Genomic DNA, 56,747 nt, shown 5'->3' on the forward strand with positions numbered 1-56,747 from the left:
GCCGAAGCCAGGCTGCCTGCCGCCACCGTAGACACGGCCGCCAAGGGCACCACCGCCAGCCCGGCCGACACACTGGCACTGATCGCCCAGCAACGCGCCACGCTGCAGAACAGCGCACCGACGACTGCGGACAAGATCGCCGCCACCGTCACGGCGCCCGCTCAGGCCGCCGCACAGGACGCCCGCGGCCAGGGCGCCGGCCAGCAGCATGCGAACCTGGGCCATCAGAACCAGCCGGCCCTGACGCCGGCCGGCGACGCCCCGGCCAGCCAGCCGGCGCAGGCCCCGGTCACGCCGTTCGCCGTCGCACAGGCCAGCGCACGCACCGGTGAAGGCGTGGACACGGGCGCGACAAATGCCAGCAGCGCCGCCACCATCGCATCGGCCCTTGCCGCGCAGACGCCGGCCCAGGCCGCCCAGGCCAACGCCGCCGCCGTTGCCGTTGCCGCGCGCCCGGTCATCGCCCCGAACGTCGGGGACAGCCAGTGGTCGCAGGCACTGGGCCAGCAGATGGTGCGCCTGTCCACCCAGGGCAACCAGACCGCCGAACTCGATCTGAACCCGCCCAACCTGGGCCCGCTGAAGGTGGTGCTGAACGTGGTCAACGACCAGGCCCAGGCGCAGTTCGTATCGCCGCACCAGGCCGTGCGCGCCGCCGTGGAAGCCGCGCTGCCGCACCTGCGCACGTCGATGGCCGAAGCGGGCATCCAGCTTGGCCAGACATCGGTGGGCGCCGACAGCTTTGCGCAAGCCAACTCGGGTGGCCAGCAACAGCAGCCGCAACGCCACGCCGGCAACGGCAGCAGCTTCGGCCAGGCCATGGGCTTCGGCAACGACACGGCGGCGCCTGCCGCCCCCGCCACACCGCGCGCCCCGCGCACGCTGGCGCGTGGCGAGGTCGATACGTTCGCCTGACGCACAGGGTCGTCCCGACCCCGCAAAGCCCGCCCTCTCCTCCCTCCTTGCGAGAAGGAAGGCGGGCTTTTTTCATGCTGGCAACCTGGAACTTAAACGCGCACGGGGCGGTCATTTGAGCGACGATAGCCACACCCGCCCACTCGCTCCCTCGCCCCCCGGCCAATGACCATGCCCAGCCTTCGCCCGCCCCTCGTTCGTCCAACCCAGCTTGCCGCGCTCGCGCTGGCGGCCACCTTCGCAACCCTGGCCACCCTCGCACCGCCCGTCCACGCGGCCGGCGCAACCGATGGCGGCGCCACCTACGGCCCCGAGCTGGAAGGCTTCGACTACCCCTATCCGGTCCAACGCTACAAGTTCTCGTCGCAGGGACAGCCCCTGGAGATGGCGTTCATGGACGTCAGACCCGAAATGCCGAACGGCCGCGCCGTGGTGCTGCTGCACGGCAAGAACTTCTGCGGCGCCACGTGGCAGGAGACCATCCGCCAGCTCAGCGGCGCAGGCTACCGGGTGGTGGCGCCCGATCAGGTGGGCTTCTGCAAGTCGACCAAACCGGCGCACTACCAGTACACGTTCCAGCAACTGGCGCGCAACACGCACGACCTGCTGGCATCGATCGGCATTCGCGACGTCACCGTGATGGGGCACTCCACGGGCGGCATGCTGGCCATGCGCTATGCGCTGATGTATCCGCAGGAAACGAAGCAACTGGTGCTGGTGAACCCGATCGGGCTGGAGGACTGGAAGGCCAAAGGTGTGCCTTCACTCTCGGTGGACCAGTGGTACGCCCGCGAACTGAACACTACGGCCGATCGCATCCGCAACTACGAGAAGTCCACGTACTACGTGAACCAGTGGAAGCCGGAATACGAGCCGTGGGTGCAGATGCTGGCTGGCATGTATCGCGGCCCGGGCAAGCAGATCGTGGCATGGAACTCCGCCCTGCTCTACGACATGATCTACACCCAGCCCGTGGTCTACGAAATGGGCGCCATCCAGGCCCCCACGCTGCTGATGATCGGCGACAAGGACACCACGGCCATCGGCAAGGACGCCGCCCCGGCCGACGTGCAGCCAAAGCTGGGCCGCTACCCCGAGCTGGCCCAGACCACGGCAAAGGCCATCCCGCACACGACGCTGGTGGAATTCCCGGAAATGGGCCACGCCCCACAGATGCAGGATCCGGCAGCGTTTCACAAGGCCTTGCTGGAGGGGATGGGGAAGGTGTCGCGATAAGTTGTCGCCGACGGCCTAAAGCAGCGTTCTGTAAGGAAGGAGTGCTTTGGCGGTCCGGGTCAGGCCATTTTTCTCGAAGTTCTTCAGGAGACAGTCCGGGGTCATCCTGGGCTGACTCATCGCGCTACGCTGGAGCCGAACTCCAGCCACGACTACGCCAACGCTCAGATCCATCAGATTTTCGATGAATTCGTCGGGATGCTGCGCTTCGATTCCAAAGGGAGCCACCGCTTCTGCCGGAAAGTCCTTCAGGTCGAAAGTCACGATGACGCTCGCGCTGCAGTGTATGGCCGCCGCCAGGACGTGTCGGTCGCCGGGATCGGGTAGCGTGAGGCCGTCTATCAGCGACTCATAGCCGGTAACCACACTGTTGGGAACGGCCTCGTCCATTCTTTGCGAAGTACGATCCAGCCGCGCGCGCGTCAGGTCGGGCCGGTTAGCCAGAAGATTTCGCTTCCATTCTTCCTGAATGCGATCACTCCATCGCGCGCGAAACAGCCCCGACTTTGCCAGGCGGACGAGCAGATCCCTAACCGGGGCGGGATACAGAACGCAAGCATCGTAGACAGCTGTAAAAGGTGAACATCTCATTCGTAGCCCATGCCCAGGGCCTGTGCTTCACGAACCAACTCATCCATCAGCCTCTCGCTCTCTGCATCCCGTGCGGCCTTGTAGGCCATGAGGTCCGAGAAGCGGATGCGGCGATGCTTGCCGGTCTTGTGGAACGGCAGCTCGCCAGCTTCGAGCAGGCTGACCAGATAGGGTCGGGACACGTTCAGCAAGTCCGCAGCTTCCTGGGTCGTCAGTTCGGCATGTACCGGAACGACTTGCACCGCATTGCCAGCCGCCAGTTCCGCCAGGATATCGAGCAGCAAGCGTAGGGCTGTGGTTGGCAACTCAATTTGATGCGCCTCATCCTTCTCATCGAAAATCTGGATGCGCTGTGTGTCAATGTGTGTCCGAAGGTAGGCCGCAAGCTCGCGCTGGCCGCGCAGGGCAATTTCGACTTCCTTGTCGGCGGGGAGCGTGGTGCGAGGGTCGAGAATGGTCATATGTCACTCCTTGCTGCATTGCCCGACCATAATCGAAATAAACGAAACGGGCAATCCACGTCATCAACGAAACGACACGACGGCGGCCACCCGGTATGATCGGCCTGCACCCGGACTGCCATGACCTTCGACCTCTTCGACGCCCTTCCTGCCGATCCCGATACGCCGCCAGCCGTTGAGCCATTGGGGCCCGGTGCCGTTGTCCTGCGGGGCTTTGCGCGTGACATCGGGCCTGTGCTGCTGCAGGCGGTTGGCGAAGTCAGCGCCGGCTCACCGTTTCGGCACCTGATCACGCCGGGCGGGCTGCGGATGTCGGTGGCGATGACAAATTGTGGCGAGCGGGGTTGGGTGTCGGACCGTACCGGTTATCGCTATGACCCGGTCGATCCCGATACCGGGCGGCCCTGGCCGGACATGCCCCGGGCGTTCCGGCACCTGGCGCTGGATGCCGCCGAGGCGGCCGGGTATCCCGGTTTTGTGCCCGATGCGTGCCTGATCAACCGCTATCTGCCCGGTACACGGCTTTCGCTGCATCAGGACCGCGATGAACTCGACTTGCGGGCGCCCATCGTGTCGGTGTCGCTGGGCTTGCCGGCCATCTTTCTGTGGGGCGGCCTGCGCCGGGCCGACCGCCCGTCGCGGGTGCGGCTGGCGCATGGCGACGTGGTGGTCTGGGGCGGCCCCTCGCGGCTGGTGTTCCACGGCATCGCGCCACTGGCCGCAGGGGACCACGCACTGACCGGCGACGCGCGCATCAACCTGACGTTCCGCAAAACACGCTGACCCGTGCGCGGCAGTTGCCCGCTTCATCAGACAACCATACGATAGCGGCTCAGCACTTTCGCTCATAAAACAAGACCGGCGTCCCAGGCGACCGGCCCCGCTCGCGAGACAGATCCCAGATGTCAGCCACACCCGGCAGCGCCCAAGCACGCCCCGAAGCCACACCCCCGACGCCCCCTTCCGCTCCCAAGCCCGCGCCACTGGCCGGCCGCCCTGCCGATTCGATCCGTGCCGCGCTGCTGATCGGCGCCTGCATCAGCGCCGTCTGGCTTGCGGGCAGTGCCCTGCATGCCCCGCCGGCGCTGATCTGGGCCGGCGCGCTGGTGCTGTCGACCGTATCCTGCTGGGCCGTTGGCGTGCTGCCCGAACCCACGGCCACGCTGCTGTTCTTCCTGTCAGCGGTGGTGTTCCATATCGCACCGCCCACCGTGGTGTTTTCGGGATTCACCTCGACGGCATGGTGGCTGATGTTCGGTGGCGCCGTGACCGGCGTGGCGCTGCGCAGTACCGGGCTGGCGTTGCGGCTGGCGGACATCATCTTCCACAAGCGGGTGGGCACTTACCCTCAGGTGATTACCACGGTGGCGCTGAGCGCGGTCGGGCTGGCGTTCCTGATGCCCTCCACCACTGGTCGCGTGCTGCTGCTGATGCCGATCGTGCTCGCACTGGCTGACCGGCTGGGCTTCGCCGCCGGGTCGAACGGCCGCATCGGCATGGTGATGACCGTCGCGGCGGCCAGCTACATGCCGCCCACCACCATCCTGCCGGCCAACATCCCGAACAGCGTGCTGCTGGGAGCGGCCAGCTCGCTCTATCACATCAACCTCAGCTACGGCAGCTACCTGCTGCTGCATTTCCCGGTGCTGGGCGCGTTGAAGACCGTGGTGCTGATCTGGCTAATCTGCAAGCTGTTCCCGGAAAACGGTCCGATGCCGGCGCAAGCGCCAGTCACGCAGACCGCGATGGGTGCCCAGGAGCGCGCGCTGGCCATCATCCTGGCGTTGGCGGTGGCCGGGTTCGCCACCGATGCGTGGCATGGCATCTCGCCAGCCTGGATTTCGCTGGCGGCGTGCATCGTCTGCCTGCTGCCCGGCATCGGCCTGGTATCGCCCAAGGCGCTGACCGAGCAGGTGCATCTGGTACCGCTGATCTATGTGGCCGGCTTTCTGGGTCTCGGCGCCGTGGTGGAATCGACCGGACTGGGCAGCGCCATCAGTGCCGGCCTGCTGCAGGTGCTGCCGCTGACACCTGGCCATACGGCGGCCAACGTGGGCACCATCGGCGCCATGGGTGCGGTACTGGGTCTGATGTCGACGTTACCCGCGCTGCCGGCCGTGCTCACGCCGCTGGCGCGCGACCTGGCCATTGCAACGGGGCTGCCGCTGGAATCGGTGCTGATGCTGCAGGTGCCGGTGTTCTCGACGGTGTTCTTCCCGTACCAGTCGCCGCCGATCGTGATTGCAATGCAGCTTGGGGGCGTAGGCTTGCGGCACGGCACGCGGCTTTGCCTGACGATGGCCGCCATCACGCTGGTGGTGTTGCTGCCGCTAGATTACCTCTGGTGGAAGCTGCTGGGCTATCTGCCCTGACGGGCCGGGCGCGGCGCACGCAGGGCCGCGCCGGCTACCATTCGAGCTTCTCCAGCAACGCATCGCGCACGGCGCGGGGCTCGACGATCAGATCCATGCCGTAGGCCCCCAGCAGCGCCAGCAACTGGGCGACGCTGATGGTCTCCGGATTCAGCTCCATATGGGAAATGCGGCTCTGGCTGATGGCCAGCCGTGCGGCGGCGTCGGCCTGGGTCAGGCCGGCGATCTTGCGCGCGCCCTGGAGCACCTGCCCCAGTTGATCGCTGCTGGTAATGGTGACTCTGGCGGACATCCTGGTCTACCCGGCAATAAATACCTCCGAAATCTATCAATTTCCGCCAGCAATCGACAAATCCTTCGTGATTGACGAATGCATTGAAGCTGTCATTACCCATGTAGTGGGTAGATGGCGGGCGAGCCGTTGCCAAAAACAAACGCCCTGACCCGATTCGGGCCGGCAGGGGCGGCTTCAGCGCAGGTAATCGCGGAAGCGCGAGCGGATGTCCTCGACGTTGGCCAGCGTGCCGGTCAGGTGGTCGCGCAGCGCGGTCTCGGCGGCGGCCACGTCACCGGCGGCGATGGCGTCGACGATCGCGGTATGGTCGCGCAGCACCGCATTGGCCTTTCCTGGAATCGGCAGGTGCAGCCGGCGCAGGCGGTCCAGATGGCCGCTCTGGCGGCGCACCAGCCCGAACAGGTCCGGCACGGCGGCGGCCTCGTAGAGCTGGCGATGGAAATACTGGTCGTTGGCGGTGAATTCGGCCAGGTCGTCGAGTTCCAGCATGCGTTGCTGGCGTGCCACCGTGGCACGCAGCCGTTCCACCAGGGCCACATCGGGCGCGCCGGCCAGGGTCCGGACGATCTCCACTTCCACCGAGCGGCGCAGAAAGTGCGCCTGCCGCGCCAGCGCCACGTCGATGCGGCTCACGCGCGTGGCGTGCTGGGGAAACACATCGACCAGCCCTTCTTCGGCCAGCCGTATCAGCGCATCGCGCACCGGCGTCTGGCTGATGCCATATTGCAGCGCCAGTTCGGGGCGCGACAGCACCGTGCCCGGCGGGAGCGCCATCGAGATGATCTGGTCGCGCATATGCTCGAACACCTGCGGCGCCGCCTGGCGCGTGCGGTCGAACTGGAACTGCGCGGACGGGGTGGGAAGCGTGGCGGCCATGCGTAAATGACTGGAATGTTGCGCGCGATTCTAGCCGAACCGGCTGCGGAAATCCCTGCGTTGACGTACTAATATATTAGTGCTTTAATTCCCGAAACCCCAGTCGTCGTACAACCAGGCGACTGGCAGGATTCCAAGTGGAAGAGACAACGATGACGGCACAAAAGAAAACGCCGGACCAGCTGCGCAGCGCGCGCTGGTTCGCGCCCGACGACTTGCGCTCGTCCGGGCATCGCTCCCGGATCATGCAGATGGGCTACGCGCCCGATGAATGGATGGGCAAGCCGCTCATCGCCATCATCAACACATGGTCCGACATCAACCCCTGCCATGCGCACTTCAAGCAGCGCGTGGACGACGTGAAGCGCGGCATCCTGCAGGCCGGTGGTTTCCCCGTGGAACTACCGGCCATTTCTTTGTCCGAGAGCTCGGTCAAGCCGACCACCATGCTCTACCGCAATCTGCTGGCCATCGAGACCGAAGAGCTGATCCGCTCGCATCCGATCGACGGCGCGGTACTGATGGGCGGATGCGACAAGACCACTCCGGGCCTGCTGATGGGCGCCACCAGCGCCGGTGTGCCGGCCATCTACGTGCCCGCCGGCCCCATGCTGCGCGGCAACTACAAGGGCCAGGTGCTGGGATCGGGCTCCGACGCCTGGAAGTTCTGGGACGAGCGCCGCGCCGGCAATATCAGCAAGACCGAGTGGATCGGCATCGAGGGCGGCATCGCGCGCAGCCACGGCACGTGCATGACGATGGGCACGGCCAGCACGATGACCGCGATTGCCGAGACCATCGGCATGACTCTGCCCGGCGCATCGTCGATTCCGGCCGCCGACGCCAACCACATCCGCATGTGCTCCGAGGCCGGCCGGCGCATCGTCGGCATGGTGTGGGAAGACCTGACGCCGCAGCGCATCCAGACACATGCATCGTTCGAGAACGCGATTGCCGTGGCCATGGCGATGGGTTGCTCCACCAACGCCATCATCCACGTGATTGCCATGGCCCGCCGCGCCGGCCACGACATCGGCCTGGACGACTTCGACCGCGCCAGCCGCCATGTGCCGGTGATCGCCAACATCCGGCCCAGCGGCGACACCTACCTGATGGAGGACTTCTTCTACGCGGGCGGGTTGCCGGCGCTGATGAACCGCATCCGCGACAAGCTTCACCTCGACGCCCCCACGGTCACGGGCCGCACGCTGGGCGAGAACATTGCGGGCGCCGAGGTCCACAACGACGACGTGATCCGCACCTGCGAGAACGCGCTGTACCAGGAAGGCGCGCTCGCCGTGCTGCGCGGCAATATCGCGCCCGACGGCTGCGTGATCAAGCCCAGCGCGTGCGAGAAGCGATTCTTCAAACATACGGGCCCGGCGCTGGTATTCGACGACTACCCGTCCATGAAGGCCGCTGTCGAGAACGAGGCCCTCGACGTCACGGCCGACCACATCCTGATCCTGCGCAACGCCGGCCCGCAGGGCGGCCCCGGCATGCCCGAGTGGGGCATGCTGCCGATCCCGAAAAAGCTCGTGAAGCAGGGCGTGCGCGACATGCTGCGGATGTCCGATGCGCGCATGAGCGGCACCAGCTACGGCGCCTGCATCCTGCACGTGGCCCCCGAGGCCTACATCGGGGGCCCGTTCGCCCTGGTGAAGACGGGCGACATGATCTCGGTCGATATCGACCAGCGCAGCATCCATCTGGAAGTGTCCGACGAGGAACTGGCCGCGCGCCGCGCCGCATGGACCCCGTTGCCTCCGCGCTATATGCGCGGCTACGGGTACATGTTCTCGCGCCATGTGCGCCAGGCCAACGACGGCTGCGATTTCGACTTCCTGCAAACCGATTTCGGCGAGCCCGTGGGCGAACCGAGCATCTACTGAGGCCACCCCATGACCCCGCTCGGTTCCGGTCTGCGCGACGCGCTGAAGACCGTCAGCACCGCCACGCTGTGCACCGCGCTGTTCAAGCGCGGCCTGCGCAACCAGTTCATCCAGGACGTGCGCCCGCTCAACCCCGACGCCGGCACGATGGTCGGCGAAGCGTTCACGCTGCGTTATATCCCGGCGCGCGAGGACCTGAATCCCATCACCGTGTTCCAGGACCCGAACCATCCGCAGCGCCAGGCCATCGAGCAGTGCCCACCCGGCGCCGTGCTGGTGATCGACAGCCGCAAGGACGCGCGCGCCGCATCGGCCGGTTCGATCCTGGTCACGCGACTGATGCAGCGCGGCGGCGCGGGCATCGTCACCGACGGCGGCTTCCGCGATTCGCCCGAGATCGCGCAGATGGCCATGCCCGCCTACCACCATCGCCCGTCGGCGCCCACCAACCTGACGCTGCACCAGGCGCTGGAATTCAACGTGCCGATCGGCTGCGGCGACGTGGCGGTGTTCCCCGGCGATGTGATCGTGGGCGATGCCGAAGGCGTGGTCGTCATTCCGTGGCACATCGCCGAGGAGATCGCCGCCGAGGCCGTGGAAATGACCGCGTTCGAGGACTTCGTGACCGAGGAAGTGCGCAACGGGCGCTCGATCATCGGGCTCTATCCGCCAACCACCGAGCAGGCACGCGACGATTTCGCGGCCTGGCGCAAGGCCCGCGGCCGCTGACGCGCGGTTCCAGACATAGAAACCTAAAACAATTCCGGAGACAAACCCATGTTGAAGACTGCCCGCATTGCCGCCGCGGCCCTGGCCGTCACGGCTGCCTTTGGCGCCCACGCGCAGGGCGAATGGCCGACCCGGCCCGTCACCATCATCGTGCCGTTCACGCCCGGCGGCGGCACCGACATCGGCACGCGGCTCGTCGCACAGCGGCTGTCGCAGATCTGGAGCCAGCCGGTGGTGGTGGACAACCGCCCCGGCGCCGCGGGCAACGTCGGCCTGGAACTGACCGCGCGCGCCAGGCCCGATGGCTACACGCTGGTGGCCGGCAACGTCGGCACGCAGTCGATCAACCCGTTCCTGTACAAGAAGCTCAACTACAAGCCCGACAGCTTCGTGCCGGTGACGATGATGGCCGAACTGCCGTTCGCGCTGGTGGTCACGCCGGGCCTGCCCGCGAAAACGCCGAAGGAACTGGTGGCGCTGGCCAAGGCCAGGCCCGGCACGCTGACGTTCGCCAGCTCCGGCACGGGCGGTTCGCCGCACCTGTCCGGCGAGATCTTCAAGGCCGCCACCGGCACCGACATGCTGCACGTGCCCTACAAGGGCGGCGGCGCGGCCATGACCGACCTGATGGCCGGCAACGTGGACATGCTGTTCGCGTCGATCCTGGAAACCACCGGCCACGTGAAGGCCGGCAAGCTGCGTGCGCTGGCCGTGACCGGCCACGTGCGTTCGCCGTCGATGCCCGACGTGCCCACGCTGGCCGAGGCCGGCATCCAGAACGCCGAGTCGGGTTCCTGGGTGGGCCTGCTGGCGCCCGCCGGCACGCCGAAGGACATCGTCGACAGGATCGCCGCCGACGTGAAGAAGGTGGTGGCCATGCCGGAGGTGAAGAAGCAGCTGATCGAACAGGGTGCGATTCCCGTCGGCAGCACCCCGCAGCAGTTTGCCGAGACCATCGCCAACGACCGCAAGCGTTACGCAAGGATCATCGCCGATAATCACCTGAGCGCCGATTGACCCGCGCGCCCGGACACTTCCATCAGAAAAGGACTCTTCTCGCATGAAACCCCGCCTCCTGCAGCACGGCCGGCTCCCGGAACAGACCGAAGCCCGTCTGGCCGAGCATTTCGACGTGCATCCGCTCTGGGCCGAAAGCGATCCTGCCGCCTACCTGGCGCAGCACGGTGGCGAGTTCGTGGCAATGACCACGCGCGCCGCCACCGGCGTGGACGCCGCGATGCTGGCCATGCTGCCGAACCTGCGCGTGATTTCCAGCTTCGGCGTGGGCCTGGACAAGCTGGACCTGGACACCGCCCGCGCACGCGGCATTGCCGTCGGCTACACGCCCGACGTGCTCAACGACTGCGTGGCCGACACCGCGTTCGCGCTGCTGATGGACGCCGCGCGCCAGGTCAGCGCCGCCGACCGCTACGTGCGCCGTGGCGACTGGCTCAAGGGCCCGTATCCGCTGACCACACGCGTCAGCGGCAAGCGGCTGGGCATCGTCGGCATGGGCCGCATCGGCCGCGTCATCGCCAAACGGTCGAGCGGCTTCGACATGGCGGTGCGCTACTTCGGCCGCAAGGCGCAGGAAGGGGTGCCCTATGGCTTCGAGCCGTCAATACAGGCGCTGGCCGAGTGGGCCGACTTCCTTGTGATCGCCGCTTCTGGCGGGTCCGAGACGCGCCATCTGGTGTCCGCCGACGTACTGAAGGCGCTGGGTCCGAAGGGCTATCTGATCAATATCGCCCGTGGCACGGTGGTGGATGAAGCGGCGCTGGTCGATGCCCTGATGCACAAGCGCATTGCCGGCGCCGGGCTGGATGTGTTCGAGCACGAGCCCAGGGTGCCCGAAGCGCTGTTCGCGCTGGACAACGTGGTGCTGTTGCCGCACGTGGCCAGCGGCACGCACGAGACCCGGGCGGCAATGGCCGAGCTGGTGTTCGACAACCTGCAGAGCTTCTTCGCCACTGGCGCGGTCCTGAAGTCGGCCGTCTGAGCGCCGTCCAACGGGCGGCCGCCGTCGAAAAAGCGTAGCCGGGGCGACGCAGCGCTGAAATACTCGCCCGCGCCCCGGCTTTACCGCCCCTTCTGCCCTGATCTGCCGCTTGACCGCTTCGGCGGCCCGCCTGTCTGGCCTCCTGTCGATCCTTCGTATGTGAGGCCTTCGCCACAGCCAAGCCTGCCACCACCCCGCCATCGGGATGAATCCGGGCGTAGACAAATATCCCTTACCCTGTGGTCACGGTTGTGCCGCCTGTCGGGCGACGGCCCCGCGTGTCGCCGTCGGCATGGCACAAACAGGCGCAAAGTATCAAACGTGCGCGGTCATTGTTAGCTATGCTCCCCAGAGCAGGCAGGCGATTTGTGGTGCAGCAACGCAAGACTTCCTCGCTCCAGATATCAGGCAACACTGACAAGACTGTCGAATCCGGTTTGTGTGTTTGTGAATGGGACGGCGCGCACCGCGCCGTGGGCGCCCTCCGTGGCGCACTCTCCTGAGGGCTCCCGATGCAGCGCAGCTGGTTCCTGGTTGTGACGATCGTGCTGGCGACGATGGCCACGCTGTTCCCGGTGGGAATCGGCGTATTCATGGCCCAGCTCGAAGCCAGCCGGCGCGAATCGGAGCAGCTGAGCGTGTTCGCCGATGCGGCTGTCACGCGCGCCGAGACGGTCATGACCCAGGCACTCAATGCACTGCAGGACCTGGAATCGCTACACGAGGACCCCTGTTCGGCGTCGCACCTGGTGGAGATGCGGCGCATCACCTATACCTATCGGCATATCCAGGATGCGGGCGCCTACCGGGGCGGCAAGCGGCTGTGCTCGGCCCTGCTGGGTGCCGTGCAGGCCGACCAGTTCATCCTGCCGCCGCCCGACTGGCGCACGCCAGACGGCCTGGATTACTGGTTCGACCAGCCCAACCCGTTTGCCGCGCCGCGCCGGTCGATGCTGCTGGGCCGCAACGGCAGCTATGTCGGGCTCGACCCGCAGACCTTCGTCGACGTGGTGGACCGCGAATCGCGCATGCTGGCCGCCGTGCAGACCGATGCCGGGCGCATCTTCGCCGCGTCACAGGGCGCCAACCTGCCGCGCCTGCAACGCACCTATGCCGACCACGCCTATGGATCAGGCGGCGACGCGGCCAACGACGACGATGCGTCGATCGTCCTGCGCAAGTCGCGCACGATGCCGCTGGCGGTGGTGGTCCTGGCGCCGCGCGCCGCGCTGCTGGCCAACTGGAAGGCGCTGCTGGTGGGCGGGCTGGTCGTCGGGCTGGCCGCCGGGGTGCCGCTGGGCATCCTGGTCTGGCGCCGTGCCACCCGTCGCTTCAGCCTGGAGGGCGAGTTGCGCGGGGCGGTGCGGCGGCACGAGATGGCCGTGCACTACCAGCCCATCGTCTCGCTGTCGGACAACCAGTGCGTGGGCGTCGAAGCCCTGGTGCGCTGGCGCCGCCACGGCCGGCTGGTGCGCCCCAACCTGTTCATCCCGATGGCGGAGAACGCTGGCCTGATCCAGCAGATCACCGACCAGGTGCTCGACATCGTGCTGGCCGAACTGGGCACGCTGCTGCGCCGGCATCCATCGTTCTACGTATCGATCAACGTCGGCACCGAAGACCTGAAGAGCCGCCGCTTCCTGGGCGTGCTGACCGCGCGCCTGCGCGGCACCGGCATCTCGCCGGAACAGATCCGCATCGAGGCCACCGAGCGCGGATTCCTGGAACCGGACGTGGCGCGCGACACGATCCAGGCGTTCCGCGACGCGGGCCACCCGGTCTATATCGACGACTTCGGCACGGGCTACTCCAGCCTGTCTTACCTGCAGAGCTTCAAGGTGGATGCGCTGAAGATCGACAAGTCCTTTGTCGACACGATCGGGCAGGAGGCGGCGTCGAGCACCGTGGCGCCGCACATCATCGCCATGGCCCAGTCGCTGGGCCTGCAGGTGGTGGCCGAAGGCATCGAGGACCGCGCCCAGGCCGACTTTCTGCGCGCGCAGGGCGTGGACTACGGCCAGGGCTGGCTGTTCGGCCGGCCGGTGCCGGCCGTGGAGCTGGCGCAGATGCTGGCGCGCGGCGTGGCCCCGGCGGCCGCCTGACCGGGCTTATTCGGCCTTCGCGCCCGAATCCCTGGCCACCTTGGTCCACTTGGTGGTTTCGGTCTTGATGAAGCCGGCCAGCTGCTGCGGCGTCATGTCGCCGGCGGTCACGCCCTGTTCGTCGAATCGCTTCTGCACGTCGGGCTGCTTCAGCACCTTGGCCAGCTCCGCGCTCACGCGCTGGCGCACCGCCTCGGGCGTGCCATGCGGCGCCATCAGCGCATACCAGGTGGTGACCTCATAGCCGGGCACGCCGCTTTCGGCCACCGTCGGCACGCCGGGATAGGCGGCCGAACGCTTGGCCGACGTCACGGCCAGCGCCTTGACCTTGCCGCTCCTGATATGCGGATTGGCCGACGGGCTGGTCTCGATCGCCATCTGGATCTGGCCCGCGATCAGGTCGGTCATCATCGGCGCGCCACCCTTGTACGGCACATGGGAGATATCGGTGCCCGTGGACGCGCGGAACAGCTCGCCAGACAGGTGTTCGGTACTGCCGATGCCGGCCGATCCATAGTTGACCTTGCCCGGATTGGCCTTGATGTAGGCCACCAGTTCCTGAACCGTCCTGGCCGGAATCGACGGATTGACGATCAGCACGTTCGGCGTCAGCGCCACCATGCCGATCGGTTCCAGGTCCTTCTGGAAGTCGTACGGCAGCGTCTTGTAGATGCCGGGGGCCATCGTATGGGCCACGGTGGCCAGCAGGAACGTGTAGCCGTCCGGGTTGGCGCGCGCCACCAGCGCCCCGCCGATGGTGCCGCCGGCGCCGGGCCGGTTATCGACCACCACGGGCTGGCCCTGTGCCTCGCCCAGCCGCTGGCCCACGGCACGGCCGATGATGTCGGTGGTGCCACCGGACGCAAAGGGCACGACCAGCGTGATCGGCTTGGACGGCCAGGCATCGGCGGCGATCGCAGCGGTGGGGAAAGGGGCCGGGATGGCGGCAGCCAGGGCCAGGGTGCCGAGCGCCTTCAGCGCGATGCGGCGCGGCATGCGTGGGGTCATGCGAGTCTCCTGCAGGAATCGTTGGAATCGTTCGAATGCCACGACTCTACGGACCGCGCCCCGTGTGCGCCAGCCCCCACGCAGCAGACGGTGTTCAGGATTTGTGAAGGGTGGCGCCCGGCCAGCGCCCGGCCGTCACCAGTTCGCGGGCCACCTGCTCCAGCACGCTTCGCGCGGCAAGGCCGGCGGGCGACAGTTCATCGTCCGACAGGCTCACCAGCATGTTGGGGCGGCTCACCCCCGCATCGACGATTTCGATCAACCTCAGCGGGTCGCCCAGATGGCGGGCCACGGCCGCGCCGGGCTGGATGGTGGCACCAATGCCGGCGCGCACGGCATCCATCAGCATCGCCAGGCCATCGATCTCCGCCACCACATTCAGCGGACGCGGGTTGCGCGCCGATGCGGCGTTGAGCACCGCGCGCAGCCCATGGGCGCCGCTTGGCAGGATCAGCGGCAGGTCGCCGATGGCATTCAGCGGCATGGTCGCGGCGGCCGGCAGGCCCGGCTGGTCGGGCCGCGCGATGACGAACAGGCGTTCTTCCAGCAACGGCATGCTGCTCCAGCGTTGTCCCGGCTCGAGCTGGAACAGCACGGCCAGGTCGAGCTGGCGCGCGCCGATCATCGCGGCCAGACCGCCCGACAGGCTTTCGACCAGATGCAGGCGGATATCGGGATACCGGTCGCGCATGGCCAGCATGAACGCCGGCCCCAGCACGGCAAGCGTGCTCGGCGCCATGCCTACGCTGACATGGCCAGACAGCCGCGCCGTACGCGCCGCATGTGCGGCGTCATCGGCATGACGCAGCGCCAGTTGCGCCTGGCGCCAGAACGCCAGCCCGGCATCGGTGGGCACCACGCCACTGGACGTACGCTGCAGCAGCCGCGTGGACAGTTCGCTCTCCAGGCGGCTGATCTGCTGGCTCAACGCAGACGTGACCACGCCCAGCCGTTGGGCTGCCTGCCCCATGCTGCCAAGCTCCACCACGTGCACGAAGTAGCGCAGTTGCCGCAGTTCCATTTCTTCTCCTGGTGGCGATCCGCCTGAATGTCCGGCCCCGTATTGTGCCTGCGGCACGATGGCAGGCGCCAGCTGTGACCGGGACGGCTTACGGCACTGTCTGGCCGGTGCATCGCGAATCGCGAAGGGGGACCGGGATATCCGCCGTTGACCCAAGGTCTGTCATGGATAACGATGTGGTGGTCGGCCCGAGGGATGCCGCGATGGCCTGCCGTAAAGTCGGCATCACCCCGAACGGTCACACTGTTCGATCGACTTGCACATGCGGCGCTTGCTGCACCGCCCGCGATGTACCGCGCGTTTTTCACCGGTTTCCAACCTGGAGTCTTCCAGCATGCAAAGCCAACCTACGAACCCCTGGGCCACCTGGCCGTTCCAGCCGTTCGCTTTTCCGCCTGCCTTCCAGCCGTTTGCGACGTTCGACAACAAGCTGCTGGAAAATTGGCAAAAGATGATGGGCCTGAATGCCGACTTCTCGCGGTCGATCGTGGAGGAAACCCAGTTCGACTGGGCGTCCTGCTTCATGCCGCAAGACCCCGAGGAACTCTACGCCCGGCAGTGGACCAGCCAGATGCCGCTGATGTCGATCCCGCTCCACTATGCCAACGCCATGCTGGAACTCGGCGCGGCCACCCAGCGTGCCTGGATGGATGCGTTGGGCCACTGGCTCGGCGTTCCGGTGCTGCTGCCGGCCATCCCGGTGATGCCCGACATCGCGGCCGTGGCCACCGCCAAAGGCGATGTGGTCGATGTGCCGGCCGTGCATGTGCGCGAGTCGGCGCGCGAGCGCAAGGGCAATTCCCACTGACCAACACCGTGCCGGCGCTGGCATGGCCTGCCGTCGGCACGTTCCAGCGGCAAGGTCTATCCTTGCAAATGACAGCAAACTCAGACTTGCGTCATGCCGCCTGCCCGATGGCTTGATGGGCGCACTCGGGCGGGCCCTTGAATCGCGCCCCCAATCTGGCGAGGCTCCCATGAGCAAGACACTTCTTTCCAGCCTGATCGTCGCCGCGGCAGCCGTCGCGATGGCGCCGCTTGCGCACGCGCAGAACAAGTTCGATCCCTATTCGCAGGGGGCGAAGGCCAGCAAGGCCGATCCGTACACCGACGGCGCCAAGGGCAAGCCCGATCCCTACACCGATGGCGCCAAGGCCGGCAAGTTCGACCCCTATACCGAAGGCGCGAACAAGTCGACCCGCAGCGACCTGGCCCCGTCGGCCAAGGCCGATCCATACACTGACGGCGCCAAGTCGGACAAGTACAACCCCTATACGGATGGCGCCCGCGTAGGCAAGCCCGACCCGTACACCGACGGCGCCAAGACCGGCAAGCCAGACCCCTATACCGACGGGGCGAAGTCCAAGTAACGCTGGTCCAGCAGGTCGATCCCAGCCATTCGCCCGCTGCGGCCGCAAGGCCGTGCCGGGCGTTCGGCTTTCCGGTCGGCAATGAAAAACCCCGCACGCGCTTGCACGCGTGCGGGGTTCGTCAATCATCAGGCCGTTTCGCCGCCAGGCGGCTGCCACTGCAACTGCCGTGGCGAAGAAACGTGGCGCGTCAGATCGTTACCGTATCGGCCACTTCCTTGAAGTCTTCGATCTGGTCGAAGTTCATGTACTTGTAGATCTTGTCGCCATTGGCGTTCAGCACGCCCATGTCGGCCATGTACTCTTCCTTGTTCGGGATACGGCCAAGGCGCGAGCAGATGGCGGCCAGTTCGGCGGAGCCAAGGTACACGTTGGTGTTCTTGCCCAGACGGTTCGGGAAGTTACGCGTCGAGGTCGACATCACCGTGGCGCCTTCGCGCACCTGTGCCTGGTTGCCCATGCACAGCGAGCAGCCCGGCATTTCGGTACGCGCCCCGGCCGTGCCGAACACGCCGTAGTGGCCTTCCTCGGTCAGCTGCTTCTGATCCATCTTGGTCGGCGGGGCGACCCACAGCTTCACGGGGATGTCGCGCTTGCCTTCCAGCAGCTTCGACGCGGCACGGAAGTGGCCGATGTTGGTCATGCACGAACCGATGAACACCTCGTCGATCTTGGCACCAGCCACGTCCGACAGCGTCTTCACGTCGTCCGGATCGTTCGGGCAGGCCACGATCGGCTCGTGCACGTCGGCCAGATCGATTTCGATCACGGCAGCGTACTCGGCGTCGGCGTCCGGCGCCAGCAGCTTCGGATCAGCCAGCCATGCTTCCATGGCCTTGATACGGCGCTGCAGGCTGCGCGGGTCCTGGTAGCCTTCGGCGATCATCCACTTCAGCAGCGTGATGTTGCTGTTGATGTATTCGATGATCGGTTCCTTGTTCAGGCGCACGGTGCAGCCGGCGGCCGAACGCTCAGCCGAGGCGTCGGACAGTTCGAAGGCCTGTTCCACCTTCAGGTCGGGCAGACCTTCGATTTCGAGGATACGGCCCGAGAAGATGTTCTGCTTGCCTTGCTTGGCCACGGTCAGCAGGCCCTGCTTGATGGCGTACAGCGGAATGGCGTTGACCAGGTCGCGCAGCGTCACGCCGGGCTGCATCTTGCCCTTGAAGCGGACCAGCACCGATTCCGGCATGTCCAGCGGCATCACGCCGGTGGCGGCGGCAAAGGCCACCAGGCCCGAACCGGCCGGGAAGCTGATGCCGATCGGGAAGCGGGTGTGCGAATCGCCGCCGGTGCCGACGGTGTCGGGCAGCAGCATGCGGTTCAGCCACGAGTGGATCACGCCGTCGCCCGGGCGCAGCGAGATGCCGCCACGGGTGCTGATGAATTGCGGCAGCGTGTGGTGCGTCTTCACGTCAACCGGCTTCGGATACGCGGCGGTGTGGCAGAACGACTGCATCACCAGGTCGGCCGAGAAGCCCAGGCAGGCCAGGTCCTTCAGCTCGTCGCGCGTCATCGGGCCGGTGGTGTCCTGCGAGCCCACCGAAGTCATCTTCGGTTCGCAGTACGTGCCCGGGCGGATGCCCTTGCCTTCGGGCAGGCCACAGGCGCGGCCAACCATCTTCTGGGCCAGCGTGAAACCCTTGCCAGTGTCGACCGGGTTCTGCGGGAGGCGGAACAGCGTCGACGGGGCCAGGCCCAGCGCCTCGCGGGCCTTGGCGGTCAGGCCACGGCCGATGATCAGCGGAATACGGCCGCCGGCGCGCACTTCGTCGAACAGCACGTCAGACTTGACCTTGAATTCGGCGATCACGGCGCCGTTCTTCAGGGCCTTGCCTTCGTACGGGCGCAGTTCCACGACGTCGCCCATTTCCATCTGCGACACGTCGAGTTCGATCGGCAGCGCGCCGGCGTCTTCCATCGTGTTGTAGAAGATCGGGGCGATCTTGCTGCCCAGGCACACGCCGCCGAAACGCTTGTTCGGCACGAAGGGGATGTCTTCGCCCGTGAACCACAGCACCGAGTTGGTGGCCGACTTGCGGCTGGAACCCGTACCGACCACGTCACCGACGTAGGCCACCAGGTTGCCCTTGTCCTTGAGCGATTCGATGAATGCCACCGGGCCGCGCTTGCCGTCTTCTTCCGGCTGGAACGCTGCGCCTTCGCGCTTGTTCTTCAGCATGGCCAGCGCGTGCATCGGGATGTCCGGGCGCGTGGTGGCGTCGGGGGCCGGCGACAGGTCGTCGGTGTTGGTCTCGCCCGGCACCTTGAACACGGTGATCGTCAGCGATTGCGGCAGTTCCGGGCGGCTCGTGAACCATTCCGCGTCGGCCCAGCTCTGCAGCACAGCCTTTGCATTGGCGTTGCCCTTGTCGGCCTTTTCCTTCACGTCGTGGAAGGCGTCGAACATCAGCAGCGTCTTCTTCAGCGCGTCGGCGGCCACGGCGCCCACTTCGGCGTCGTCCAGCAGTTCGATCAGCGGCGAGATGTTGTAGCCGCCCAGCATCGTGCCGAGCAGTTCGGTAGCGCGGGCGCGCGAGATCAGTGCGGTCTTTTCCGAACCCAGGGCGACGGCGGCCAGGTACGAAGCCTTGACCTTGGCAGCGTCGTCCACGCCAGCCGGCACGCGGTACGTAATCAGGTCCACCAGGGTCTGCTCTTCACCCGCCGGCGGGTTCTTGATCAGTTCGATCAGCTCGGCCGTCTGCTTGGCGGTCAGCGGCAGAGGAGGAATGCCAAGCGCAGCGCGTTCGGCGACATGGGCGCGATAGGTATCAAGCATGGGAACCTGCTGTTAATAGGGTTGTAACGGGTACTGCCTTGTCTCTTGTGGGCCGGCGGCGCAATACCGCCAGCGGCCGCGTGATTGTAATCCGAAGTCCGCCGGAGATCAAATGTCTTATATCTTATATAAGAGTTAAATTGGCGGAAACACGATACGACAAGGCTTCGCGGGCGAAGAGGTGTCGCAAAGGTACAGATGAAACGGTTCCGGCAGCATGCAAGGCCGCAGGGCAGCACCGGACCAAAAGCGGCTCATGGATTACTTTTACATCGCGATTCGCGGGATTCCCGGCATGCACGTCTTAAGTTCCGCGCCCCGTTATCGTTAACCAGCGTAGCAGGCGCAAATGGCGCGCCAATGTGCCCCTGCGCCCGATGCCCGCTGGCTCAAACGGCCAAGCTAAGCGGGTTTCCCCCTTTTTATCGGCCCTTTGCTTACCTGCGATTCAGGAAGAATGGCAGGCATTCCGACACAGGCATCTCATGGCGAACACGCTTTCCCCCTCCCAGACTGGCGGCACTTCGAGCAAGCGCGGCCGACTGCTGCTGATTGGCGGCGGCGTGCTGGTAGTGGTGCTGGCTGCTGGCGGCTTTTTCCTTGGCAGCATCCTCAGCAGCAATCATCAGCCGGCAGCTCCGGCTGCCCCGGTGGTGCCGCCGCCGATCTTCGTGCCGCTGGATGCGTTCACCGTCAACCTCAAGAGCGAGGACGGCGACCGCTTCCTGCACACCGGCCTGTCGCTGAAGGTGGCGGATGCCGACACCCAGGGACGTCTGGCGCAGTATCAGCCGGAAGCACGCAGCCGCATCCTGCTGCTGCTCTCGGCACGCCAGCCGGCCGATCTGGCCACGGTGGAAGGCAAGCGCAAGCTGGCCCAGGACATCCAGGCGGCGATCAGCCAGCCGTTTGCCCCGGGTCTGCCGCCGCAGAAGATCCTGGATGTCTTGTTTACTTCGTTCGTGGTGCAGTAACGCTGCTGTCCGCACCGCGAACCCTGAGCCAAACCGATAGATATGAAACTGCCCGCCGAACTTCTTTCCTGCCGTCGCGTGACGCGCGACGTCTGAAGCCGGACATGGACCGTTTCATCCTCACAGCCGTTCACGGGGCAGGACACTAGATGGCCTACGACAAGTTCCTCTCGCAGGACGAGGTAGACGAACTACTGAAAGGCGTATCCGGCGAAGCCGATACGCCAGCGGCCAGCGCACCGGTCGTCGAAGAAGGCGGTGTGCGGCCGTACAACCTGGCCAACCAGGAACGTATCGTCCGCGGCCGCCTGCACACGCTCGAAATCATCAACGAGCGTTTTGCCCGGGCACTGCGTACCGCGCTGTTCAACTTCATCCGCCGCGGCGCAGACATCTCGGTCGGCACGGTCAGGATCGAGAAGTACGGCGATTTCGTGCGCAACCTGCCGGTGCCGACCAACCTGAACCTGGTTCACATGAAGCCGCTGCGGGGCACCGCACTGTTCGTGTACGACCCGAACCTGGTGTTCCTTGTGGTCGACAACCTGTTCGGCGGCGACGGACGGTTCCACACCCGCGTGGAAGGCCGCGACTTCACCCAGACCGAGCAGCGCATCATCCGCCGTATGCTGGACCTGACGCTGAACAGCTACAGCCAGGCCTGGCGCACCGTGCATCCGATCGAGTTCGACTATGTCCGCTCGGAGATGCACACCAAGTTCGCCAACGTGGCCGGCCCGAACGATGCCGTGGTCACCACGGCGTTCCACATCGAACTGGGCGCCGTGGGCGGGCAACTGCATATCTGTATCCCCTTCTCGATGATCGAGCCGCTGCGCGATCTGCTGATGAATCCGCTGCAGGACGAAGTCGAGGTGGACAAACGCTGGCTCGGCCAGCTTTCCAACCAGCTGCGTGCCGCCGAAGTGGAACTGGTGGCCGAATTCGCGCACCTGCGCAGCACCGTGGCCGAGGTCCTGGCCATGCGTGAAGGCGACGTGCTGCCGATCGAACTGCCGGAGAAGATCTTCGGCAAGGTTGACGGCGTGCCCGTCATGCAGTGCGGTTTCGGCACGATGAACGGCCAGTACGCACTGCGCGTGGAACGAATGATCAATTACCAAGACAGCGATCCCAACAAGGAAACCGATCATGACTGACGGCACTCAGGACAAGCCGGTCGATCCGATGGACGATTGGGCCAGCGCCCTGGCGGAGCAGACCAGCGTCGAACAGGCTGCGCCCGCTGCCGAAGCGGCCACTACCACGGCGCCGGCAGCCTCGGCCATGCCGACCGCCACGCCCGCGGCTTCCACCGTATTCCCGCCGCTGGCACAGGAAGCACCGAGCGGCTTCCACAACGATATCGGGATGATCCTCGATATCCCCGTGCAGCTGACCGTGGAACTGGGCCGCACCAAGGTGCCCATCAAGAACCTGCTGCAACTGGCGCAGGGCTCGGTGGTGGAACTCGACGGCCTGGCCGGCGAACCGATGGACGTACTCGTGAACGGCTACCTGATCGCCCAGGGCGAAGTGGTGGTGGTGAACGACAAGTTCGGCATTCGCCTGACGGACATCATCACGCCGTCCGAACGTATCCGGAAGCTCAACAAATGACAGCCGCCTCGCGCCGGTCCGCAGCTGCCGCGCGCATTGCCTCGGGCATCGTCCTCACGGGCGGTGCCGCGACCGGCGCCCAGGCCGCTGATGCCGTGCGCGGCACCGCCCCGGCGGGCAACCCCGCCAGCAGTGCCGCCGCCAGCCACGCGTTCGCCAGCAATGCGCCGGCGATCAGCAGCAGCGGCAGCCTGGCCCAGGCGGGCCTGGGCCTCTTCGCAGTCATCGCGCTGATCCTGGGCATGGCCTGGGTTGCGCGCCGCACCGGCCTGGTTCGCCACGGCGCCGGCAACGCATCGATCAAGGTCGTGAACAGCCTGGCGCTGGGCACGCGCCAGAAGGTTGTGACCGTGGAAGTTGGCGATACCTGGCTCGTGCTCGGTGTCTCGCCCAACGAAATCCGCCCGCTCCATACGCTTCCGGCACAGCCGGACAGCGGCGCGCCGCCGACCCCGCCCATGCAGGGCGGCTTCGGCGAACGCCTGATGCGCGCCATGCAGGAAAACCTCAAGAAATGAAATCGCCGCGTGCCGCCGCTGTCGAGCAGCTACCCGTGAAGCCCTTCGTGCGTCCGTCGCGCGTGGCGGCCGCCCTGCTGGCCCTGCTGCCGCTGGCGCTGTGGCTCGCACCCGACGCCGCGCTGGCGCAGTCGCTGCCGGGCGTCACCAGCCGCGCCGCCGCCGGTGGCGGCCAGGTCTGGTCGCTGTCGATCCAGACGCTGGTCCTGCTCACGTCGCTGTCGTTCCTGCCGGCGGCCATGCTGATGATGACGGGCTTCACGCGCATCATCATCGTGCTGGGCCTGCTGCGCAACGCGCTGGGCACGGCGTCGTCGCCGCCCAACCAGGTGCTGGTGGGCCTGTCGCTGTTCCTGACGTTCTTCGTCATGTCGCCGGTGCTCGACAAGGTCTACGCCGACGCCTACAAGCCGCTGTCCGAAAACCGCATCAGCCTGGAGGCCGCCGCGGAGCGCGCCGCGGTGCCGGTACGTGCGTTCATGCTGCGCCAGACGCGCGAGAAAGACCTGGCGCTGTTCGCCCAGATGGCCAAGACGCCCGAAATGCAGAGCCCGGACGACGTGCCGTTCTCGGTGCTGGTGCCGGCCTTCGTCACCAGCGAACTGAAGACCGCGTTCCAGATCGGCTTCACGATCTTCATTCCGTTCCTGATCATCGACCTCGTCGTGGCCAGCGTGCTGATGGCGATGGGGATGATGATGGTGCCACCCGCCACCATTTCGCTGCCGTTCAAGCTGATGCTGTTCGTGCTGGTCGATGGCTGGCAACTGCTGCTGGGGTCCCTGGCGCAGAGCTTCATGAATTGACGGGAGCTTGAGATGACACCCGAGATGGTCATGACGATCGCCACGCAGGCGATGAAGATGACGCTGATGCTGTCCGCCCCGCTGCTGCTGGTGGCGCTGGCCGCCGGTCTGGTGGTAAGCCTGTTCCAGGCCGCCACGCAGATCAATGAAATGACGCTGACGTTCATTCCGAAGCTGGTCGCGCTGTTCGTGACGATGGTGCTGGTCGGCCCGTGGATGATCAACACGTTCGTCGACTACATGCGCGAAGTGTTCCAGGGCATCCCCGCCCTGGCGCACTGACCCTCCCCCGCTTCCCCGCAGGACCCAGGCACCGTGTTCGAGGTCACCACCGACCAGATGTACGGGTGGATCGCCGCCTTTCTCTGGCCGATGTTCCGGCTGATGGCGCTGATCTCGACCGCGCCCCTGTTCAGCGAGTCCACCATTCCGCGCCGCGCGAAGATCCTGCTGGCGGCCGCGCTGGCCACGATCGTGTCGCCCACGATCGGGCACATTCCCACGGCACCGATCTATTCGTACGAAGGCCTGCTGGTCGTCATGAACGAAGTGGGCATTGGCGTGGCCATGGGCTTCTCGATGCGGCTGATCTTTGCCGCCGTGCAGATGGCCGGTGAAATCATCGGCCTGCAGATGGGCCTGTCGTTCGCGGCGTTCTACGACCGGTCGTCGGGCGGGCAGACGATGGTGCTGTCGCGCTTTCTCAATATCGTGGCCACGCTGATGTTCCTGTCTCTGGATGGCCACCTGATGATGCTGGCCGCCCTGGTGGACAGCTTCCAGGGCGTGCCGATTGCCGGCGTGCCGCTGTCCGGGCACGGGTGGGGCGTGGTGGCGCGTGCGGGATCGATGGTCTTTTCCTCCAGCATGCTGCTGGCGCTGCCGATGATTGCCGCGCTGCTGACCCTGAACCTGGCCATGGGTATCCTGAACCGCGCATCGCCGCAGCTGTCGATCTTCGCGGTCGGCTTCCCGGTGACCCTGCTCGGCGGCATGCTGGTGATGGCGCTGTGCATGCCGGAGATGGGTGTCTACATGCAGCACCTGGTCGACACCGGCCTGCAGACCGCTGCCCAGGTACTCGATCAGCTGGCGCCCTGATCCCCGGCCGCCGCTACGCCGTCAAGGCAGCGCGCCCACCTGCCTGAGCACCGCGCGGGCAATCTCCTGCCGCTTTGCGCCCACCTCGGGGCGCGGCATGTCCAGGTTCATCGCGAAGACATAGGTATCGTCGCCGCGCGTGACCCAGCCGACCCACCAGCCCACATCGACCTTGCCCGATGTGGCCCAGCCGGTCTTGGCGCGCAGCGTGTAGGCCGGCGTGCTTTCGATGGTCAGGATGTCGTCGAGCGCCGCGAAGCTGTGCTCCGAGATCAGCGGCACCTTGTGCGCGGCGGCGTTGCCGAGGAAATCGATCTGCTGGTACGTGGTGATCTGCAGGCGGCCGTTGAGCCAGAAGCGGTCCACCGGGCCATCGACATCGGCGTTGCCGAAATGGGCGGCGCGCAGGTACTTGCGGTACTGCGCGGCCCCCACCCGGCGCGCGAGCGCCTGGTAGGCCGGCACGCAGGAGTTCTTCAGCGCCACGCGCAGCGCCACTTCGCCATTGCAGACCTCCGGCAGGATCGGCTTCCCATGGTGCATCCACACCTTGCCGTCCCACGGCAGCTTGTCGTTGTCGACGTCGGCCACCGCGCCGGTCTCCAGGCCGATCAGGGAATTGAAGATCTTGAAGGTCGATGCCGGCGAATACGGCGTGGCCGCGCGCCTGGGGTTGTAGGTCAGCATGCGCTGCTGGCGTACGTCGTAGACCACCATGGTGCCGTCCACGCCGGCGGCGTCGAACAGCGGTTTGGCATCGATGGGGACTTCGGCGGCCTGCACGGTCATGGCTGCGCAGGCCAGCCATAGCGGCATCAGGAAAAATCGGGCAAGTCTGTTTCGCATATCAACACGCTATGAGTTTTGTGGTTATCGGGGTTGTCGTCATGCAGACGGTTGGCAATCCAGGCCCGGATCGTGGTGCGGAGCATAGGCGCAGTCCTGCAGGCCGCCAACCGGCGCAGCTGTAACACGCGTAACATGGCGGCCATGCCCGCCCCCGCGCCCTCCCGCTCCATCGTCGCCATCGACCTGTCCGGTCCTTACCGGGTGGGCGAGCACGCCGCGCGCTACCAGTCGGTCTGGTTGCTCGCGCGGATCTGGCTGGCCGCCTCGCGCGATCACGAAGACCTGGGCGCGCCCACCGTGCGCGCCCGTTTTTCCGATGCCGCCAACGTGCGCATGATCGTCTCGCGCGCGTTCGCGGACTTCGCCCAGTGGGGTGTGCCGGTGGGCTGGGGCCATGACAAGGCCATCGGCATTTCCGCATTGCGCACCGACGGCCGCAGCCGGGGGCCGTTCTGGATGTCCGCCGCCACGGCGGAACGGCTGCGCTTCACGGCGCACGGCAAGCCGCTGGGCACCGCGGGCGTGGCGCGCTGGCTGGGGCAGTCACCGGCCGGCGATACCACGCCGGCCGCCGAGGCCAGCGGCGAGGGGCTGCAATACGTGATGCGCGACATGGCGTTCTGGCGCCATCTGACGCAGGCGATGCGCGGCGCGCAGGATGGCTTCGCGGGCGTGCTCGACCACGGCGTGGCCGAGTCGTTCCGGGCCGCGCAGCGCACCGCGGCCGACGACTTCCAGCAGGCGCTGTCGCTACTCAAGGAAAGCCTGGCCTGGCGCCGCAGCGATCGCCTGGACAAGAGCCGCGCGGCATTGCGCCGCTTCGAGCGGATCGTGGTGGCCGGCGGCGTCAACGCGGCGCTGCCCACGTTCGCGGCCATGGCGCATGTGGTGCGTGCCTGGGAACACTACGCGCGGGGCCAACTCGACGCGGCGCAGCGCGAACTGGGGCGGCTGTCGGGCGATGCCGAGCTGCGTCCCGTCGTCCGCTATAACCCGCGCATCCGGTTCGAAACGCTGAACCTGGAAGCCCTCGTCCACAAGAGCATCGCGCTGCGGCCGGAAGCCCCGCATGGCCGCGCCAGGACGGATCGGGCCGGACCAGCAGCCGCACAGACCAGTGCGACGCAGCGCCAGGACGCCGCCCGTCAGGCGCTCGATGCCTTCGCCGGCGCATTGCAGGCTGCCTACGAGGCCGACTCGGTCGATGCGGTACAGCATGCGGCAGCCAATATCGGCTGGTCGCTATGGCTGTTCTGGCGCTATCGGCTGGTCGATGTGGCGCGCGAGATGGCGCCGGGCGATGTCCAGCGGCAGGCCATGCGCTGGTTGGGGCTGTCGGAATGGATCTGCGACCGTTTCGGGGTCGGCGGCGGCTCCGCGTGGAACACAATCTTCCTGCTACGCGTGGCGCGGGGCAGTGTCAGTGACGGCGCGCCAGCGTCGCTCGCCGCGTTCCGCGCCTTGCAGCCTCTGACGATGGCGGCGGCCATCGACGCCCTGCGACCGTTTCACGCGCCGTTTGCGCCGGCCAAGGGCTTTGTGCGCTGGTCGTCCGTGGCGGCGTTCGCGCTGGAGGAACACGACGCCGGCCACGCCTGCTACAACGCCCTGCAGCTGGCCAACCTACTGCTTGAGTTGGCCTGGTACCTGACCCACGAGCAGGGCGCCTCCGCGCAGGCGTACGGCGCCATCGAGCGGCTGGCGACGCAACTCGGCGCACTGCGGGCTGCCGAGCGTGGCTTCTTCCATTCGGAAATCCGCGGCTTCCCGCCCGAACTGCGCGCGGCTGCCGCAGAGGCCGCCGCGCGCGCCAGGCGCTCGCGCTGAGCGTCCGAGGCGGCGGCGCGGGCGTCATATTTCTTTCACACCGCGCAGGTACGGTGTCGCCCCACACAGGGGAGAAACCAGAATGCGCTCACAAAAGACCTTCGGCTTCGTGGCCGGCGTGGCGGCGCTGGCTGCCGTGGCGGCTTTGCACGGCTGCGGCAGCGACGACAACAACAGCAATGGCGGCACCAACAATCCGCCCGCAGCCACACCCGCGCCCGATGCGGCCACGGCCAGCGCCAACATCCAGGCCGCGTGGGTCGAGATCGGCGATGGCAACCAGGCCATTGCCCGCGTGGTGACCAGTTATACGGCGCCGGCCGGCGCCGCCGCGAATGCGCAGTGCCCGCTGCTGACCGTCGATGGCACCGCGGCGCGCATGACGTTGCGCGTGGGCCCGGCCACCGTGCCGCTGCGCACCACGGCCAGCGCGGCAGCCGACTCGAAGCCGTCCGAATTCCCCGTTGCCGTCTGCGAAGCCACGCTGCCAGCCACCGCCACCAGCGCCGCCATCGGCACGCAGGCGCTGCCGCTGCCGAAGGCGACGCCGCAACGTATCGTGGTGCTCGCCGACACCGGCTGCCGCCTGAAGAAGGCCGACAACGCCTGGCAGGCCTGTACCGACACCGAAGCCTGGCCGCTGGCGTCACTGGCTGCGACGGCGGCGGGGTTCAATCCAGACCTCGTGCTGCACATCGGCGACTACCACTACCGGGAGAATGCCTGCCCGCCCGACATCGCCGGCTGCCAGGGCAGCCCATGGGGCTATGGCTGGGACACGTGGCAGGCCGACCTGTTCAAGCCCGCCGCACCATTGCTGGCCAAGGCACCCTGGGTGGTCGTGCGCGGCAACCACGAGGAATGCGCGCGCGCCGGCCAGGGCTGGGCCCGCTTTCTGGATACCCGCCCCTACGATGCAACGCGCTCGTGCGACGATCCGGCCAATGACGCCATCGCCAACTACGCCGAACCGTATGCGGTGTCGCTGGGCGGTGGCTCGCAGGTGATCGTGTTCGACTCGGCCAAGGCCGGCAAGACCGCACTGGCAACCAGCGATCCGCAGTTCATTGCCTACCAGAAACAGTTCCAGACCGTGGCGACACTGGCCGCGAAGACGGGCATGACCACCACGATCTWCACCAACCATCACCCGATCCTGGGCTTCGCCCCGGTTGCCGGCGCAAACCCGGCGCCAGGCAACCTGGCGCTGCAATCGGTGATGTCGAACCTGAATGCGCAGGCGTACTACCCGCCCGGTATCCAGCTGGCGCTGCATGGCCACGTGCATGACTTCCAGGCCATCAACTTCGCGTCGGCGCATCCGGCGACGATCGTCTCGGGCAACGGCGGCGACAACCTGGATGTGGCCCTGCCCGATCCGCTGCCGGCCGGCAGTGTCCCCGCACCCGGCACGACGATCGACCGCATCACCCATCACGCAAGCTTCGGCTTCCTGGTGATGGACCGTCATGCATCGCCGGCCACGGGCTGGCAGTTCAAGGCATACACCAAGGCCGGCAAGCTGCTGGCCACCTGCGACCAGACCGGCAGCACGCTTGCCTGCGACAAGACCGGCTTCCTGACGCCCTGATGCGGAATCCGTTTCGCCGAAATGGCGTGCCCGCCGCCCGTGCGATGCTGCTGGCATGGGCGCTGACATCGCCCGTGCTGGCCGCGGAAACGGTGCTGCTGCCGGGTGCGCCTCCCGCCACGGTGGTGGCCACCATCGGCAGCGGCACACCCAAGGTCGCCGCCAAGTTGAATGCCACCGCTGCCGTGTTCCGTCCGGACCCGGCACTGGTGACGCTGGGCCGCCGCGCGTTCTTCGATGCGCGCCTATCGATGCCGCGCGGCCAGTCTTGCGCCAGCTGCCACGATCCCGCCCGCGCGTTCTCGGCCACGCTGCCCGCCAGTACGCCGGGCGTGACGCAGGGCAGCCGCCCCGGTCATTTCAGCCTGCGCAATCCGCCTTCGCTGCTGTACGTCCGCTACGTGCCACGCCGGCATTTCTACCAGGACGACGATGCCCCGGCCGCCTCGCCGTTCGGCGGGCTGTTCGCCGATGGCCGCGCCGACACACTTGCCGAGCAGGTACGCGGGCCGCTGCTGGACCCCAACGAAATGAACAACGGCACGCCGGCCGGCCTGCTGCGCAACGTCAACGGCACCGACCTCGCGCCCGCCCTCGCCGCGCAGTTCGGGCCCGATGTGCGCCGCGACCCGGAGGCGCTGCTGCGCGCGCTGGGCGCCGCGCTGCAGGCCTACATGCAGAGCGACGAGATGGCGCCGTTCACGTCGCGCTTCGATGACTACCTGCGCCGCCGCACGCCGCTCACCGTTCAGGAAACCCGCGGGCTGGCGCTGTTCAAGAATCCGGACAAGGGCAATTGCATGAGCTGCCACACGCTGTCCGATACGGCGAGCCGCCCCGAACGTTCTCTGTTCACCGACTTCGGCTACGACGCGATTGCCGTGCCACGCAACCGCGCGCTGCCCGCCAACCGCGATCCGAAGCATTTCGACAACGGCCTGTGCGACACCGCGCGGCGCCTGCGCTGGCCCGAGCCCACGCAATGGTGTGGCTATCTGCGTACGCCGGGCTTGCGCAACGTGGCGGTGCGCCAGCGTTTCATGCACAACGGCGTGTTTGCCACGCTGCGCGACGCCGTGGCGTTCTACAACACACGCTCGATCGATCCGGGCAAGTGGTACCGCGACGGCAAGGTCTTCGACGACGTTCCCGCCGCCTACCGCGACAACATCAACGTGAATTCGCCGCCGATGAACCGCAAGCCGGGCATGCCGGCCGCCCTCACCGACGGCGAGATCGATGACATCGTGGCGTTCCTGCGCACCCTGACCGATGCCGCTTACGTGAACGCGATGCCGCCCGTCGAAGCCAGGCGCTGACCTGCCGCCTGGGCTGCCTGGCCGCGCTGACCGCCGGTCCCCGGCAGCTTGAAGAAGGCCACGGCATCGGTCAGCATCTTGCCCTGCTCTTCGAGGGACTTCGACGCAACGGCGGCTTCATGCACCAGCGACGCGTTCTGCTGGGTCACCTGGTCGATCTGCACGATGGCCTGGTTCACCTGCTCGATGCCACGGTTCTGCTCGGCCGACGCCGCCGCGATTTCGCCGACGATATGGGTCACACTCGCCACGGCCTGGGTGACTTCCACCATGGTCTGGCCGGCCTCGCTGGCCAGCGTCGAACCGGCCCGCACCTGCGCCACCGAGGCGTCGATCAGTTCCTTGATCTCCTTGGCGGCGTTCGATGAGCGCTGCGCCAGACTGCGCACCTCGCTGGCCACCACCGCGAAGCCACGGCCCTGCTCGCCTGCGCGCGCAGCCTCCACCGCGGCGTTGAGCGCCAGGATGTTGGTCTGGAACGCGATGCTCTCGATGATGCCGGTAATGTCAGCGATCTTCGACGAACTGGCGCTGATGCCCTCCATCGTATCGACCACGAGCCCCACCCTGCCGCTGCCCTGCTGCGCCACTGCGGCGGCATTGCGCGCCAGTTCGCTGGCCTGCCGGGCGTTGTCGGTGTTGTGGCGTACCGTGGCGGTCAATTCCTCGATGCTTGCCGCCGTTTCTTCCAGCGACGCCGCCTGCTGTTCCGTACGGCTGGACAGGTCCATGTTGCCGCTGGCGATCTCGCCGGTGGCAACCGCGATGCTGCCGCTGCTTGCGCGCACGCGTACGACCGTTTCGGCCAGCCGGTCGTTCATGTCGCGCAGCGCGGCCAGCAGGCGGCCCGGCTCGTCCTGGGAATCCACCTCGATCCGCATGCCGACCTCGCCTCGGGCTACCGTGCGCGCCACCTCGACCGCGCGCTGGATCGGGCCGGTAATGGCCCGCGTCAGCAGCAGCCCGCCAAAGATGCCGAACACCACGGCGGCAATCGCCACCACGATCAGGAACGCGCGTTGCCGCGCGTAGTCGTCGTCGAGATTGCGGATCATCTCCTCCTGACGCTCGCGCGTGAAATCCGCGTAGTCGCGCGTGGCCTTGACCAGCGCGGCCAGCAGCGGCCGGCATTCGGCGTTCATCTTGGCAATCGCGGCGTCTTTCTTGCCGTCTAGCGCCATCCCGACGATGTCGGTCGCCACGGGGCCGTAGCGCGACTCGATGCGGTCGATCTCAGCCACCAGGCTGCGCGCGCCTTCGCTGACCCCCTCGGCCATGACCATCTGCTTGAGCTTGCCAAGGCGCGCACCCACATCGCCATGGGCCTTGAGCACCTCGGCCTTTTCCGTGTCCAGATCGGCCTGCGTCGTCACCAGCACCAGGTTACGCGCGGCAATGGCCCGACGGTCCACGGCGGTGCGCACCTGGGAGGCCACTTCGGCCCGGGCGTTGAGCCCGTTGATATAGGCGGCAAAGCCCTCGGTAGACCGGCTCAGCGCACGGAGCGACAACCCGGACACCACCAGCACGACGAGCGCCAGCGTGCCAAACCCCGCGAGGAGCTTGGTCTTGATCGAAAGATCCCTGACTCTTTTCCCGATTCAACGGCCCAACGTCAGGCCAAAACACGATTGGAGCCACGGCGTGCGCCATGACCGACATCGCTGAGAGAACCCGTTCTAGTGGTATTGGCGGGCGTCGTTGCGCGCCGCTCTGATCAATGTCTGCTTTGTCTGGCTAACGGGTAGACAGGGCTTCGATTTACCCCTACGCGAGGAGGGGTTGAGGGTAAATCGCCTCGGTGTTTTCACTTACGCAACGGATTTCATGCGGCGCCGCTCCAGTAAATTGCATTTCATATGCATCTTTCCTAGAATCGACTCCGTCACACCGCACGTTCCTGCACGTCATCATCCCTTCGCGCTTCTCACCATGTCAGTCCTGCTGCAGATCTCCCCACCCTCGCGCACGCCCACCTATCGCGGCCTGCCCATCCTGGCGCTCGGCTTCCGTCCCTTCTACCTGCTGGCCGCGGCATTCGGCGCGATGGCCATGGCGGCCTGGGTGGCCATGTATCTGGGCTGGTGGATACCTGCCACGCAGCCGTGGCTGGGCAGCATGGCGTGGCACGCCCACGAGATGGTGTTCGGGTTCTCGGCCGCCGTCGTCGTGGGCTTTCTCTTTACGGCGGGCAAGAACTGGACGGGCCTGCAAACCCCGCAGGGCGCCTGGCTGGGGGCGCTGGCCGGTGTATGGCTGCTGGCCCGCGTGCTGATGTGGACCGGTCCCGCCTGGGCGGCCATTGCGGCCGATGTGGCCTTCCTTCCCCTGTGCAGCCTGAGCTTCTACAGCATCCTGCGCCGGGCCAGGAGCCGGCGAAACTACGGGCTGGCGATCGCGCTGGGCATCATGGGCGCGCTCAATATCGGGTTTCACGCCGCCCTTCAGGCAGGCCGCATCGACTGGGCACTGCATGCGGCCGAAGCGGCCACCGGTCTGGTGGCGATTTTCGTGACCGTGATCGGCGGGCGCGTGATTCCGATGTTCACCGCCAATGCGATTCCCGGCGCGCGCATCCGTCGCTGGCAGACGGTGGAACGCGGCGTGGTTGCGCTGACCCTGCTGGCTGCGGTTGCCGCCGCACTGCAGGCGCCCGCGTGGCTGACCGGCATGCTGGCACTGGCCGCGGCGGTTGCCCATGGCGTCCGCCTGCATGGCTGGGATTCGCATCGCACACTTCGCAAGCCCATTGTCAGCATCCTGCACGTCGCCTACGCGTTCCTGCCGATCGGCTTCATTCTGATCGCCGCTGCCGCCGCCGGCTGGCTCGACCGCTCCACGGCGCTGCATGCCCTGACTGTCGGTGTGATCGGCTGCGCCATCATCGCGATGGTCACGCGCACCGCCCTCGGCCATACCGGCCGCAGGCTTGAAACTGGCCGCATGGAGCACCTGGCCTATCTGTTCATGGTGCTGGCTGCCGTGGTACGCGTGGCTGGCCCGCTTTGGCTGCCAGAGCTGAAGCCACAGGCCATCGCGCTGGCCGGCGCGCTGTGGGTGCTGTCGCTGGTCCTGTATCTCGTCAAGTACACCCCGTTCCTGGCCCGTCCGCGCGTGGATGGCAAGGAGGGGTGACCCGCTGTCTCCCGGCCGCATCCCTCGCGTTGCGGTTCCGGCCCGCTGTGATACGATGACTTACAACTGCTCGCAACGATATTCCCCGCGGCGGTTGCCTCATCGACCCACCAAGTCACAACAGAACAAATGGGAGACATCATGCGTAGATTCACCGCGGCGCTGGGCGCCGCCATCCTGCTGGGCATTGCCGCCACGCCGGCCCTGGCGCAATCGGCCGACCAGGCCGTCAGCGCCGCCGCCGAAAAGCTGCGCGTGGCCATGGTTGATCCGGACCAGGCCACGCTGTCGGGCCTGGTGGCCGATTCGCTGAGCTATGGCCACTCCGGCGGCCGTATCGACACGAAGGCCAGCTTTATCGGCGACCTGCTCGACAAGAAGTCGGACTTCGTCAGCATCAACATTACCGACCAGACCGTGCACGTATCAGGCGACGTCGCGGTGATTCGCCACACGCTGTCCGGCGAGACGCTCGACAACGGCAAGCAGGGAACCGTGCTGCTCAAGGTGCTACAGGTATGGCAAAAGCAAGGCGGGCAATGGAAGCTGATTGCGCGCCAGGCGGTGAAGGCGGCTGCCTGAGCGACGCTACCTGTCTGGAAGTCCGGACACTGATAGGATGTCTGACATCCAACGATGGAGGTTTCGAGAGCATGGAAAGGGGCGCACCCGGATGGGGTAGCGCCCTTTTTCCTTGCGCGTCGGCGTGCAAATGCGCAAAACGCCGCAGCATCCGTGCGTCAGAGGACTTCCTGTACCATGTGGGCTCGCAGCATTACGCATCGCCGCCACGCCGGGCGGTGCGCTCGCCGCACACTTCGGGACCATCGGATCATCACCCGCGTGACTGAACACTCGACCCCATCCAGCCCTGCCTCACCATCGCCCCCTTTGCGTGACGTGCTGGCTGCCCTGCGCGCCGCCACGTCGGCCAGCGTGCGCGAGCCGGCAGAGGTCGCGCTGGCTTGCGCCGGGCGCAGCGGGCGTTCAACGATCTGCTGGCCCGTGTTGCCGCGCACGCCGGGTCCGGCGCGCAGTAGCCGCGCGATACGCTGATGCCTGACGCCCTCGAACAACAGCCGCCCCACCAACGTGCCTTCGATACGGGGGCGCTGTTCGACGCCCTGCCCGAATCCTATCTGGTGCTCAATGCGGCGCTCGAAGTCGTGGCCGCCAATGCCCGCTACCTGGCCATGGCCGGCCGCTCGCGCAATGATGTCATGGGCAAGTCGGTCTTCGACATCAATCCCTCGCTGTCCGCATCCCAGATGGCGGCACGCCGGGATTGGCTTGCCAGCACGCTCGACGACCTGCTGGAAGGCGAATCGCGTCTGTCGCCGCTGATCCGCTACGACGGCCACCCGGCTGGCACCGGCAATACCGAGCGATACTGGCAGGCCAAGGCGACGCGGCTGGACGGCGTATCGGACGCGGCATTCGTGCTCCAGGTCATGGACGTGACCGATCACATCGTCAAGACCGAACAGACCCGCCGCGAGCACGCCAAGCTGCGGTCGCAGGCGCGCCTGCGCCAGGTGCTCGTGGAAGAAGCCAATGCGGCGCTGCAAACGCACCGCAAACAGCTTGAGGAGCTGCTCGCGTTTGCCAAGGTTGGCGCGTGGGAACTCGACGTCGCCACCGGGTTCATGGCCTGTACCGACCAGTGCAAGGCCAACATGGGGCTGCAGCCGGACGACGCCATCAACGAGGCGCGGGTCTTTGGCGAACTGATGCACATCGACGACCGCGAGATGGTGCGTACCGCCATGACAGCGGCCATCGCCAGCCGCGTGCATTTCGAGGTGGAGTACCGCGTGCTCTGGCAGGACGGCACCATGCGCTGGCTGATGTCGCGCGGCGCCGCACGCTATCTCGGGGACGGCTCGGCCCAGTCGTTGATCGGCTTCACGATCGACATCACGGCGCGCAAGGCGTCGGAGCTGCACTACCAGGCAGTTGCCCAGGAAGAACAGCGCGCCCGCGAAGTGAGCGAACGCGGTGCCCGCGCCATGGACCATTTCGTGGCGGCGGTCAGCCATGAGCTGCGCTCGCCGCTGCACGCCATCCTTTGGTGGACCACGCTGCTGGAGCGCGGCACCGACCCGGCCCACGTGCGGCGCGCCGGGGAGGTCATCGAACGCAATACCCGCCAGCTGGCCCGCATGGTGGACGATCTGCTCGACAGCGGCGCCATTGCCACCGGCAAGCTGTCGGTGGATCTGCGCCTGCTGGACATGGCGGCCCTGGCGGCCACGGTGGCCGAAGATCTGCGTCTGGATGCGGAGTCGAGGAACGTGACGCTGATCGTCGCGCCGGCGCTGCCCTGCCCGGTGATGGCCGATGAGCATCGGATCAAGCAGGTGGTGCTGAACCTGCTGACCAATGCGCTGAAGTTCGCTGAGCGCGGCACCGTGGAACTGGCCGTCGCGTCGAACGGCGCGGACGTCGTGCTATCCGTGCGGGATTCCGGCGTGGGCATCGCGCCCGAAGCGCTCGAGCGCATCTTCGAGCGGTTCGAACAGGCCCACCGCGAACACGCCAATCGGGCGCCGGGGCTGGGCCTGGGGCTCTGGATGGTCAAGAACCTGGTGCTGATGCACAACGGCAGCGTGAGCGCGCACAGCGACGGACTGGGCAAGGGATCGATGTTCCGCGTGCAACTGCCGCTGGCGCAACTGGCGAGCGGCGCGCTAGCGGCAGGCAGCCGCGCAGGCTAGCGCGAGTACGGCGGCGGCTCGTTCAGCACGGCCCAGAACACGCCCAGGTCGTTGATGGCGGCCATGAAGTCGTCGAACTCGACCGGCTTCACCACATAGGCATTGACGCCCAGGTCATAGCTCTTGAGCAGGTCGCGTTCCTCGCGCGACGATGTCAGCATGACGACCGGCACGCGGCGCAGCCGATCGTCCGCCCGCACTTCGCGCAGCACCTCGTGGCCGTCCACCTTCGGCAGCTTCTTGTCCAGCAGGATCACCGCCGGATTCTCTTCCGGACGATCGGCATAGGCGCCTTCGCGGCGCAGGAAATCGAGCGCCTCCGCACCGTCGCGCACCGACACCACCGGGTTGGCAAGGCGGGTTTTCTGCAGCGCGATCAACGTCAGCTCGATGTCGTCAGGATTGTCTTCCACCAGCAGGATCGGCCTCAGCACGCTCGTTCTCCAGGTTTCTTGCATCTTTCAATACAGGCCGATACGGCTGGCCCGACGACACCGCCGCCAGCCGGGCCGCGGCCTCGGCGGCCGTTTCATTGACGCCGGCGGTGCCCTCCGGCACGAAATCACGCGGCAACGAAAACCAGATCGTGGCCCCGCGATCGACCTCGCCTTCGGCCCACGCCTTGCCGCCATGACGTTCGACAATACGCCGCACGCTGGCCAGTCCGATGCCGGTACCGGGGAATTCCTCCACGCGGTGCAGTCGCTGGAACACGCCAAACAGCTTGTCGGCGTAGCGCATGTCGAAGCCCACGCCGTTGTCGCGTACGAAGAACAGGTCCTGGCCTTCGAAGGCTGCCTCGCCGGGCATCGTGCCCACCTCGACCATGCCGGCAGGGCCTTCGGCATCGGCGCCGCGCGTGCCGGTGAATTTTATCGCGTTGGCGATCAGGTTCCGTAGCACCACGTCCATCAGCACCGGATCTGCCGTCACCTGGCCCAGCGCGCCGACCTTGTATTGCAGGCGCCGCGCGCCAAGCTCCTTGGTTTCCTCGGCCAGCAGGCGCTCGGCCAGCGCCCGCAGGTCCACGCGCTGCGGACGCAGGGCGGCGCGCCCCATCTGCGAGAACGCCAGCAGGTCGTCCACGAGCTTGCCGCCGAAACGTGCCTGCGCAATGATGCGCTCGACAAAATGCCGGCCGCGCTCCGACAGCCGGTCCTGGTCCATCTCGCGCAGCAGATCGGCAAAGCCGACGATATGACGCAGCGGCGCGCGCAGATCATGCGACACCGAATACGAGAACCCTTCAAGTTCGCGGTTCACGCGGCCAAGTTCCAGTGCCAAATGGGCCAGTTCCTCGGCACGCCGCAGCACGATGCCCAGCAACGCACCGCGAAACTCGGAGGCGATCTCCAGTTCCGCCGCCCGCCACGGTTCGCTCCGGCCGCGCACCGTCTGCGTCCAGACCTCGAAGCGCTCGCGCGGCGACAGCGACGCCGACAGGTCCGCCAGCCTGGCGCGCGGGTCGCCCGCCCAGCGGATGGTGCGCACCACCTCGGCCCGGAACCAGATCACGTAGTTGCGGAACATGCGCGACAGCGGCACCACGAGCATGCCGGCTGCCTCGGGGCCCACGCCTTGCGCAGCGGCATCGGTCCATTCGGTCGCGAGCTGGTCGGTGGCAAAGACGTCCTCGCCGCGCGTGTCGAGCCACGCCAGCAACCCTTCGATGGCCACGTCGGACGGGGCCTCGCCGATCCGGACGATACGCCCCTCGAACACCGCGGCCGCGCCCGTGGCACCCACCAGCGCCAGCAGGTCGTCAGCATTACCCGAGATGGCCTCGATGAAGTCGTCGGTATTGGCCATCGACGCCAGCAGCCCGGTCTGCCGCCGGCGCAGCGCCAGTCGGTAGCTGGCCTCGTCGTGATCCTCCCTGGCCCCCACCTGCAGCGACAGCACCTGCGCGATGTGCTCGCACGCCGTGCGCACTTCGAACGATGGCACGCGCGCCGTGGCGTGATGGCAGGAAATCAGGCCCCATAACCGCCCGCGCACGACGATCGACATCGACATCGATGCCCAGGCGCCCATGTTCTTCATGTACTGCACGTGCACGGGCGAAATGCTGCGCAGCGATGCGTAGGTCAGGTCGGTAGGCTGGCCCGTGGCGGGATGCAACGCCGGCACCAGCGGAGCAGCCACATAGTCGGCATCGGCGATCAGGCGAATGCGGTTGCGCACGTACAGCGCGCGCGCCTGCGGCGGGATGTCAGACGCCGGAAACCGCTGCCCCAGATAACTGGTGTAGCCGGCATCCATCGACTCGGCCAGCACGTGGCCGTGCCCCTCGTCGTCGAACGCGTACACCATGGTGCGGCCGAAACCCGTGATGCGATGCACTTCGTCTGCCGCCAGGCGCGCCAGCCCCTGGACACTGTCCACGTCCTGCGGGCTGTTGAAAAAGCTCCGGACCAGCGGATAGATCGATGCGAAGACGTCGGCGGTGCCGCGCGCGGGCTCGAATTCGACGATGCGCACGCCCTGCCAAATGTGGACGACGATGGCCAGTGGCGAATACAAGCCAGCCGCCGCGCCCTCGCGCAGGCCGCGCGGGTCCGCCACCGATCCGGCATAGAGCGGAATGCCATCGGCTTGCAGGGTGGCCAGCGCGTCGAGCGCCAGCGCGGCACCGTCACCGACCAGCGCCGCCAGCGGCTGGCCCAGCAACGGATCGATCTCGCCGGGCGCCCTGCCGGCCAGCAGCGCCGTGTTGGCGCTGGCCTGCACGACGTTGCCCGCATCGTCGACGCTGACCAGAAAGCCATGCGGCTGTATGCCGCCAGGAATATGAATCGGTTCTTTGGCGCAATCCCCGGCCGCTGCCGCCGCCGTGGATGTGGGGTGGTGAACCATGCTTGCTCCGCCTTGAGGCATGGCGCCGATTTTGGCACAGCCACGCGGCCTGCGCCCGCATTGTGCGGAATTGACAGCACATTGGCGGTCCCCCGGTAAAAACTGCAAGCGCCACGCACGGCGCATCCGGCGGCCGCCTGCATCGGGTCTACCCGCATTCGTCCCACGTTATGTTGACAATCAAAATTCCATGACCTACAACTTCGTAAACAAATAAAAACGATTTTGTAGACAATTTTGTAGTCATATCGAAATCAACGATGACCTGCGCAAGGTACGCAAGGCCACCAACGGAGACCGAAATGCCAGTGACAGCTTCGCCCGCCGTCGATACCATCGGCGCGCACGCCCCCGACAGCAACGCCGTGATCAAGCCAGGCTACGACGAGCGGCTGACCAATGAGGATCTTGCCCCGCTGCGCAAGCAGACCTGGGGCACCTACAACATTTTTGCGTTCTGGATGTCCGACGTGCACAGCGTGGGCGGCTACATCACCGCCGGCAGCCTGTTCGCGCTGGGGCTGTCCAGCTGGCAGGTGCTGCTGGCACTGCTGATCGGCATCGTGATCGTGCAGTTCTTCTGCAACCTGGTGGCCAAACCCAGCCAGGTCACCGGCACGCCCTACCCCGTCATCTGCCGCGCATCGTTCGGCGTGCTGGGCGCCAATATCCCCGCCATCATCCGCGGCCTGATCGCCGTGGCCTGGTATGGCATCCAGACCTACCTGGCCTCCAGCGCATTCCTGGTGCTGGCGCTGCATTTCTTCCCGCAGCTGACGCCCTACGCCGACCTGAAGCAGCATGGCTTTGCCGGGCTGTCCTCGCTGGGCTGGGCCGCCTTCATGACGCTCTGGGTGCTGCAGGCGCTGGTGTTCTGGACCGGCATGGAGACCATCCGCAAGTTCATCGACTGGGCCGGCCCCGCCGTCTACGTGGTGATGATTGCGCTGGCCATCTGGCTGGTCAACAAGGCCGGCATCGAGAACGTCAACTTCACGCTGAGCTTCCTGAAGTACCAGGGCTGGGATTCAGTGCCCGTGATGCTCAGCGCCATCGCGCTGGTGGTGTCGTACTTCTCGGGCCCGATGCTGAACTTCGGCGACTTCTCGCGCTACGCCAAGGACTTCCGGTCCGTGAAGCGCGGCAACTTCTGGGGCCTGCCGGTCAACTTCCTGGGGTTTTCGCTGCTGGTGGTGGTGACCACGTCGGCCACGCTGCCCGTGTTCGGCAAGCTGATCACCGACCCCGTGGAGACCGTCAGCCATATCGACAGCACCTTTGCGATGCTGCTGGGCGCGTTCACGTTCATGACCGCCACCATCGGCATCAACATCGTGGCCAACTTCGTGTCTCCGGCCTTCGACTTCTCGAACGTCTCGCCCAGGTACATCAGCTGGCGCACGGGCGGCATGATCGCGGCGGTGGCATCGATCTTCATCACGCCGTGGAACCTGTATAACCACCCGACGATGATCCATTACACGCTCGACGTGCTGGGTGCGTTCATCGGCCCGCTGTTCGGCATCCTGATCTCCGACTTCTTCCTTGTGCGCCGCCAGCGCGTGGTGGTGGACGACCTCTACACGCTGCGCAAGACCGGCACCTACTGGTACCGCCGCGGCTACAACCCCACCGCGGTGGCCACCATGATCCCCTCGGCCATCGTCCCCGTGCTGTGCGTGGTGATTCCATCGTGGCAGTGGCTGGCCAGCTACAGCTGGTTCATTGGCATGGGCATTGCTCTGGTGCTGTACCGCGCGCTCGCGCCGCGGCTGATGCCGGCCCACCTTGCCGATGCCCGCCAGGCCTGATTTCCACGTGAACGACACCATGAAAATCAAGATCATCAATCCGAACACCACGCAGAGCATGACCGACAAGATCGGCCAGTGCGCCCGGGCCGTGGCCCACGGCGACACCCGCATCGTGGCCGTCAGTCCCCGCATGGGACCGGCCTCGATCGAGAGCCACTACGACGAGGCGCTGAGCGTGCCGGGTATCCTGGACGAGATCCTGGCCGGCGAGCGCGAAGGCATCGACGGCTACGTGATCGCCTGCTTTGGCGACCCCGGCCTGTTCGCCGCGCGCGAGCTGGCACGCGGGCCCGTGATCGGGGTAGCCGAGGCGGCCATGCATGCGGCCAGCTTCATCGGCACCAGCTTCAGCGTGGTCACCACGCTGTCGCGTACCTGCAATATCGCCTGGCACCTGGCCGAACGCTACGGCATGGCGCGCTTCTGCCGCAACGTCCGCGCCAGCGACCTGCCCGTGCTGGACCTGGAGAAGCCGGGCTCCGACGCACGCCGCATCATCACGGAAGCCTGCCGCCAGGCGCTGGCCGAAGACCGCAGCGACTGCATCGTGCTGGGCTGCGCCGGCATGACCGACCTCTGCGACGAGATTGCCGACGCGATCGGCGCACCCGTCATCGACGGCGTCACCTGCGCCGTGAAGATGGCCGAGGCGCTGGTCTCGGTACGTCTGGCCACCAGCAAGCGGGGGGATTGGGCGCGCCCGCTGCCCAAGGCCTACGCCGGCATGTTGTCGCATTACGCCCTGAACGCGTGACGCCGGCGCACCGGTCCGGTGCCATCCGGCCCGGTGCAATGCCATTTTTGTGTACGATATGCGTAACTTTTGTCTTCACTCGCTGCACCCGCAGCGGGATATCGTCCCCGACATGGCAACCCGACGCAAAAAATCCGCGGATTCCGAGCCGCCCGCCGCGCAGGACGGCGGCGAGCCCGAGGCACCCGAGGCCGAATCTTCCGTCAACGAAGGCATCTACCAGGATCTGCTGAACGCGATCATGGAGCATCGGCTGCTGGCCGGCACCAAGCTCGTGGAAGAGCGGCTGTGCGAGGTCACCGGCGCCAGCCGCGCCCGGATCCGCCAGGTATTCGCCCGGCTGGCGCATGAAAAGCTGGTCACCCTGGTACCGAATCGCGGCGCATTCATCTCCAGCCCCAGCATCGAGGAAGCGCGCCAGGTCTTCCAGGCCCGGCGCCTGGTGGAACCGGAACTTGCCGGCCTGCTGGCCAACACGGCCAACGCCACGCAAATCCGCAGCCTGCGCCGGCATATCCGGCAGGAAGACGACGCCCGCACGCGCGGCGACCGCGCCGCCGTGATCCGGCTGTCGGGCGAGTTCCACATCGTATTGGCCGAGATGGCCGGCAATGCCATCCTGGAAAAGCTGATTCGTGAAATGGTGTCGCTGACGTGCCTGATCATCACGCTCTACGACCGCCCCGGCGCACCGGCCTGCCCCGAGGACGAGCATCGCGTGCTGGTGGACGCCATCGAGCAGCGCAATGCCGCGCAGGCGCAGGCCGTGATGGCCGAGCACCTGGCCCACATCGAAAGCTCGCTGGACCTGACCGTGCGCGAAACCGGCGCACCTGACTTCTACAGCATCTTCAGCAAGGGCTGACCGCCCGCACCGCCCGCCCATGGACAAGCTGCTCGCCCTGAAGATGTATGTCGAGACCGTCGATGCGAAAGGCTTCTCGGCCGCCGCGCGACGCATGAACCTGGCCACGTCGTCGGTCACGCGGATGCTGGACGGCCTGGAGGCCTCGCTGGGCACGGTGCTGCTCAACCGTTCCACGCGGCAGGTCACGGTGACCGAGGCCGGCGCCAGCTACTACCAGCATGCGCGCCAGATTCTCGAAGCCGTGGCCGAAGCCGATGCCTCGATTGCCGACCACGGCGACCAGCCGGTGGGACAGTTGCGGGTATCGCTGCCGGTCGCATTCGGGCGCTGCTGCATTTCGCCCCATCTGGGCGCATGGCTGGCGCGCTATCCGCAGCTCGAACTCGATGTCGAACTGACCGACAGCATCGTTGACCTGCTTGGCGCCCGCGTGGATGTCTCCGTGCGGCTGGGCAGCGCGGCGGCCTATGACAACGTGATCGCGCGCGAGATCGGCCGGTTCCGCCGACTGGTGGTGGCCAGCCCGGCCTACCTGGACCGGCACGGCACGCCCGCCGAGCCAGCCGATCTGGTCAACCATCGCTGCCTGCGCTTCAGTTTCGGCGCCCGCGACCAGGTCTGGCGGTTCCACCCGGAGACCAGTGACGGCGGCGAGCCGATCAGCGTGCCCATCGGCGGGCCGTTCCGCAGCAACAATATCGAGGTCTTGCGCGACATGGCGCTGGCCGGCAACGGCATCGCCCTGCTGCCGGACTGGCTCGTCGATGCCGATTATGCGGCGGGCCGGCTGACCGTGCTGTTCGACGACTGGGCGGTCACGCCGAACCAGTCCAGTTCGGTGGTCACCGCGCTTTACCTGCCAAGCCAGCGCGGCTCGCGGCGCATCGCGGCCTTCCTGGACTTCCTGGCCTCGCTGCCGGGGCCGACCGGCCAGCGCGACTGAATTCGCAGACGGATTTCGGTTTGGCCCGCTTTGCTTGCGGCGCAACGCTGAGTTGCGCCACATTGTGATTCCCGCAACGCCCCCGGGCGCCTACGCTCTGGACATCGCAACCCGATCTCCATCCAGAGCCATGCAAGCCCAAACCTCTCCCATTGCCGGCGCGTCCAGCGCCGCCCCCATGTCCGGCACGCTGGTCGCGCTGTTCTCGCTATGCGCCGGTGTGCTGGTGGCCAACCTGTACTACGCCCAGCCGATCATCGAACTGATCGCGCCTGCCGTGGGCCTGTCCGCGCAGAGCGCCAGCGTGATCGTGTCGCTGACCCAGATCGGCTATGCCATCGGCCTGTTCTTCCTGGTGCCGCTGGCCGACCTGCTCGAAAACCGCCGGCTGCTGATGGTCAGCGGCGTGGCCGCGGCGGCCAGCCTGGTAGGCGCGGCGCTGTCTTCGCAACCGGGCGTGTTCCTGCTGGTGTCGCTACTGCTGGGCCTGAGCTCGGTCAGCGTGCAGATCCTGATTCCGCTCGCAGCGCACCTGGCGCCCGAGGCGCTGCGCGGCCGTACCGTCGGCACCATCATGGGCGGCCTGCTGTCGGGCATCCTGCTGTCGCGGCCACTGTCGAGCATGGCGGCGCAGTGGTTCGGCTGGCGCGCGGTATTCTTCATCGCCGCCGCCATGACGCTGGCCACCGTGGCCATCATCGCGATGACGCTGCCGCGCCGCGTCCCCCAGCACCGTGCCAGCTACGGCAGCCTGCTGGCCTCGCTGTGGCACCTGTTCACGCGCTTCGCGGTGCTGCGCCAGCGCGCGCTGCTGCAAGCCCTGCTGTTTGCCGCGTTCAGCCTGTTCTGGACCGCCGCGCCGCTGGAACTTGCCGCGCGCCATGGGCTGTCGCAATCGCAGATCGGCCTGTTCGCGCTGGTCGGCGCGCTCGGCGCCGGGGCCGCACCCATTGCCGGCCGCCTGGCCGATGCCGGCCACACCCGCGTGGCATCGTTCGCGGCGCTGATCGTCGCCGCGCTGGCGTTCATCCCCGGCTTGATCCACGGCCACGCCGGCCTGTACGGCCTGGCACTGACCGGCATCGTGCTCGACTTCGCGGTGCAGATGAACATGGTGCTGGGCCAGCGTGCGGTCTACGCGCTCGACGCCCATAGCCGGGCGCGCCTGAACGCCCTGTACATGACCGCGATCTTTGCCGGCGGTGCGGCGGGTTCGGCCATCGCCAGCGCGCTGTACACGCAAGCGGGCTGGCAAGGCGTGGTGGCGGCAGGCAGCGGGCTGGCACTCGTGGCGCTGGGCGTACTGGCCCTCACCGCCCGCCGCTGAACGCAGTATTCCCTCCGCGCCCCTGGCCCGCGTCCGCGGCAGAGGGGCGCTGAGCCGTCAGCACCTGCGCAGACAGTGGCTTTGCAGTGCATCAGGCCTCAATTGAACTTTGCAGGGCCGTTTCATAAAATCCAGCGCGATGCTGGTCCGGCCTTGTTGGACGCGCACCAGCACATCCTCGCGCGGAGAATTGCCGATGAAAGCCGTGCTTGCCCACATCATGCGCAGAAAGCTGGCGTATGCGGAACTGCCGCTGTTCGTGCATATGCGCGACGAAAGCCTGCCCCCGAAGATTCGGCTCAGCTTCATGCGCGGCTTCGCATTTTTCGTCATGGCCTTCGGCGACCTGAACCGCCACGTGCTACGCCGGTCGCCGCCATGCGACACCTGGCAGGAACAGGTCAACCTTCATACCTTCGAAGACGACCATCACTGGCCGTGGTATCTGGAGGATTTCGAGACGCTGGGCTGGGACCGCGTCACCACCACCACCGACGCGATGCGCGAGCTCTGGAGCGACGATACCTGCCGCTGCCGCGTCCTGATGTACGACCTGTGCGCGATCGTCGCCGATGCCCACGGCCCCGAGCGCCTCGCCGTGATCGAAGCCATCGAGGAAACCGGCCATGTGCTGTTCTCGCTTACCACGCCGCTCGCGGACGCGCTCCAGGCGCGCCTGGGCGCCGAGCTGCGCTACCTGGGCGCTTACCATCTCGCGCTCGAATCCGGCCATATGCAGCACGCCGACCATTGGGCGCTGGCAGCCATCGCGCTGTCAGACGCGCAGCGGCAGCACTGCATGGCGCTGGTGGACAGGGTGTTCGACGCCTTCGCCCTGTGGACGCACGAGGCCGACGACCAGATCCACCGCGCGGCCGCCCTTGCCGCCCGGCCGTACCCGGCGACGATCCGATCGGTGAGCGCGGGCAGTTCATCGTGATTTCCACCGGCCCGACGCTCACGGTGGCCTGCAAGGTGACGATCGCGTAACTGGGCACGGTGCGCGCGCGGTGCGGGCAAGCGGCGGCTCCGCAGCAACCCGAAGCGGGTTTTCCCGCACTGTCCCGTCAAGCAAAACGGATGTCCCGATAAGTCAAACCGTCAACCGTCATTCCCCGATACTTCGCTGGGTCGCGGCCACTCCGCGGCTAGCCAGCAGGCCCCCGGCATTGTGCGGGGCGCGGCTGAGAATATCAGGAGACGGTTCATGTCGGGACTTCGTATTTCACGTCCTCAAGTTTTTGTCAGCGCACCGAGCGCCCGGGCTTCACGCTTTTACCCGTGGCTGGTCTTTGCGCTGAGCTTTGGCCTGCTGCTGTCCGACTACATGTCGCGGCAGGTACTCAACGCACTGTTTCCGCTGCTGAAGGCGGAATGGGCGCTCACCGATGCCAATCTTGGCGCGCTGGGCGGTGTCGTGGCGCTGATGGTGGGCGTGCTCACCCTGCCGCTTTCGATCCTGGCTGACCGCTGGGACCGCGTGCGCAGCCTGACGCTGATGGCCGCGCTCTGGAGCCTGGCAACGCTGGGCTGCGCCATCGCCAACTCGTTCGGCGAAATGTTCATCGCCCGGCTCTTCGTCGGGATCGGCGAGGCGGCCTACGGCAGCGTCGGCATCGCGCTGGTGCTGTCGGTCTTTCCGCGCCATCTGCGCGCCAGCCTCAGCGCCGCGTTCATTGCCGGCGGCGCATTCGGCTCGGTGCTTGGCATGGCGCTGGGCGGCGTGATCTCGGCACATTTCGGCTGGCGTATCGCGTTTGTCAGCATGGCCCTGTTCGGCCTGGTGATGGTGGGCTTCTACCGCCTGCTGGTCACCGAGGAGCGCCTGAAGCTTCAACGCGAGGCGCTCAATGAACAGGCTGCCGAGGAACCCCGCCTGGGCCCGATGCCGCTGCGCGCACTGTGCAGCGCCCTGGTGGCGTCGCGATCGATCATCTGCGCCTATGTCGGCAGCGCCCTGCAGCTGTTTGTGATGGGTTCGCTGCTGGCCTGGATGCCCAGCTTCCTGGGCCGCTACTACGGCCTGGCCACGGCGCAAGCCGGCCTGGGCGCCGCTTGCTTCGTCCTGGTGGGTGGTGCCGGCATGATCATGTGCGGCGCGCTGACCGACCGCGTGGCACGCCACGCCCCGGCACGCAAATGGCTGATGGCCGTCACATACAGCGTGCTGTGCTTCGCACTGCTTGGCACCGCGTTCCACCTTCAGGCAGGCACCGCGCAACTGGCCCTGATCGCCGGGGGCATGATGCTCGCAGGCGGCAGCGCCGGCCCGGCCAGCGCCGCCGTGGCCAACCTGACCGATCCCCGCATCCATGCCAGCGCGTTCGCCACGCTGACGCTGGTGAACAACCTGCTCGGCCTGGCGCCGGGGCCCTTCTTCACCGGCCTGATGGCTGACCACATCGGTCTGGCAGGCGCGCTGCAGTGGATGCCCGTTGCCGGCCTGATTGCCGCGATCTGCTTCCTGCTCGGCCGCCGCACCTATACCGCGGACCTGCAACGCCTGGCACAACGCCGCGCCGCAGCCTGACCGCGCATCCCCCAACACGCAAGCGATTCAATGATGTTCTTGTCCCCCGAAATCACCGTACTGCTGGTGCCAGGGCTGCGCGACCACGTGGCCGACCACTGGCAGACCCTGCTGCAAGCCGAACTGGAGGCACAAGGCCAGAACGTGGCATCCGTGCAGCCGCTGGAACACCACAAGCTCAGCTGCGCCGCGCGCATGGTCGCCCTCGACCAGGCCATCGCCGCCATCGACGGACCGGTCGTGCTGGGCGCCCACAGCGCCGGCGTGCTGATCACCGTGCACTGGGCCCGGCACCTGCACGGCCGCGTGCCGGCCGGCAAGATCCGTGGCGCGCTGCTGGCCACGCCCGCCGACCTGGAAACGCCGATGCCTCCGGGCTATCCGGAAGTGGCCACGCTGGATCAGAACGGCTGGCTGCCGGTGCCACGTCAGGCGCTGCCGTTTCCGTCGTTGCTCGCGGCCAGCCGCAACGATCCGCTGGCCTCGTACGAGCGCGCCACCGCCATGGCCCGGGACTGGGGCAGCGAACTGGTCGATCTCGGCCAGGTGGGCCACCTGAACCCTGCGGCCGGCTTCGGGCCATGGCCGGAAGCCATGGCGCTGCTGGCACGGCTGGCGCGCTGAACCGCGGCACCACAGCACCACAGCAGGAAGCGGCCCAGGCCGCGACACAACAACATTTTCACAACACCGTAGTACCCATTCCGACGGGAACCCCCACTACACAAGACGTAAAAAAGGAGACTGTTTCATGAAGCTCAAGGGCATGGCCGTAGCCGCATTGTTCGCCTGTACCGGCAGCGCATTCGCGCAATCCACCGTCACGCTGTACGGCGTGATCGACGCAAGCGTGGAATACGCGAACCACGTTGCCCCGTACTCGGCGGCAGGCTTTACCCCGAATCCGGGCGCCGGCGACACGGTGTATCGCATGAACTCGGGCGGCCTGTCCGGTTCGCGCTGGGGTCTGCGCGGCACCGAGGATCTGGGCAACGGCCTGAAGAGCCTGTTCGTGCTGGAAAGCGGCTTCAGCGGCGACAACGGCACCATGCAGCAGAGCGGCCGCCTGTTCGGTCGCCAGGCATTCGTTGGCCTGCAGCACCAGACGTTCGGCCAGATCACGCTGGGCCGCCAGTACACGTCGCTGTTCGCGGCGATGGCCAACTTCATGCCGACGGCCTACGCCACGCAGTACGAGCCGGCGGCTTTCATGGCTGGCAACAACTTCCGCGAGGACAACGTGCTGGCCTACAACGGCACGTTCGGCCCGCTGACGGCCATGGCCCACTTTTCGTTCGGCGCGGGCGTCCCCAACCTGCCGGCCGGCACGATCGCGTTCGGCGGCAACGGCGAGGTGCCGGGTGCCTTCCGTCGCGACAATGCCTTCGGTGCGGCCGCGGTGTACTCGGCCGGCCCGTTCGGCGCGGCCATTGCCTATGACCAGTGGAATCCGTCGATCAACAACGTGGCCGGCGTCTACCAGGGCAACACCGCCACGCTGAAGAAGGCTTCGGTGGCGGCCAGCTACACGATTGGCGCGGTCGCCAAGATCATGGGCGGCTACCGCTGGGGCAAGGCCGAGAACAACGCCACGAACGCCCAGATCCAGCGCGACGACTACTACTGGATCGGTGTGAACTACCAGGTGACGCCGGCCATTGGCCTGACGCTGGAATACGACTACGACGACCTCAAGCGCGACTACTTCAACCGGACCAATGCGCCGAATCCGTGGCAGGTTGCCTTTGTGGCCAACTACGCGTTCTCGAAGCGCACGGATCTGTACCTGAGCACGGCCTACGCCAAGCATGCCGGCCTGACCCTCGATGGCGCCAACACCAACCAGCTGGCATCGACCGGTGCCACGGGCAACAGCTACATCCTGGGCAACGGCCAGAGCAGCATGGTCGGGGTCAGCCTCGGCATCCGCCACAAGTTCTGATCATGTAGGGATCGGCACAGCCGGACGGGATACTCCTGCAGCCGCCGTCCGGTCGTGTCGAGCTTCGTTTGGCCACCCCGGCGTGCGCGCTGGCGTGGCCATTTTTTATGGCGCCGGCGCCTTGTCCGCCTGTGCCTGCCGCGCCCGCCACTTCGATACGCTGCAGCCGTACTGCGCGCCGAACCAGCGCGAGAACGCGCTCAGCGACGAGAAGCCCAGCAGCGTGGCCACCTCGGACAGCGGGCGTGCGCGGTTCTCGATATAGCGCGTGGCCAGGCTGGCCCGTGCGTCGTTGAGGATGTCCGAATAGGTGACGCCGTCCTGTGCCAGCCAGCGATGCACGGTGCGCCGGTCCACGTTGAGCTGCTGGGCCACACGGTCGACCGAGCACATGCCGCTGGGCAGCAGCGCATGCACGAGCTTGCGCACCTTGTCGGTCATGCTGGTGTCAGCCTGCGCCAGCAGCGTGCCCAGGTAGAGCTTGACCTGCTGCGCCATGACGGGATCGTAGGACGGCAGCGGCGCTTCCAGGTCTTTGGCCACGCAGACAATGCCGTCGAAATCCTGCCCGTAAAGCGCCGGCATGCCGAACACGCGCATGCAGGCGGCCTGGCTGTCGGGTGCCCCATGCGTGAAGCAGATGCTGCGCGGACGCCAGGCCGGGCCCAGGAACAGCGTCAGCATGCGGAACATCACGCCCGCCGCCAGTTCGGTGGCCTGGCGCAGGCTTCCCGGGGTGTCGCTAAGGATATGCAGGCGGATCAGCACCACGTCGTCCACATCTTCCACCCGCATGACCAGCGCCTCGTTCTGCAGGCCCATGTAGCGGACCATCGACTCCAGCGCGCGGCGCAGCGTGGGTTCCTCGCGCACCACGAAGGCCAGGGGGCCGAGGTTCGCGAACGGGCGCAGTTCGGCCATGCGCAGGCCGAAATCGTCCACCTTCGCGGCGCTGGCCGAGGCCTCCAGCAGCTTGCCCACCAGCGCGGCGGGGATGCGGATGTCGGGATCCAGCAACGCGTTGCGGCTGATGCGTGCGGCACGCAGCATCTGGTGGGGGTCGAGCCCGACCGCCCGTGCCACATCCACGTAGTTGGTAAGGCTGGCACTGCGCAGAAAGTAGGACATCGCGTTTTCCCTGACTGTCCCCAAATGTAAATCGAGCGTCCCCGATCGTCAAATTGCGGCGCACCGTTCGCCGATACTTCCATCACCGCAGCACGCACCCTACATAGGAGACCAACATGCAATTCCTCGACGATTCCCTGCATCCGGAAAACATGGACAAGGTGGTCATCACCGTGGCCCCGTACGGCCCCGAGTGGATGCCCGAAGATTTCCCGGAAGACATTCCGGTCACCATGGAAGAACAGATCCAGAAGGCCGTCGACTGCTACAACGCCGGCGCCACCGTGCTGCACCTGCACGTGCGCGAACTGGACGGCAAGGGCTCCAAGCGCCTGTCCAAGTTCAACGAACTGATCGCCGGCGTGCGTGCCGCGGTGCCCGACATGATCATCCAGGTGGGCGGCTCGATCTCGTTCGCCCCGGAAGACGAAGGGCAGGCCGCCGTATGGCTGTCGGACGATACGCGCCACATGCTGGCCGATCTGAACCCCGCCCCAGACCAGGTCACCGTGGCGATCAACACCACGCAGATGAACATCATGGAACTGCTGTACCCCGAGTACCTGGCCGGCACGTCGCTGTCGAACCCGGCGTACATCGAGGCGTACCGCGAGATGACCGTGCCGGCCGGCCCGGGCTGGGTGGAAGAGCACCTGCGCCGCCTGTCGAACGCGGGCATCCAGCCGCACTTCCAGCTGACCGGCATGCACGCCCTGGAAACGCTCGAACGCATGGTGCGTGCCGGCGCCTACAAGGGCCCGCTGAACCTGACCTGGATCGGCATCGGCGGCGGTTTCGACGGCCCGAACCCGTTCAACTTCTTCAACTTCATCCACCGCGCGCCGGACGGCTGCACGCTGACCGCCGAATCGCTGCTCAAGAACGTGCTGCCGTTCAACATGATGGCGATGGCGATGGGCCTGCACCCGCGCTGCGGCATCGAGGACACCATCATCGACCAGCACGGCAACCGCATGACGTCGGTGCAGCAGATCGAGCAGTGCGTGCGCGTGGCGCACGAGCTGGGCCGCGAGATTGCCACGGGCAAGGAAGCGCGCGAGATCTATCGCATCGGCACCTGGTACGACAGCGTGGATGAAACGCTGGCGGCCCACGGCATGCTGCCGAACCGCAAGTCCGGCCAGAAGAACCTGCCGCTGCGCCGCGCGGCCTGAGCCACCCCCTAGCCCACGACCGCCATGTCGCAGACCACCGATACCCGGCCTGCCAACCCTTGCATCAACATCTGCCGCATGGACAGTGCGCGCCGGTATTGCCAGGGATGCGGCCGGACTTCGACCGAAATCGGCCTGTGGGACGGCATGACCGACGCGCAGCGCGCCTTCATCATCGAGGCGCTGCCTGCGCGGCGCGGCCGACCGGCGGCAGGCCAGGCCTGATCGCCCCAGCATTCCCGGCGACGCGCGGCACAATGTATGCGGTGCGCGCCGGCTGTTTCACCGGGTCTGCCGATTCCAACGCGACGACACGTTCCTCTACAGCCCAATGCGCGGGCAGGTCCGGCTTTCTATACCTACAAGACCTATCATGGAGACAAAGATGCCGAACCAACCTGCCCCCCTTCGCATGCGCCGCGCGATCCTGGCGGCCATCCTGACGCTGGCGATGCCGGCCGCCATGGCCTGGACCAGCAAGCCAGTGCGCGTGCTCGTGCCCGCGCCTGCCGGCGGCACCATGGATGTCATGGCGCGCGTGCTGGCCGAACAGCTGGCTGCCGACCTTGGGCAGTCCGTGGTGGTCGACAACAAGCCGGGCGGCGGCGGTGCCATCGCCATCAACACGATGCTGGCCGCGCCCGCCGATGGCCAGACCATCATGGTGACAGCCACCAATGTACTGACCGAAGTGCCGCAGGTGCAGAAGACGCCGTACGACACCATGAAGGACGTTCGTCCGCTGGCGGCGGTTGGCCGCTCGCGCATGGTGCTGGTCGGCGCGCCGAACCTGCCGGCCAAGGACCTCAAGAGCCTGATCGCGTACGCCAAGGCCAATCCGGGCAAGCTCAGCTTTGCCTCGTACAGTGCGGGCACCGCATCGCACTACGCCGGCGCCATCATGAACCAGGAAGCCGGCATGGACCTGCAGCACGTGCCGTTCGCCGGCTCGGGCCCCGCACTGGCCCAGGTGATGGGCGGCCAGATCCCGCTGATGTATGACGGCATGGTGACCTCGCTGCCGATGATCCGCGCCGGCAAGCTGCAGCCCTACGCCGTGGCGTCCCGGACACGGTCGCCGCTGCTGCCGCAGGTGCCGACGTTTGCCGAGCAAGGCTACCCCGATATCGACTTCAGCAACTGGGTGGGCGTGATCGCGTCCGCGCAGATGCCGGCCGACGTGGCGCAGAAGATCCAGAGCGCGGTGTACAAGGCCGCGGCCAACCCCAAGGTACGCGAGCGCCTGGAGGCGCTCGGCTACGAGCCGATGCCGGCCCAGTCGCTACAGGACCTGAACCAGTCGCTGCACGCCGAATACGACCGCAACGCAGGCATCGTCAAGACGTTCAACATCAAGCCCTGACCGAATCTCCCCATCGTTTCGCAATCACAGGCCGTCATTGCCACGGCCTGCCTCTTGTCCTATAGTTAGCTGCATGGCTAACTATCAAGTCTCGGTGAGCGACGTATTCCACGCGCTTGCCGATCCCACCCGCTGCGCCATCGTCTGCGCGCTGGTCGGCGGCGCGCAAACCGTGTCGTCGCTGGCGGCGCCGTTCGACATGGCGCTGCCGTCGTTCATGAAGCACGTGACGGTGCTGGAGCGCAGCGGCTTGATCCGAACCTGCAAGGCTGGGCGCACCCGCACCTGCGAACTGGTGCCGGAAACGCTCTCCCAAGCCGAGCAATGGCTGGCCGAGCAGCGTGCCGTGTGGGAAGCCAGGTCCGACCGCATGGTCGATTTCGTCGAGCGACTGCATCAAGAGGAGCAAACCCATGCCGGAAAACGCCGCTGAATCCCGCGATCTCGTGATTTCCCGCGTGCTGCGCGCGCCACGGTCCGCGCTCTGGCGCGCCTGGTCGGACCCCGCCCTGCTCAAGGAATGGTGGTGCCCCAAGCCGTGGACCACGCAGGTGCGCGGCTTCGACCTGCGGCCGGGCGGCAACTTCCATACCTTCATGCAGGGGCCGGACGGGGGCACCAGCGACAACCCCGGCTGCTTTCTCGAAGTCGTGCCGCAGTCTCGGCTGGTATTTACGTCGATGCTGACCGGCGGCTGGCGCCCGCACAAGCCGTGGCTCGGCTTCACCGCCATCATCACGATGGATGACGACCCCGGCGGCAGCCGCTATGTCGCCCGTGTCATGCATCCCGACGACGCCACGCGCGACCAGCACGAGAAGATGGGCTTCTTCGAGGGCTGGAACACCGCCATCACCCAGCTCGACGACTTCACCATGACCCTGCGCTGAGGCCGGCACGCCCGCACCGGCCGCCGCAAGTGGCTCGGCGGTTCAGGGCGGCAGCAGCGCCGTCCGCGCAGCGGCCAGCACTTCGGCGGTCAATCCTTCCAGCAGGCCCGATGCCGCGCGCGCATGCTGCCAGTGCAGCGGCACATCGAGCGGCGTGTCGGGCACCAGTTCCACCAGTGTGCCGGCCTGCAGATGGCCATCGATCATCGACTGCGGATGCATGCCCCACCCCATGCCGGCCAGCGCCGCCGTGACAAACGCATACGACGACGGCAGCGTGTGACGGGGCAACTGCACCTGCCGGTGGCATAGCCGGTTCACCCAGCGGGCCTGCAGTTCGTCCTTGGCGTTGAATACGAGACTCGGCGCCTGGGCGAGACTGCCGGCCCCCACGCCGGCCGCGAAATGGCGCGCCACGAACGCCGGGCTGGCCGCCGCCACATAGCGCATGGCCCCGAGCGGACGGCTGTTGCATCCGGCCGCCGGTCGCGCGGTGGCCGTGACGGCCGCCAGCACCGCGCCGCTGCGCAGCCATTCCGTCGTATGGTCCTGGTCGTCGACCGCCACTTCCATCAACACCGGATGCCGCGCCGCAAACGCGGCAAGCGGCTGCGCCAGCCAGGTGGCCAGGCTGTCGGCGTTCACGGCCACCGGCAGTGGCACGCGCGCCTCGCCCTGCGGCGCCAGTGCGGGCAAGGCACCGTGCAGCTCCTGTTCGAGCAACCGCACGTGATCGACGTGCTGGCACAGCCGGCGGCCGGTTTCGGTGGCCCGGCAGGGCGTGTCGCGGATCACCAGCGCACAGCCGACGCGTTCCTCCAGCATCCGGATGCGCTGCGAAATGGCCGATGGCGTGACGTGAAGCGCGCGGGCCGCCCGCTCGAAGCTGCCCTCGCGCACAACGGCGGCCAGCGCGGAAAGCGCCGCGTAATCGAGCACGATTAAGATTGGCTAATGTCAGTAAAGATGATTTAGTTTGGCTTCACCGCCCGCCGATGGCAAGCTTGCGCCATGTATTCGACCGACTTCCTGCCTTCGGGCATGCCGCCCGGCATCGCCGTCCTGCTGCAAGGCCTGGCCCTGAGCCTGGGCCTGATCGTTGCCATTGGCGCCCAGAACGCGTTCGTGCTGCGCCAGGGCCTGCGCCGCGAGCACGTGGGCAGCGTGGTGCTGCTGTGTGCGCTGGCCGACGCGCTGCTGATCGCCGCCGGCGTCATGGGCATGGCCCGCGCCCTGGGCGAACGGCCCGCATTGGCGGCCGCGCTGGCGTTGGCCGGCGCGGTCTTCCTGGCCTGCTACGGCTGGCAGGCGTGGCGGCGCGCCCACGGCCAGCATGCGCTGCGGGCTGCCGATGGCCAGGCCAGCACCACGCGTGGCGCCGTGCTGGCGCAGGCCCTGGCCTTCACGTTGCTCAATCCCCATGTCTACCTGGACACCGTACTGCTGGTGGGCAGCATCGGCGCGCAACAGCCGGCCGCCATGCGCGGCTGGTTCGTGGCCGGCGCCAGCATTGGCAGCCTGGCCTGGTTCGGCGCCGTGGGCTTTGGCGCGCGATGGCTCGCGCCGTGGTTCGCCAATCCGCGTGCCTGGCAGATGCTGGACCGCCTGGTCGGCGTGACCATGCTGGTGCTTTCGGCGCTGCTGGCCCGCCATGCCATCGGCGGATTTCGGGAACTGGACTGGCTGCAGGGTGTGCTGCCGGCGGCGTAAACGCAAAAAAGCCGCCCTCCGAGCCGGGGAGGGGCGGCCATCAAATTTCCCTTTCGTCTCAGGCTGCCTTCTTTTCCCGCAGCAGCTTCTTGTCAATCTTGCCCACGCTCGTCTTCGGAATCGCCGTGACGAACGCGATCCGGTCGCGCTCGGGCACCGCGAACTTGCTCAGCCGCTGGGCTTCGACATGGCCCAGCAGTACCGCGCGGATCTGCTGGGCGTCCACCTCGATGCCAGCCTTGCGTACCACGTAGGCCATCGGCCGTTCGCCCCAGCGCGCATCGGGCACGCCCACCACCGCGCATTCCTGCACGCCGGGTACCTGGGTGACGAGGTTCTCGATCTCGATCGACGACACCCATTCGCCGCCGGTCTTGATCACGTCCTTGAGCCGGTCCACGATCTGCACGAACCTATCCTCGCCGATCACCGCCACGTCCTGCGTGTGCAGGTAGCCATCGGCCCACAGGTCCTCCGACGCCGACGGCTTGCGGAAGTACGACTTGGTCAGATACGGCGCGCGCAGCACGATCTCGCCCTGCGCCTTGCCGTCGTGCGCCACTTCGCGCATATCGGGGCCGACGATGCGGAAATCGGCCAGCGGCACGGGACGCCCCGTGGCGCAGCGCATGCGCACTTCCTCCTCGCGGGTCAGCGGCACATGGCCCGGCGGCAGCTGGGCCAGCGCGACGATCGGGCCCGTTTCCGACATGCCGTAGCCGGCAAAGATGTCGATGCCGCGCGCCAGTGCCGCCTCGCACAGCACCGGCGGCAACGCCGAGCCGCCGATGATCATCTTCCAGCCCCACAGGTTGCAATCGCCTTCGTCCGCCGCCTGCAGCAACATCTGCAGGATGGTCGGCACGCAGTGCGAGAAGGTGACCTTCTCGGCCTTGCGCAGCTGCAGCAGCGTGGCCGGCACGTAGCGGCCCGGCAGCACAGTGCGCAGGCCCAGCATGATTGCCACGAACGGCATGCCCCAGGCCATCACGTGGAACATCGGCGTAATCGGCATGTACACGTCTTCACGGTGCATGCGCTGGCCTTCACGCGGCGAGCACAGGCTGGTGGCCGTGGTCAGCGTGTGCAGCACGATGTCGCGATGGCTGTAGCACACGCCCTTGGGGTCGCCCGTGGTGCCCGTGGTGTAGAACGTGGTCGCCTTGGTGCGCTCGTCGAAGTCCGGAAAATCGAACCCGGCCGGCGCGGCACCCAGCAGGGCCTCGTATTCGCCATCGAACGGCACGGTGCCGGCGGGCACGTCCTGGCCGTCGGCCATCAGGACGAAGCGCGGCTGCCGCACCAGGCTGTCGCGGATCTGTTCGAGCACCGGCAGGAAGT

The 56,747-nt window shown here is 66.9% G+C and carries 53 protein-coding genes (2 of these 53 only partly in view); 39 read left to right on the plus strand and 14 right to left on the minus strand.

All coding sequences use genetic code 11. The features are described 5' to 3' along the window. On the plus strand, window positions 1-915 hold the 3' portion of the coding sequence (locus D9X30_RS21400; protein WP_153945874.1) for a flagellar hook-length control protein FliK. The gene continues 591 nt to the left of window position 1, outside the view; 915 of the gene's 1,506 nt are visible here — the last part of the coding sequence; its start codon lies beyond the left edge, outside the window; its stop codon occupies window positions 913-915. A 171-nt stretch (window positions 916-1,086) separates the two neighbouring features. Then, on the plus strand, window positions 1,087-2,151 hold the full coding sequence (locus D9X30_RS21405) for an alpha/beta fold hydrolase (protein WP_153945873.1): 1,065 nt from the start codon (window positions 1,087-1,089) through the stop codon (window positions 2,149-2,151). Between the two features lie 15 nt (window positions 2,152-2,166). On the opposite strand, the gene D9X30_RS21410 is transcribed toward D9X30_RS21405, so the two are convergent. Continuing rightward, a complete protein-coding gene (locus D9X30_RS21410) occupies window positions 2,167-2,742 on the minus strand; it encodes a PIN domain-containing protein (RefSeq protein WP_153945872.1) in 576 nt (191 codons plus the stop codon). Beyond that, window positions 2,739-3,203 (minus strand): helix-turn-helix domain-containing protein, encoded by a 465-nt coding sequence (locus tag D9X30_RS21415; protein ID WP_153945871.1) that lies wholly within the window; start codon window positions 3,201-3,203, stop codon window positions 2,739-2,741. Before D9X30_RS21415 ends, D9X30_RS21410 begins: the two co-directional genes overlap by 4 nt. 120 nt (window positions 3,204-3,323) lie before the next feature. On the opposite strand from D9X30_RS21415, the gene alkB reads away from it, so the two are divergent. Continuing rightward, window positions 3,324-3,986 carry a DNA oxidative demethylase AlkB gene (gene alkB, locus D9X30_RS21420; protein ID WP_153945870.1) on the plus strand — a complete coding sequence of 221 codons (663 nt, stop codon included), beginning with the start codon at window positions 3,324-3,326 and terminating at the stop codon, window positions 3,984-3,986. A gap of 119 nt (window positions 3,987-4,105) precedes the next feature. Further along, window positions 4,106-5,575 (plus strand): SLC13 family permease, encoded by a 1,470-nt coding sequence (locus D9X30_RS21425; RefSeq protein ID WP_153945869.1) that lies wholly within the window; start codon window positions 4,106-4,108, stop codon window positions 5,573-5,575. 34 nt (window positions 5,576-5,609) lie between these two features. Here the strand turns inward: D9X30_RS21425 and D9X30_RS21430 are convergent, their stop codons facing one another. Then, window positions 5,610-5,867, minus strand: coding sequence for a helix-turn-helix domain-containing protein (locus D9X30_RS21430; RefSeq protein ID WP_092599362.1), 258 nt, complete (start codon window positions 5,865-5,867; stop codon window positions 5,610-5,612). A 177-nt stretch (window positions 5,868-6,044) separates the two neighbouring features. Then, window positions 6,045-6,746 carry a GntR family transcriptional regulator gene (locus D9X30_RS21435; protein ID WP_153945868.1) on the minus strand — a complete coding sequence of 234 codons (702 nt, stop codon included), beginning with the start codon at window positions 6,744-6,746 and terminating at the stop codon, window positions 6,045-6,047. Between the two features lie 152 nt (window positions 6,747-6,898). On the opposite strand from D9X30_RS21435, the gene araD reads away from it, so the two are divergent. The 5 genes from araD to D9X30_RS21460 all read left to right on the plus strand — a co-directional run bounded on the left by araD (window position 6,899) and on the right by D9X30_RS21460 (window position 13,468). Next, window positions 6,899-8,638, plus strand: coding sequence for an L-arabinonate dehydratase (gene araD / locus D9X30_RS21440; RefSeq protein WP_153945867.1), 1,740 nt, complete (start codon window positions 6,899-6,901; stop codon window positions 8,636-8,638). A 9-nt stretch (window positions 8,639-8,647) separates the two neighbouring features. Next, window positions 8,648-9,367 carry a ribonuclease activity regulator RraA gene (locus D9X30_RS21445; protein ID WP_153945866.1) on the plus strand — a complete coding sequence of 240 codons (720 nt, stop codon included), beginning with the start codon at window positions 8,648-8,650 and terminating at the stop codon, window positions 9,365-9,367. A 48-nt stretch (window positions 9,368-9,415) separates the two neighbouring features. After that, window positions 9,416-10,384, plus strand: a complete 969-nt coding sequence (locus tag D9X30_RS21450) for a Bug family tripartite tricarboxylate transporter substrate binding protein (protein WP_153945865.1) — start codon at window positions 9,416-9,418, stop codon at window positions 10,382-10,384. 43 nt (window positions 10,385-10,427) lie between these two features. Continuing rightward, entirely contained in the window at window positions 10,428-11,366 is a 939-nt protein-coding gene (locus D9X30_RS21455) for a 2-hydroxyacid dehydrogenase (RefSeq protein WP_153945864.1), read from the plus strand. 512 nt (window positions 11,367-11,878) lie between these two features. Then, a complete protein-coding gene (locus D9X30_RS21460) occupies window positions 11,879-13,468 on the plus strand; it encodes an EAL domain-containing protein (protein WP_153945863.1) in 1,590 nt (529 codons plus the stop codon). Between the two features lie 6 nt (window positions 13,469-13,474). Here the strand turns inward: D9X30_RS21460 and D9X30_RS21465 are convergent, their stop codons facing one another. Together D9X30_RS21465 and D9X30_RS21470 are read right to left on the minus strand one after the other, a co-directional pair. Continuing rightward, a complete protein-coding gene (locus D9X30_RS21465; RefSeq protein ID WP_153945862.1) occupies window positions 13,475-14,476 on the minus strand; it encodes a Bug family tripartite tricarboxylate transporter substrate binding protein in 1,002 nt (333 codons plus the stop codon). A gap of 94 nt (window positions 14,477-14,570) precedes the next feature. Next, window positions 14,571-15,497, minus strand: a complete 927-nt coding sequence (locus D9X30_RS21470) for a LysR family transcriptional regulator (protein ID WP_153945861.1) — start codon at window positions 15,495-15,497, stop codon at window positions 14,571-14,573. A gap of 334 nt (window positions 15,498-15,831) precedes the next feature. Between D9X30_RS21470 and D9X30_RS21475 the strand changes: the two genes are divergently transcribed. After that, window positions 15,832-16,305, plus strand: coding sequence for a phasin family protein (locus D9X30_RS21475; protein WP_153945860.1), 474 nt, complete (start codon window positions 15,832-15,834; stop codon window positions 16,303-16,305). A gap of 169 nt (window positions 16,306-16,474) precedes the next feature. After that, window positions 16,475-16,867 (plus strand): hypothetical protein, encoded by a 393-nt coding sequence (locus D9X30_RS21480; RefSeq protein WP_092599329.1) that lies wholly within the window; start codon window positions 16,475-16,477, stop codon window positions 16,865-16,867. Window positions 16,868-17,057: 190 nt separating this feature from the next. On the opposite strand, the gene acnB is transcribed toward D9X30_RS21480, so the two are convergent. After that, window positions 17,058-19,649, minus strand: a complete 2,592-nt coding sequence (gene acnB / locus D9X30_RS21485; RefSeq protein WP_153945859.1) for a bifunctional aconitate hydratase 2/2-methylisocitrate dehydratase — start codon at window positions 19,647-19,649, stop codon at window positions 17,058-17,060. A gap of 485 nt (window positions 19,650-20,134) precedes the next feature. On the opposite strand from acnB, the gene fliL reads away from it, so the two are divergent. The 7 genes from fliL to fliR all read left to right on the plus strand — a co-directional run bounded on the left by fliL (window position 20,135) and on the right by fliR (window position 24,668). Beyond that, window positions 20,135-20,623, plus strand: a complete 489-nt coding sequence (gene fliL / locus D9X30_RS21490) for a flagellar basal body-associated protein FliL (protein ID WP_066742072.1) — start codon at window positions 20,135-20,137, stop codon at window positions 20,621-20,623. Window positions 20,624-20,772: 149 nt separating this feature from the next. Further along, complete coding sequence (gene fliM / locus D9X30_RS21495; RefSeq protein ID WP_153945858.1) at window positions 20,773-21,783, plus strand: flagellar motor switch protein FliM; 1,011 nt, start codon at window positions 20,773-20,775, stop codon at window positions 21,781-21,783. Then, window positions 21,776-22,243: a flagellar motor switch protein FliN gene (gene fliN, locus D9X30_RS21500; protein ID WP_153945857.1), complete on the plus strand. Its 468-nt coding sequence runs from the start codon at window positions 21,776-21,778 to the stop codon at window positions 22,241-22,243. Before fliM ends, fliN begins: the two co-directional genes overlap by 8 nt. Further along, entirely contained in the window at window positions 22,240-22,761 is a 522-nt protein-coding gene (fliO, locus tag D9X30_RS21505; protein ID WP_153945856.1) for a flagellar biosynthetic protein FliO, read from the plus strand. Before fliN ends, fliO begins: the two co-directional genes overlap by 4 nt. After that, the gene (gene fliP / locus D9X30_RS21510; RefSeq protein WP_228770751.1) at window positions 22,758-23,567 is read left to right on the plus strand and encodes a flagellar type III secretion system pore protein FliP; all 810 of its coding nucleotides are present in this window, start codon (window positions 22,758-22,760) and stop codon (window positions 23,565-23,567) included. Before fliO ends, fliP begins: the two co-directional genes overlap by 4 nt. A gap of 12 nt (window positions 23,568-23,579) precedes the next feature. Beyond that, window positions 23,580-23,849, plus strand: a complete 270-nt coding sequence (gene fliQ, locus D9X30_RS21515; RefSeq protein WP_061958832.1) for a flagellar biosynthesis protein FliQ — start codon at window positions 23,580-23,582, stop codon at window positions 23,847-23,849. Window positions 23,850-23,882: 33 nt separating this feature from the next. Further along, a complete protein-coding gene (gene fliR, locus D9X30_RS21520) occupies window positions 23,883-24,668 on the plus strand; it encodes a flagellar biosynthetic protein FliR (protein ID WP_249641039.1) in 786 nt (261 codons plus the stop codon). A gap of 21 nt (window positions 24,669-24,689) precedes the next feature. On the opposite strand, the gene blaOXA is transcribed toward fliR, so the two are convergent. Further along, a complete protein-coding gene (gene blaOXA, locus D9X30_RS21525) occupies window positions 24,690-25,514 on the minus strand; it encodes an OXA-1206 family carbapenem-hydrolyzing class D beta-lactamase (protein ID WP_153945855.1) in 825 nt (274 codons plus the stop codon). Between the two features lie 144 nt (window positions 25,515-25,658). On the opposite strand from blaOXA, the gene D9X30_RS21530 reads away from it, so the two are divergent. The 3 genes from D9X30_RS21530 to D9X30_RS21540 all read left to right on the plus strand — a co-directional run bounded on the left by D9X30_RS21530 (window position 25,659) and on the right by D9X30_RS21540 (window position 30,254). Further along, entirely contained in the window at window positions 25,659-27,344 is a 1,686-nt protein-coding gene (locus tag D9X30_RS21530; protein ID WP_153946090.1) for a hypothetical protein, read from the plus strand. An 82-nt stretch (window positions 27,345-27,426) separates the two neighbouring features. Beyond that, on the plus strand, window positions 27,427-28,935 hold the full coding sequence (locus D9X30_RS21535) for a metallophosphoesterase family protein (RefSeq protein WP_249641040.1): 1,509 nt from the start codon (window positions 27,427-27,429) through the stop codon (window positions 28,933-28,935). Between the two features lie 44 nt (window positions 28,936-28,979). After that, window positions 28,980-30,254: a cytochrome-c peroxidase gene (locus tag D9X30_RS21540; RefSeq protein ID WP_228770779.1), complete on the plus strand. Its 1,275-nt coding sequence runs from the start codon at window positions 28,980-28,982 to the stop codon at window positions 30,252-30,254. Here D9X30_RS21540 and D9X30_RS21545 read toward each other — a convergent pair. Then, window positions 30,215-31,855: a methyl-accepting chemotaxis protein gene (locus D9X30_RS21545; RefSeq protein ID WP_249641053.1), complete on the minus strand. Its 1,641-nt coding sequence runs from the start codon at window positions 31,853-31,855 to the stop codon at window positions 30,215-30,217. The genes D9X30_RS21540 and D9X30_RS21545 overlap by 40 nt on opposite strands. A gap of 331 nt (window positions 31,856-32,186) precedes the next feature. Between D9X30_RS21545 and D9X30_RS21550 the strand changes: the two genes are divergently transcribed. The 3 genes from D9X30_RS21550 to D9X30_RS21560 all read left to right on the plus strand — a co-directional run bounded on the left by D9X30_RS21550 (window position 32,187) and on the right by D9X30_RS21560 (window position 36,106). After that, window positions 32,187-33,389 carry an NnrS family protein gene (locus D9X30_RS21550; protein WP_153945851.1) on the plus strand — a complete coding sequence of 401 codons (1,203 nt, stop codon included), beginning with the start codon at window positions 32,187-32,189 and terminating at the stop codon, window positions 33,387-33,389. Window positions 33,390-33,530: 141 nt separating this feature from the next. Further along, a complete protein-coding gene (locus tag D9X30_RS21555; protein ID WP_194946443.1) occupies window positions 33,531-33,971 on the plus strand; it encodes a nuclear transport factor 2 family protein in 441 nt (146 codons plus the stop codon). 473 nt (window positions 33,972-34,444) lie between these two features. Continuing rightward, a complete protein-coding gene (locus tag D9X30_RS21560) occupies window positions 34,445-36,106 on the plus strand; it encodes a sensor histidine kinase (RefSeq protein WP_153945849.1) in 1,662 nt (553 codons plus the stop codon). Here the strand turns inward: D9X30_RS21560 and D9X30_RS21565 are convergent. Next, the gene (locus D9X30_RS21565) at window positions 36,103-36,540 is read right to left on the minus strand and encodes a response regulator (protein ID WP_249641041.1); all 438 of its coding nucleotides are present in this window, start codon (window positions 36,538-36,540) and stop codon (window positions 36,103-36,105) included. The two genes, D9X30_RS21560 and D9X30_RS21565, sit on opposite strands and share 4 nt — an antisense overlap. Beyond that, a complete protein-coding gene (locus D9X30_RS21570; RefSeq protein ID WP_153945847.1) occupies window positions 36,503-38,962 on the minus strand; it encodes an ATP-binding protein in 2,460 nt (819 codons plus the stop codon). Before D9X30_RS21570 ends, D9X30_RS21565 begins: the two co-directional genes overlap by 38 nt. 302 nt (window positions 38,963-39,264) lie before the next feature. On the opposite strand from D9X30_RS21570, the gene D9X30_RS21575 reads away from it, so the two are divergent. From D9X30_RS21575 to D9X30_RS21615, 9 genes are all read left to right on the plus strand, one after another. After that, window positions 39,265-40,773 carry an NCS1 family nucleobase:cation symporter-1 gene (locus D9X30_RS21575; RefSeq protein WP_153945846.1) on the plus strand — a complete coding sequence of 503 codons (1,509 nt, stop codon included), beginning with the start codon at window positions 39,265-39,267 and terminating at the stop codon, window positions 40,771-40,773. A 19-nt stretch (window positions 40,774-40,792) separates the two neighbouring features. Continuing rightward, window positions 40,793-41,530, plus strand: a complete 738-nt coding sequence (locus D9X30_RS21580) for an aspartate/glutamate racemase family protein (protein ID WP_153945845.1) — start codon at window positions 40,793-40,795, stop codon at window positions 41,528-41,530. A gap of 112 nt (window positions 41,531-41,642) precedes the next feature. Continuing rightward, window positions 41,643-42,395: a GntR family transcriptional regulator gene (locus D9X30_RS21585; protein ID WP_153945844.1), complete on the plus strand. Its 753-nt coding sequence runs from the start codon at window positions 41,643-41,645 to the stop codon at window positions 42,393-42,395. Between the two features lie 19 nt (window positions 42,396-42,414). After that, window positions 42,415-43,341 (plus strand): LysR family transcriptional regulator, encoded by a 927-nt coding sequence (locus tag D9X30_RS21590; RefSeq protein WP_153945843.1) that lies wholly within the window; start codon window positions 42,415-42,417, stop codon window positions 43,339-43,341. A gap of 130 nt (window positions 43,342-43,471) precedes the next feature. Further along, entirely contained in the window at window positions 43,472-44,668 is a 1,197-nt protein-coding gene (locus D9X30_RS21595; protein ID WP_153945842.1) for an MFS transporter, read from the plus strand. 196 nt (window positions 44,669-44,864) lie between these two features. Beyond that, window positions 44,865-45,608: a hypothetical protein gene (locus tag D9X30_RS21600; protein ID WP_228770749.1), complete on the plus strand. Its 744-nt coding sequence runs from the start codon at window positions 44,865-44,867 to the stop codon at window positions 45,606-45,608. A 267-nt stretch (window positions 45,609-45,875) separates the two neighbouring features. Further along, window positions 45,876-47,198: an MFS transporter gene (locus D9X30_RS21605; RefSeq protein ID WP_153945841.1), complete on the plus strand. Its 1,323-nt coding sequence runs from the start codon at window positions 45,876-45,878 to the stop codon at window positions 47,196-47,198. Between the two features lie 30 nt (window positions 47,199-47,228). Further along, window positions 47,229-47,822 (plus strand): RBBP9/YdeN family alpha/beta hydrolase, encoded by a 594-nt coding sequence (locus D9X30_RS21610; protein WP_502799664.1) that lies wholly within the window; start codon window positions 47,229-47,231, stop codon window positions 47,820-47,822. 127 nt (window positions 47,823-47,949) lie between these two features. After that, window positions 47,950-49,140, plus strand: a complete 1,191-nt coding sequence (locus D9X30_RS21615; protein ID WP_153945840.1) for a porin — start codon at window positions 47,950-47,952, stop codon at window positions 49,138-49,140. A 105-nt stretch (window positions 49,141-49,245) separates the two neighbouring features. On the opposite strand, the gene D9X30_RS21620 is transcribed toward D9X30_RS21615, so the two are convergent. Continuing rightward, complete coding sequence (locus D9X30_RS21620; RefSeq protein WP_153945839.1) at window positions 49,246-50,268, minus strand: AraC family transcriptional regulator; 1,023 nt, start codon at window positions 50,266-50,268, stop codon at window positions 49,246-49,248. 116 nt (window positions 50,269-50,384) lie between these two features. Between D9X30_RS21620 and D9X30_RS21625 the strand changes: the two genes are divergently transcribed. The 5 genes from D9X30_RS21625 to D9X30_RS21645 all read left to right on the plus strand — a co-directional run bounded on the left by D9X30_RS21625 (window position 50,385) and on the right by D9X30_RS21645 (window position 53,696). Further along, window positions 50,385-51,443 (plus strand): beta-keto acid cleavage family enzyme, encoded by a 1,059-nt coding sequence (locus tag D9X30_RS21625; protein ID WP_153945838.1) that lies wholly within the window; start codon window positions 50,385-50,387, stop codon window positions 51,441-51,443. Between the two features lie 24 nt (window positions 51,444-51,467). Then, window positions 51,468-51,668, plus strand: a complete 201-nt coding sequence (locus D9X30_RS21630) for a DUF1289 domain-containing protein (protein WP_153945837.1) — start codon at window positions 51,468-51,470, stop codon at window positions 51,666-51,668. Between the two features lie 160 nt (window positions 51,669-51,828). After that, a complete protein-coding gene (locus D9X30_RS21635; RefSeq protein ID WP_153945836.1) occupies window positions 51,829-52,806 on the plus strand; it encodes a Bug family tripartite tricarboxylate transporter substrate binding protein in 978 nt (325 codons plus the stop codon). Window positions 52,807-52,879: 73 nt separating this feature from the next. Continuing rightward, window positions 52,880-53,239: an ArsR/SmtB family transcription factor gene (locus D9X30_RS21640; protein ID WP_153945835.1), complete on the plus strand. Its 360-nt coding sequence runs from the start codon at window positions 52,880-52,882 to the stop codon at window positions 53,237-53,239. Continuing rightward, complete coding sequence (locus tag D9X30_RS21645; RefSeq protein ID WP_153945834.1) at window positions 53,220-53,696, plus strand: SRPBCC family protein; 477 nt, start codon at window positions 53,220-53,222, stop codon at window positions 53,694-53,696. The genes D9X30_RS21640 and D9X30_RS21645 overlap by 20 nt, the downstream gene beginning before the upstream one ends. A 42-nt stretch (window positions 53,697-53,738) precedes the next feature. Here the strand turns inward: D9X30_RS21645 and D9X30_RS21650 are convergent, their stop codons facing one another. Then, entirely contained in the window at window positions 53,739-54,635 is an 897-nt protein-coding gene (locus tag D9X30_RS21650; RefSeq protein WP_249641042.1) for a LysR family transcriptional regulator ArgP, read from the minus strand. Window positions 54,636-54,707: 72 nt separating this feature from the next. On the opposite strand from D9X30_RS21650, the gene D9X30_RS21655 reads away from it, so the two are divergent. Continuing rightward, the gene (locus D9X30_RS21655; RefSeq protein WP_228770748.1) at window positions 54,708-55,406 is read left to right on the plus strand and encodes a LysE/ArgO family amino acid transporter; all 699 of its coding nucleotides are present in this window, start codon (window positions 54,708-54,710) and stop codon (window positions 55,404-55,406) included. 58 nt (window positions 55,407-55,464) lie between these two features. Here the strand turns inward: D9X30_RS21655 and D9X30_RS21660 are convergent, their stop codons facing one another. After that, window positions 55,465-56,747, minus strand: partial view of a long-chain-fatty-acid--CoA ligase gene (locus tag D9X30_RS21660; protein WP_153946086.1) — the 3' portion only. Its footprint extends 367 nt past the window's final position; the window shows 1,283 of its 1,650 coding nt (coding positions 368-1,650); the start codon falls outside the window, past its right edge; it ends in the stop codon at window positions 55,465-55,467.

The sequence above is a fragment of the Cupriavidus sp. U2 genome (assembly GCF_009663685.2).
GTDB lineage: Bacteria > Pseudomonadota > Gammaproteobacteria > Burkholderiales > Burkholderiaceae > Cupriavidus > Cupriavidus necator_C.

Bases quoted from the DNA above. Each gene is read 5' to 3' on its own strand.
- D9X30_RS21405 (WP_153945873.1), top strand. From the start codon at position 1,087: ATGCCCAGCCTTCGCCCGCCCCTCGTTCGTCCAACCCAGCTTGCCGCG.
- D9X30_RS21410 (WP_153945872.1), bottom strand. From the start codon at position 2,742: ATGAGATGTTCACCTTTTACAGCTGTCTACGATGCTTGCGTTCTGTAT.
- D9X30_RS21415 (WP_153945871.1), bottom strand. From the start codon at position 3,203: ATGACCATTCTCGACCCTCGCACCACGCTCCCCGCCGACAAGGAAGTC.
- alkB (WP_153945870.1), top strand. From the start codon at position 3,324: ATGACCTTCGACCTCTTCGACGCCCTTCCTGCCGATCCCGATACGCCG.
- D9X30_RS21425 (WP_153945869.1), top strand. From the start codon at position 4,106: ATGTCAGCCACACCCGGCAGCGCCCAAGCACGCCCCGAAGCCACACCC.
- D9X30_RS21430 (WP_092599362.1), bottom strand. From the start codon at position 5,867: ATGTCCGCCAGAGTCACCATTACCAGCAGCGATCAACTGGGGCAGGTG.
- D9X30_RS21435 (WP_153945868.1), bottom strand. From the start codon at position 6,746: ATGGCCGCCACGCTTCCCACCCCGTCCGCGCAGTTCCAGTTCGACCGC.
- araD (WP_153945867.1), top strand. From the start codon at position 6,899: ATGACGGCACAAAAGAAAACGCCGGACCAGCTGCGCAGCGCGCGCTGG.
- D9X30_RS21445 (WP_153945866.1), top strand. From the start codon at position 8,648: ATGACCCCGCTCGGTTCCGGTCTGCGCGACGCGCTGAAGACCGTCAGC.
- D9X30_RS21450 (WP_153945865.1), top strand. From the start codon at position 9,416: ATGTTGAAGACTGCCCGCATTGCCGCCGCGGCCCTGGCCGTCACGGCT.
- D9X30_RS21455 (WP_153945864.1), top strand. From the start codon at position 10,428: ATGAAACCCCGCCTCCTGCAGCACGGCCGGCTCCCGGAACAGACCGAA.
- D9X30_RS21460 (WP_153945863.1), top strand. From the start codon at position 11,879: ATGCAGCGCAGCTGGTTCCTGGTTGTGACGATCGTGCTGGCGACGATG.
- D9X30_RS21465 (WP_153945862.1), bottom strand. From the start codon at position 14,476: ATGACCCCACGCATGCCGCGCCGCATCGCGCTGAAGGCGCTCGGCACC.
- D9X30_RS21470 (WP_153945861.1), bottom strand. From the start codon at position 15,497: ATGGAACTGCGGCAACTGCGCTACTTCGTGCACGTGGTGGAGCTTGGC.
- D9X30_RS21475 (WP_153945860.1), top strand. From the start codon at position 15,832: ATGCAAAGCCAACCTACGAACCCCTGGGCCACCTGGCCGTTCCAGCCG.
- D9X30_RS21480 (WP_092599329.1), top strand. From the start codon at position 16,475: ATGAGCAAGACACTTCTTTCCAGCCTGATCGTCGCCGCGGCAGCCGTC.
- acnB (WP_153945859.1), bottom strand. From the start codon at position 19,649: ATGCTTGATACCTATCGCGCCCATGTCGCCGAACGCGCTGCGCTTGGC.
- fliL (WP_066742072.1), top strand. From the start codon at position 20,135: ATGGCGAACACGCTTTCCCCCTCCCAGACTGGCGGCACTTCGAGCAAG.
- fliM (WP_153945858.1), top strand. From the start codon at position 20,773: ATGGCCTACGACAAGTTCCTCTCGCAGGACGAGGTAGACGAACTACTG.
- fliN (WP_153945857.1), top strand. From the start codon at position 21,776: ATGACTGACGGCACTCAGGACAAGCCGGTCGATCCGATGGACGATTGG.
- fliO (WP_153945856.1), top strand. From the start codon at position 22,240: ATGACAGCCGCCTCGCGCCGGTCCGCAGCTGCCGCGCGCATTGCCTCG.
- fliP (WP_228770751.1), top strand. From the start codon at position 22,758: ATGAAATCGCCGCGTGCCGCCGCTGTCGAGCAGCTACCCGTGAAGCCC.
- fliQ (WP_061958832.1), top strand. From the start codon at position 23,580: ATGACACCCGAGATGGTCATGACGATCGCCACGCAGGCGATGAAGATG.
- blaOXA (WP_153945855.1), bottom strand. From the start codon at position 25,514: ATGCGAAACAGACTTGCCCGATTTTTCCTGATGCCGCTATGGCTGGCC.
- D9X30_RS21530 (WP_153946090.1), top strand. From the start codon at position 25,659: ATGCCCGCCCCCGCGCCCTCCCGCTCCATCGTCGCCATCGACCTGTCC.
- D9X30_RS21540 (WP_228770779.1), top strand. From the start codon at position 28,980: ATGCTGCTGGCATGGGCGCTGACATCGCCCGTGCTGGCCGCGGAAACG.
- D9X30_RS21550 (WP_153945851.1), top strand. From the start codon at position 32,187: ATGTCAGTCCTGCTGCAGATCTCCCCACCCTCGCGCACGCCCACCTAT.
- D9X30_RS21555 (WP_194946443.1), top strand. From the start codon at position 33,531: ATGCGTAGATTCACCGCGGCGCTGGGCGCCGCCATCCTGCTGGGCATT.
- D9X30_RS21560 (WP_153945849.1), top strand. From the start codon at position 34,445: ATGCCTGACGCCCTCGAACAACAGCCGCCCCACCAACGTGCCTTCGAT.
- D9X30_RS21570 (WP_153945847.1), bottom strand. From the start codon at position 38,962: ATGGTTCACCACCCCACATCCACGGCGGCGGCAGCGGCCGGGGATTGC.
- D9X30_RS21575 (WP_153945846.1), top strand. From the start codon at position 39,265: ATGCCAGTGACAGCTTCGCCCGCCGTCGATACCATCGGCGCGCACGCC.
- D9X30_RS21580 (WP_153945845.1), top strand. From the start codon at position 40,793: ATGAAAATCAAGATCATCAATCCGAACACCACGCAGAGCATGACCGAC.
- D9X30_RS21585 (WP_153945844.1), top strand. From the start codon at position 41,643: ATGGCAACCCGACGCAAAAAATCCGCGGATTCCGAGCCGCCCGCCGCG.
- D9X30_RS21590 (WP_153945843.1), top strand. From the start codon at position 42,415: ATGGACAAGCTGCTCGCCCTGAAGATGTATGTCGAGACCGTCGATGCG.
- D9X30_RS21595 (WP_153945842.1), top strand. From the start codon at position 43,472: ATGCAAGCCCAAACCTCTCCCATTGCCGGCGCGTCCAGCGCCGCCCCC.
- D9X30_RS21600 (WP_228770749.1), top strand. From the start codon at position 44,865: ATGAAAGCCGTGCTTGCCCACATCATGCGCAGAAAGCTGGCGTATGCG.
- D9X30_RS21605 (WP_153945841.1), top strand. From the start codon at position 45,876: ATGTCGGGACTTCGTATTTCACGTCCTCAAGTTTTTGTCAGCGCACCG.
- D9X30_RS21610 (WP_502799664.1), top strand. From the start codon at position 47,229: ATGATGTTCTTGTCCCCCGAAATCACCGTACTGCTGGTGCCAGGGCTG.
- D9X30_RS21615 (WP_153945840.1), top strand. From the start codon at position 47,950: ATGAAGCTCAAGGGCATGGCCGTAGCCGCATTGTTCGCCTGTACCGGC.
- D9X30_RS21620 (WP_153945839.1), bottom strand. From the start codon at position 50,268: ATGTCCTACTTTCTGCGCAGTGCCAGCCTTACCAACTACGTGGATGTG.
- D9X30_RS21625 (WP_153945838.1), top strand. From the start codon at position 50,385: ATGCAATTCCTCGACGATTCCCTGCATCCGGAAAACATGGACAAGGTG.
- D9X30_RS21630 (WP_153945837.1), top strand. From the start codon at position 51,468: ATGTCGCAGACCACCGATACCCGGCCTGCCAACCCTTGCATCAACATC.
- D9X30_RS21635 (WP_153945836.1), top strand. From the start codon at position 51,829: ATGCCGAACCAACCTGCCCCCCTTCGCATGCGCCGCGCGATCCTGGCG.
- D9X30_RS21640 (WP_153945835.1), top strand. From the start codon at position 52,880: ATGGCTAACTATCAAGTCTCGGTGAGCGACGTATTCCACGCGCTTGCC.
- D9X30_RS21645 (WP_153945834.1), top strand. From the start codon at position 53,220: ATGCCGGAAAACGCCGCTGAATCCCGCGATCTCGTGATTTCCCGCGTG.
- D9X30_RS21655 (WP_228770748.1), top strand. From the start codon at position 54,708: ATGTATTCGACCGACTTCCTGCCTTCGGGCATGCCGCCCGGCATCGCC.